The sequence below is a fragment of the Mycobacterium aquaticum genome, from assembly GCF_002086485.1.
Classification (GTDB): Bacteria; Actinomycetota; Actinomycetes; order Mycobacteriales; family Mycobacteriaceae; genus Mycobacterium; species Mycobacterium aquaticum.
On sequence record NZ_MVHF01000040.1, the window covers coordinates 1 to 56893 of the forward strand.

The 56893-nt window shown below is 66.4% G+C and carries 51 protein-coding genes and 3 pseudogenes (1 of these 54 cut by a window edge); 18 read left to right on the top strand and 36 right to left on the bottom strand.

What is annotated here, in order from left to right:
* Positions 1-101 (top strand): hypothetical protein (locus tag BST13_RS39870; protein ID WP_245839846.1); only part of this gene is annotated, 101 nt, incomplete at its 5' end.
* Between the two features lie 164 nt (positions 102-265).
* Here the strand turns inward: BST13_RS39870 and BST13_RS28635 are convergent.
* The 11 genes from BST13_RS28635 to BST13_RS28685 form a co-directional block, all read right to left on the bottom strand.
* Positions 266-556 (bottom strand): Rossmann-fold NAD(P)-binding domain-containing protein, encoded by a 291-nt coding sequence (locus BST13_RS28635; protein ID WP_142282857.1) that lies wholly within the window; start codon positions 554-556, stop codon positions 266-268.
* A gap of 449 nt (positions 557-1005) precedes the next feature.
* Positions 1006-1614: a hypothetical protein gene (locus BST13_RS28640; protein ID WP_142282858.1), complete on the bottom strand. Its 609-nt coding sequence runs from the start codon at positions 1612-1614 to the stop codon at positions 1006-1008.
* Between the two features lie 113 nt (positions 1615-1727).
* On the bottom strand, positions 1728-2588 hold the full coding sequence (locus BST13_RS28645; protein WP_083168316.1) for a 3-hydroxyacyl-CoA dehydrogenase family protein: 861 nt from the start codon (positions 2586-2588) through the stop codon (positions 1728-1730).
* Positions 2589-2608: 20 nt separating this feature from the next.
* A complete protein-coding gene (locus BST13_RS28650; RefSeq protein WP_083168319.1) occupies positions 2609-3970 on the bottom strand; it encodes an NAD(P)/FAD-dependent oxidoreductase in 1362 nt (453 codons plus the stop codon).
* Complete coding sequence (locus BST13_RS28655) at positions 3967-4869, bottom strand: 3-hydroxyacyl-CoA dehydrogenase (RefSeq protein ID WP_083168401.1); 903 nt, start codon at positions 4867-4869, stop codon at positions 3967-3969. The genes BST13_RS28650 and BST13_RS28655 overlap by 4 nt, the downstream gene beginning before the upstream one ends.
* Before the next feature lie 164 nt (positions 4870-5033).
* On the bottom strand, positions 5034-5960 hold the full coding sequence (locus BST13_RS28660) for a 3-hydroxyacyl-CoA dehydrogenase NAD-binding domain-containing protein (RefSeq protein ID WP_245839841.1): 927 nt from the start codon (positions 5958-5960) through the stop codon (positions 5034-5036).
* A 53-nt stretch (positions 5961-6013) separates the two neighbouring features.
* Positions 6014-6796 carry a crotonase/enoyl-CoA hydratase family protein gene (locus BST13_RS28665; RefSeq protein ID WP_083168324.1) on the bottom strand — a complete coding sequence of 261 codons (783 nt, stop codon included), beginning with the start codon at positions 6794-6796 and terminating at the stop codon, positions 6014-6016.
* Positions 6793-8040, bottom strand: a complete 1248-nt coding sequence (locus BST13_RS28670; protein WP_083168327.1) for a CaiB/BaiF CoA transferase family protein — start codon at positions 8038-8040, stop codon at positions 6793-6795. The genes BST13_RS28665 and BST13_RS28670 overlap by 4 nt, the downstream gene beginning before the upstream one ends.
* 9 nt (positions 8041-8049) lie before the next feature.
* A complete protein-coding gene (locus BST13_RS28675; protein ID WP_095533746.1) occupies positions 8050-9270 on the bottom strand; it encodes an acyl-CoA dehydrogenase family protein in 1221 nt (406 codons plus the stop codon).
* A gap of 441 nt (positions 9271-9711) precedes the next feature.
* A complete protein-coding gene (locus tag BST13_RS28680) occupies positions 9712-12483 on the bottom strand; it encodes a helix-turn-helix transcriptional regulator (protein ID WP_083168328.1) in 2772 nt (923 codons plus the stop codon).
* 55 nt (positions 12484-12538) lie between these two features.
* The gene (locus BST13_RS28685; RefSeq protein WP_425437066.1) at positions 12539-14566 is read right to left on the bottom strand and encodes a LuxR C-terminal-related transcriptional regulator; all 2028 of its coding nucleotides are present in this window, start codon (positions 14564-14566) and stop codon (positions 12539-12541) included.
* Here BST13_RS28685 and BST13_RS40465 point away from each other — a divergent pair.
* A pseudogene (locus BST13_RS40465) lies at positions 14516-14632 on the top strand (hypothetical protein); the annotation flags it as partial. The gene BST13_RS28685 and the pseudogene BST13_RS40465 overlap by 51 nt on opposite strands.
* Positions 14633-14887: 255 nt before the next feature.
* Here the strand turns inward: BST13_RS40465 and BST13_RS40470 are convergent.
* Positions 14888-15331, bottom strand: a pseudogene (locus BST13_RS40470) (AAA family ATPase); the annotation flags it as partial.
* 76 nt (positions 15332-15407) lie between these two features.
* On the opposite strand from BST13_RS40470, the gene BST13_RS28690 reads away from it, so the two are divergent.
* On the top strand, positions 15408-16427 hold the full coding sequence (locus tag BST13_RS28690) for a zinc-dependent alcohol dehydrogenase family protein (RefSeq protein ID WP_083168332.1): 1020 nt from the start codon (positions 15408-15410) through the stop codon (positions 16425-16427).
* Between the two features lie 10 nt (positions 16428-16437).
* Here BST13_RS28690 and BST13_RS28695 read toward each other — a convergent pair whose 3' ends face one another.
* Complete coding sequence (locus BST13_RS28695; RefSeq protein ID WP_083168333.1) at positions 16438-16887, bottom strand: MarR family winged helix-turn-helix transcriptional regulator; 450 nt, start codon at positions 16885-16887, stop codon at positions 16438-16440.
* A 111-nt stretch (positions 16888-16998) separates the two neighbouring features.
* Here BST13_RS28695 and BST13_RS28700 point away from each other — a divergent pair, with 111 nt between their 5' ends.
* On the top strand, positions 16999-17511 hold the full coding sequence (locus BST13_RS28700) for a hypothetical protein (protein ID WP_083168335.1): 513 nt from the start codon (positions 16999-17001) through the stop codon (positions 17509-17511).
* A gap of 27 nt (positions 17512-17538) precedes the next feature.
* A pseudogene (locus BST13_RS28705) lies at positions 17539-17909 on the top strand (helix-turn-helix transcriptional regulator); the annotation flags it as partial.
* A 7-nt stretch (positions 17910-17916) separates the two neighbouring features.
* Here BST13_RS28705 and BST13_RS28710 read toward each other — a convergent pair.
* Positions 17917-18381, bottom strand: coding sequence for a hypothetical protein (locus BST13_RS28710; RefSeq protein WP_083168336.1), 465 nt, complete (start codon positions 18379-18381; stop codon positions 17917-17919).
* Between the two features lie 121 nt (positions 18382-18502).
* On the opposite strand from BST13_RS28710, the gene BST13_RS28715 reads away from it, so the two are divergent.
* Positions 18503-19327 carry a helix-turn-helix domain-containing protein gene (locus tag BST13_RS28715; protein WP_083168338.1) on the top strand — a complete coding sequence of 275 codons (825 nt, stop codon included), beginning with the start codon at positions 18503-18505 and terminating at the stop codon, positions 19325-19327.
* A gap of 70 nt (positions 19328-19397) precedes the next feature.
* Here the strand turns inward: BST13_RS28715 and BST13_RS28720 are convergent, their stop codons facing one another.
* The 4 genes from BST13_RS28720 to BST13_RS28735 all read right to left on the bottom strand — a co-directional run bounded on the left by BST13_RS28720 (position 19398) and on the right by BST13_RS28735 (position 25985).
* Positions 19398-21221 carry a S9 family peptidase gene (locus BST13_RS28720; RefSeq protein ID WP_083168340.1) on the bottom strand — a complete coding sequence of 608 codons (1824 nt, stop codon included), beginning with the start codon at positions 21219-21221 and terminating at the stop codon, positions 19398-19400.
* Positions 21222-21341: 120 nt separating this feature from the next.
* Entirely contained in the window at positions 21342-23489 is a 2148-nt protein-coding gene (locus BST13_RS28725; RefSeq protein ID WP_083168341.1) for a 3-hydroxyacyl-CoA dehydrogenase NAD-binding domain-containing protein, read from the bottom strand.
* Positions 23490-23504: 15 nt separating this feature from the next.
* Positions 23505-24716 (bottom strand): acetyl-CoA C-acetyltransferase, encoded by a 1212-nt coding sequence (locus BST13_RS28730; protein ID WP_083168343.1) that lies wholly within the window; start codon positions 24714-24716, stop codon positions 23505-23507.
* A 165-nt stretch (positions 24717-24881) separates the two neighbouring features.
* Positions 24882-25985, bottom strand: coding sequence for an alkene reductase (locus tag BST13_RS28735; RefSeq protein WP_083168344.1), 1104 nt, complete (start codon positions 25983-25985; stop codon positions 24882-24884).
* A 55-nt stretch (positions 25986-26040) separates the two neighbouring features.
* On the opposite strand from BST13_RS28735, the gene BST13_RS28740 reads away from it, so the two are divergent.
* The gene (locus BST13_RS28740; protein ID WP_083168346.1) at positions 26041-27210 is read left to right on the top strand and encodes a pyridoxal phosphate-dependent aminotransferase; all 1170 of its coding nucleotides are present in this window, start codon (positions 26041-26043) and stop codon (positions 27208-27210) included.
* Between the two features lie 7 nt (positions 27211-27217).
* Here the strand turns inward: BST13_RS28740 and BST13_RS28745 are convergent, their stop codons facing one another.
* The 5 genes from BST13_RS28745 to BST13_RS28765 are packed head-to-tail and all read right to left on the bottom strand — an operon-like array spanning position 27218 to position 31595.
* Entirely contained in the window at positions 27218-28132 is a 915-nt protein-coding gene (locus BST13_RS28745) for an LLM class F420-dependent oxidoreductase (protein WP_083168347.1), read from the bottom strand.
* Positions 28133-28171: 39 nt separating this feature from the next.
* Complete coding sequence (locus BST13_RS28750) at positions 28172-28615, bottom strand: SRPBCC family protein (protein ID WP_083168349.1); 444 nt, start codon at positions 28613-28615, stop codon at positions 28172-28174.
* Positions 28616-28633: 18 nt separating this feature from the next.
* On the bottom strand, positions 28634-29539 hold the full coding sequence (locus BST13_RS28755; protein ID WP_083168350.1) for a universal stress protein: 906 nt from the start codon (positions 29537-29539) through the stop codon (positions 28634-28636).
* Positions 29540-29564: 25 nt separating this feature from the next.
* A complete protein-coding gene (locus tag BST13_RS28760) occupies positions 29565-30455 on the bottom strand; it encodes a universal stress protein (RefSeq protein ID WP_083168352.1) in 891 nt (296 codons plus the stop codon).
* 57 nt (positions 30456-30512) lie between these two features.
* The gene (locus tag BST13_RS28765; RefSeq protein ID WP_083168353.1) at positions 30513-31595 is read right to left on the bottom strand and encodes a CaiB/BaiF CoA transferase family protein; all 1083 of its coding nucleotides are present in this window, start codon (positions 31593-31595) and stop codon (positions 30513-30515) included.
* Positions 31596-31613: 18 nt separating this feature from the next.
* Between BST13_RS28765 and BST13_RS28770 the strand changes: the two genes are divergently transcribed.
* On the top strand, positions 31614-33290 hold the full coding sequence (locus tag BST13_RS28770) for an alpha-keto acid decarboxylase family protein (RefSeq protein WP_083168355.1): 1677 nt from the start codon (positions 31614-31616) through the stop codon (positions 33288-33290).
* A gap of 51 nt (positions 33291-33341) precedes the next feature.
* On the opposite strand, the gene BST13_RS28775 is transcribed toward BST13_RS28770, so the two are convergent.
* The 5 genes from BST13_RS28775 to BST13_RS28795 form a co-directional block, all read right to left on the bottom strand.
* On the bottom strand, positions 33342-34280 hold the full coding sequence (locus BST13_RS28775; protein ID WP_083168356.1) for an NAD-dependent epimerase/dehydratase family protein: 939 nt from the start codon (positions 34278-34280) through the stop codon (positions 33342-33344).
* A gap of 175 nt (positions 34281-34455) precedes the next feature.
* The gene (locus BST13_RS28780; protein WP_083168358.1) at positions 34456-35427 is read right to left on the bottom strand and encodes an alpha/beta hydrolase; all 972 of its coding nucleotides are present in this window, start codon (positions 35425-35427) and stop codon (positions 34456-34458) included.
* Between the two features lie 599 nt (positions 35428-36026).
* Complete coding sequence (locus tag BST13_RS28785; protein ID WP_083168359.1) at positions 36027-36170, bottom strand: zinc-binding dehydrogenase; 144 nt, start codon at positions 36168-36170, stop codon at positions 36027-36029.
* A gap of 164 nt (positions 36171-36334) precedes the next feature.
* Positions 36335-36580, bottom strand: coding sequence for a hypothetical protein (locus tag BST13_RS38795; protein WP_142282859.1), 246 nt, complete (start codon positions 36578-36580; stop codon positions 36335-36337).
* A 60-nt stretch (positions 36581-36640) separates the two neighbouring features.
* A complete protein-coding gene (locus BST13_RS28795; RefSeq protein ID WP_083168362.1) occupies positions 36641-38026 on the bottom strand; it encodes an FAD-dependent oxidoreductase in 1386 nt (461 codons plus the stop codon).
* A 157-nt stretch (positions 38027-38183) separates the two neighbouring features.
* On the opposite strand from BST13_RS28795, the gene BST13_RS28800 reads away from it, so the two are divergent.
* Positions 38184-38669: a carboxymuconolactone decarboxylase family protein gene (locus BST13_RS28800; protein WP_083168364.1), complete on the top strand. Its 486-nt coding sequence runs from the start codon at positions 38184-38186 to the stop codon at positions 38667-38669.
* Here BST13_RS28800 and BST13_RS28805 read toward each other — a convergent pair whose 3' ends face one another.
* The gene (locus BST13_RS28805; protein WP_064942269.1) at positions 38670-39113 is read right to left on the bottom strand and encodes an SRPBCC family protein; all 444 of its coding nucleotides are present in this window, start codon (positions 39111-39113) and stop codon (positions 38670-38672) included.
* Positions 39114-39145: 32 nt separating this feature from the next.
* On the opposite strand from BST13_RS28805, the gene BST13_RS28810 reads away from it, so the two are divergent.
* Together BST13_RS28810 and BST13_RS28815 are read left to right on the top strand one after the other, a co-directional pair.
* Positions 39146-39493, top strand: coding sequence for a UBP-type zinc finger domain-containing protein (locus tag BST13_RS28810; RefSeq protein WP_083168365.1), 348 nt, complete (start codon positions 39146-39148; stop codon positions 39491-39493).
* Between the two features lie 233 nt (positions 39494-39726).
* The gene (locus BST13_RS28815; RefSeq protein ID WP_083168367.1) at positions 39727-42996 is read left to right on the top strand and encodes a protein kinase domain-containing protein; all 3270 of its coding nucleotides are present in this window, start codon (positions 39727-39729) and stop codon (positions 42994-42996) included.
* Between the two features lie 3 nt (positions 42997-42999).
* Here the strand turns inward: BST13_RS28815 and BST13_RS28820 are convergent, their stop codons facing one another.
* Genes BST13_RS28820 through BST13_RS28830 form a run of 3 tightly spaced genes read right to left on the bottom strand, consistent with a single transcriptional unit; the run spans position 43000 to position 46254 of the window.
* Entirely contained in the window at positions 43000-43977 is a 978-nt protein-coding gene (locus BST13_RS28820) for a cytochrome c oxidase assembly protein (protein WP_083168368.1), read from the bottom strand.
* A gap of 30 nt (positions 43978-44007) precedes the next feature.
* The gene (locus tag BST13_RS28825) at positions 44008-45588 is read right to left on the bottom strand and encodes a phytoene desaturase family protein (RefSeq protein WP_083168370.1); all 1581 of its coding nucleotides are present in this window, start codon (positions 45586-45588) and stop codon (positions 44008-44010) included.
* Between the two features lie 48 nt (positions 45589-45636).
* Positions 45637-46254 (bottom strand): TetR/AcrR family transcriptional regulator, encoded by a 618-nt coding sequence (locus BST13_RS28830; RefSeq protein WP_083168371.1) that lies wholly within the window; start codon positions 46252-46254, stop codon positions 45637-45639.
* Between the two features lie 69 nt (positions 46255-46323).
* Between BST13_RS28830 and BST13_RS28835 the strand changes: the two genes are divergently transcribed.
* The 5 genes from BST13_RS28835 to BST13_RS28855 all read left to right on the top strand — a co-directional run bounded on the left by BST13_RS28835 (position 46324) and on the right by BST13_RS28855 (position 51277).
* Positions 46324-46794 carry a DUF2834 domain-containing protein gene (locus BST13_RS28835; RefSeq protein ID WP_083168373.1) on the top strand — a complete coding sequence of 157 codons (471 nt, stop codon included), beginning with the start codon at positions 46324-46326 and terminating at the stop codon, positions 46792-46794.
* Between the two features lie 127 nt (positions 46795-46921).
* Positions 46922-48292: an MFS transporter gene (locus BST13_RS28840; RefSeq protein ID WP_083168374.1), complete on the top strand. Its 1371-nt coding sequence runs from the start codon at positions 46922-46924 to the stop codon at positions 48290-48292.
* A gap of 10 nt (positions 48293-48302) precedes the next feature.
* Positions 48303-48965 (top strand): response regulator transcription factor, encoded by a 663-nt coding sequence (locus tag BST13_RS28845; RefSeq protein ID WP_083168376.1) that lies wholly within the window; start codon positions 48303-48305, stop codon positions 48963-48965.
* On the top strand, positions 48966-50345 hold the full coding sequence (locus BST13_RS28850) for a sensor histidine kinase (RefSeq protein WP_083168377.1): 1380 nt from the start codon (positions 48966-48968) through the stop codon (positions 50343-50345). It abuts the gene before it with no gap.
* Positions 50342-51277 carry a TAXI family TRAP transporter solute-binding subunit gene (locus tag BST13_RS28855; protein ID WP_083168379.1) on the top strand — a complete coding sequence of 312 codons (936 nt, stop codon included), beginning with the start codon at positions 50342-50344 and terminating at the stop codon, positions 51275-51277. The genes BST13_RS28850 and BST13_RS28855 overlap by 4 nt, the downstream gene beginning before the upstream one ends.
* Positions 51278-51280: 3 nt before the next feature.
* On the opposite strand, the gene BST13_RS28860 is transcribed toward BST13_RS28855, so the two are convergent.
* The 4 genes from BST13_RS28860 to BST13_RS28875 all read right to left on the bottom strand — a co-directional run bounded on the left by BST13_RS28860 (position 51281) and on the right by BST13_RS28875 (position 55320).
* Entirely contained in the window at positions 51281-52135 is an 855-nt protein-coding gene (locus BST13_RS28860; RefSeq protein WP_083168380.1) for an SDR family NAD(P)-dependent oxidoreductase, read from the bottom strand.
* Positions 52132-53016, bottom strand: coding sequence for an alpha/beta fold hydrolase (locus BST13_RS28865; protein WP_083168382.1), 885 nt, complete (start codon positions 53014-53016; stop codon positions 52132-52134). Before BST13_RS28865 ends, BST13_RS28860 begins: the two co-directional genes overlap by 4 nt.
* Positions 53013-54365 (bottom strand): cytochrome P450, encoded by a 1353-nt coding sequence (locus tag BST13_RS28870; protein ID WP_083168383.1) that lies wholly within the window; start codon positions 54363-54365, stop codon positions 53013-53015. Before BST13_RS28870 ends, BST13_RS28865 begins: the two co-directional genes overlap by 4 nt.
* Before the next feature lie 169 nt (positions 54366-54534).
* Positions 54535-55320: an IclR family transcriptional regulator gene (locus BST13_RS28875; RefSeq protein WP_245839842.1), complete on the bottom strand. Its 786-nt coding sequence runs from the start codon at positions 55318-55320 to the stop codon at positions 54535-54537.
* 153 nt (positions 55321-55473) lie between these two features.
* Between BST13_RS28875 and BST13_RS28880 the strand changes: the two genes are divergently transcribed.
* Positions 55474-56781, top strand: coding sequence for an MFS transporter (locus BST13_RS28880; RefSeq protein ID WP_211296203.1), 1308 nt, complete (start codon positions 55474-55476; stop codon positions 56779-56781).
* A protein-coding gene (locus tag BST13_RS28885; RefSeq protein ID WP_083168386.1) for a fumarylacetoacetate hydrolase family protein crosses the window boundary here: on the top strand, positions 56778-56893 show its beginning. Its footprint extends 655 nt past the window's final position; 116 of the gene's 771 nt are visible here — the first part of the coding sequence; it begins with the start codon at positions 56778-56780; its stop codon lies beyond the right edge, outside the window. The genes BST13_RS28880 and BST13_RS28885 overlap by 4 nt, the downstream gene beginning before the upstream one ends.

Genomic DNA, 56893 nt, shown 5'->3' on the forward strand with positions numbered 1-56893 from the left:
CCCCACCCCAGGTGCCGCCCTATCGCGGGCCGACCGGCGAACGCGCCGACTGGTGGTGGTACACCCCCTTCCAACCCAAGCCACCACCATCGCCCAACTAGGCACAAGCCCGGCGGCACGGCGGGCCGGATAACGCCGGCCGCCAGGCGAATTCACGCTGCCCTCATCACCGGTCAACCGCAACGCGACTGCAGTTTGCACCCGTGATTTCAGCCCAATGAACGCCCCACCGAATGACACGTCAGATTCGGCGCGAGACCAACCGTCATGGGGCATTGAAGATGTCGGGATGCTGCGCGATGTACTGGCGCACGGTGGATGCGGGCTGCCCGGTGATTTTCTCGACGTCGTCGGTGGCGCGATCGTAACGTTCAGCGCGGTGCAGCAAGGCCATGGTGCTGAGGTGTTGTTGGAGGTGCGCGGGTAGGCCCAGGGGGCTCAGGACTTCCTGGATCCACGTGTCGTGCGCAATGCCGGTACCGCGTATCGGCCGCCCTAAGCCGATCGTGTACTCGGCTGCCAGGCCGTCGATGTCGAGGCTTGTCGGACCGGTCAATTCGTAGATGTTACCGACGGAGGGCGAAGGGCCAAGGAGGACCGCCACAACTGTCCGTGCGACATCGCTAGTGGCAATCGGTGACGTTCGCCCGGTGCCGAAGGGCAGTGCCAACAGATTGTGTTCTTGCAGGGACCGTGCCGCGAACCAGGTGAAGATCGGGTTGTCGAGCCTTTCCAGTGTTTCGCCAGCGGTGTGCCGGAGAATTTCTCGAGCATCAGGCGCGAGAACTGCAGTGTGGCGCTGCGTGGCCGCTGGTTCACCACGATGCGCTGCGCCTAGAGCTGCCGCGCCGCGGCCAAGATGGTGCGGACATCTTCGGCACCACGGGCCGCCCCGTCCATCGCCGCGGCCTCCAGGGTGACGTCCTCGGCCAGGTTGTCCAACCACATCGGGCAGCGGATGTGTTTGCCACGCAGCACTGCCTGCCCGGCAAAGCCGGTCCGGGCTCAGCGCTGGCCGATTTCCCAGTTGTCGGTTCGCGTCGGCTGCCCGGTGTCGGTGCGCCGCCATTGGAACCCGGCCTCGTCTTCATAATCGATCGTGACCCGCAGTTTGTGATTCGAAGATTCGGTGGCATAACACATCACGGCATGGTGGCTCGGCGGCAAAGTGCGCGGCCAATCGTCGACAAAGTGCACCGCCACCGCATCGCGTATAGCGTGCCGGATCGCTCGGGACATCGTGGTGTTCCGCCCAGTTCCGAGTGATTCCGACAGGGCAAGCCGGATGGACTGCTGGACGTCAGGGTCTACCGACGTGGCGTGGTCGACGCGCCGCGCGCTGCCCGGCATCTCTGTACCGCTGTCGTCCACTGCGGTGACGCCGACCTTGAGAATTGTGGTGGCGTTGCTAGCGGCGTTGTCGATTCTGACCGCCCACGCGTTATCACCGAGCATCGGCGTTCTCACGCACGAGGGCACCAGTTTTCGTGCTTGTGCGCCGAAACGCTCACTCTTGATGCGCTGCAATGCATCCATCCGCGCCACGTGGTATTTGTGTGCCTCGAACGCTTCCCGGGGCTCCCGGATGAGCGCGATGTACAGGGCGATGAGCACGCCTACGGTGGTGGCGATGGCGCCACCCGCTTGCGTCACCTGAAGCCAGAGCGGCGTAGCACTCACTGGGCATTGTGCGGCGACAGAACTCGTAGACGCCAGAGCGTGGACGGTCATGGGTGTGGATAGTCATAGAAGCCTGCGCCGGATTTGACCCCCAATCGGCCTTGCTCCAGATAGGTGCGCAGTACCCGGCGGGGCCCGTCCGGGTACTCGGGGTGTTCGGCACAGTAGTGCTCTTCGATATCGAGTACGACGTCCAGGCCGACCTGATCCATCATCCGGAACGGGCCCGCGGTCGAGCCGGTGTTGATCTGGAACATCCGGTCGATCTCCTGCGGCGTGGACACTCCCTCGGCGACGACCTCAAGGGACTCTCGCTTCACCGCAGCCCACACGCGGTTGAAGATGAAACCGGTGCTCTCCCTGCGAGCTTCGAACGGATAGAGTCCGAATTGTGGCAGCGTCGTCAGCACGAAGTCGAGGACGTCACGATCCGTCTTGCCACTGGACATGACGTCGACGGCGGCCTTCTTCGGCGGCATGTAGAAGTGGATGTTGAGCACCCGTTCGGGGTGACGCACCTTGTCCAGGAACAGCCGACTGGCATAGGACGACGAATTGCTGGCCAAGATGGCGTCGGGGGCGGCGAGCTCATCGAGTTGACCGAAGACCTGGATCTTCAGCTCCAACCGCTCGGGGATCGCCTCGACGACCAGCCACGCGTCACGTACTGCGTCCGCAATGTCGGCGTTCCCTGACACATTCCCCGGCACAACATCTGTGGTCCCGTCCAAGGGCAGGTTCTGCACCACGAAATCGACCGCCGCCTCGCGTTGTGGCGCGGCGAGATCATAGATCTTCACATCCGCGCCGTGCCCGGCGAACATCAGCGCGATGCGGCGGCCAAGGGTGCCTGCGCCGATGACAGCGACCGGGCGGCTCGCGAAATTGGTTGGCACGTTGAAGCTCATCTCAGTCTCTCCTGGTGACGTCAGGCGGCGTCGGCCGCGAGGTCGGGCGGTGGCGGTTGTATCTCGGCGGGTCGATTTGCGAAGACCTGTCGGTCGGTGATGGTGAGCTGGCCGCGATTCATCGTGGCGAATGTCCCGGCCCACGAAATCACCGTGGTCAGTTTGCTTTTGAAGCCGACAAGGTAGACAAGGTGCAGGAGCAGCCACGCCAGCCACGCGATGAAACCGGCCAGCTCCAGGCGGCCGACTTTGGCGACCGCAGAGAACCGCGACACCGTGGCCATCGAACCCTTGTCGAAGTAGCGAAACGGTGTGCGCTCCACACAGTGGAAGGGCTCCTGCAGAGGTGGGCAGTGTCCCTTGAGATCGGCACGAATGGCCTTCGCCGCGTACCGGGCGCCCTGGATGGCGCCCTGTGCCATACCGGGAACGCCTGGTACTGCAGCCATGTCGCCAATGACAAACACGTTCGGGTGGCCCAACACGGTCAGGTCGGGTAACACCTTGAGGCGGCCCGCCCGATCGACTTCTGCACCGGCCTGTTCGGCGAGCTGCGCAGCCAGCGGGCTCGCCGATACACCCGCCGACCACACCTTGCAGACCGATCCGATGCGGCTGGTGGTGCCGTCGGCGTGCGCGACGGTCAACCCGTCGTGGTCGACATCGACAACCGTTGCGCCCAGTTCTATCTCGACGCCCAGTTTCTCGAGCCGTGCCTGCGCCTTGCGCCCCAGGCCGATACCCATCGGCGGCAGCACCGCATCCGCCGCATCGAGCAGGATCACGCGAGCCTGCGTCGAGTCGATACGGCGGTATTCACCTTTCAGCGTCCGCGTCGCCAGCTCGGCGATCTGACCCGCGAGTTCCACGCCGGTCGGCCCGGCACCGACGACTGTGAACGTCAGCAGCCGCTCCCGAAGGATCGCGTCGTCACAGCGTTCGGCCGCTTCGAATGCACCGACGATGCGCGCGCGGATATCGAGCGCATCATCGAGAGTCTTCATACCAGGTGCGAACTGCGCGAAGTGGTCGTTGCCGAAATAAGATTGCCCGGCACCCGCGGCTACTATCAGGCTGTCATAGCCGGTCTGATGCCGCTGTCCGAGCAGCTCCGACACCACGACGCGGCGTGCCAAATCGATCTCGACAACGTCACCCAGCACCACCCGAGCATTGCGTTGGTCGCGCAGGATCCGCCGCGTGGACGGTGCGATCTCGCCCTCCGACAGGATGCCGGTGGCAACTTGGTACAGCAGCGGTTGGAAGAGGTGGTGCTGGGTCCGGGCGATCATCGTGACCTCGACCGGCGCACGCTTGAGTTCTTTGACCGCGGTAAGGCCGCCGAAACCTGAACCGATGACGACGACTCGGTGAGCGGTCATGCCGGGTCTCCAGCCGGGACCTCCGCGTAGGCGATGCCGGTGAGATTGCCCTGCAGGGCGCGGATCGGCCGCTGGCCTGAACCGTCCAGCCCGGCCACGTAGATGGTGCCCGCCAGGTCGGTGAAGAACATGCGGTCGTGAGCCGGATCCAGCGCGATCCCGATGCCCTCCATCAGGTGCGTCGCGACGATCTCCGGTGCGGTGCTGCCGATATCGTCCAGCGCGGCGCGGTTGACGGTGTTGCCGAGTGGCGGATCGCCGCGGTCGGTCCAGTACAGGGTCCGGGTGGTGTGGTCGATTTCGAGGTCGATCGGCTCGGGCAGATCCTTGAACACCACTTCGATGTCGCTGCGTCGCGCCGCGGATTCCCGTGCCGGAACATTGATCCCGGCCCGCAGGATCCTGCCGAGGCCGGCGTCGCTGGGCCCCTTCTGTGTCCAGTACACGTAACCACCGACATGATCGACGGCGACGCCGACGCACCAGTTGGTCTCGTCACGGCGGTCGTCATCCCCCTGCCCGGTCTGGACCAGAACCTCCAGGCACGACCCGTCAAGATTGCATCGCATCACGCGCATGCCTTCGCGGTCACCCCAGTACAACTGGCGATCGACCACATCGAGATGCAGCTGTTTGGGGGTGTAGGTACCTCCGGACGGCACGATCGTTCTGCGGTTGCCGCCGTCAAGGTCAACCCGTTCGATCGAGCCGTCGTTGACGGGCGGTCTGCCCATGTTGGTCCAGTAGATGTGTCCGCCCTCGACATCGACCGCGACGCCGTCAGGAATCGGACATCCCGCGGTGATGAGGGTCTTCCCCGATCCGTCGGGGTTGAAGGAGAACAGGCGCCCGTCGCCGCTGGCTTCGAGCACGAACAGTTTTTCGGTCAGCTTTTTCATCGTCAGTTGTCCTTTCATATTGTCTGGCAATCGGTTCCGCTGAGGCGTGATGTCGGCGTCCAGCAACTGTCAGTGACGCGATACGACTACATATCCGGCGACGGCGAACGACATCGGGATCGCCATCAGCACGCTGTACATCACGCTCAGCATCGTTCACACCTTTACGTTCCCTCGACCTTGTCGCGCGTCGCGATCAGGCCGAACAGCATCTCGTCGCGTTCGGCGGCGAGCTCGTCAATCGACTTTCCGTTCGCCTCGGCGTACACGCCGTCGACGATCTGTTTTGCAAGCTCCGGGGTGAATTCCGGGCTCTTGAAGGACTGCCACTGGGTGACCATCCGCGGCATCAGGGTGTCCATGAAGTGCTGGATACCGCCCTGCCCGCCGCCGAGATGCCACAGCAGGCTCGGGCCCATGACCCCCCAGCGCAGCCCCGGCCCCCACGACACCGCGTCGTCGGCGTCGGCGACGTCGAGGACACCTTCACTGATCAGGTAGACCACTTCGCGGTACAACGCACCCTGAATCCTGTTCGCGACGTGACCGGGCAGCTCCTTCTTCAGCAGAATTGGCTTCTTTCCGATCGAGCGGTAGAAAGCCATTGCGGTATCGATGGTTTCAGGCGAGGTCTGCTTCCCGCCGACGACCTCGACCAGCGGAATGACATGCGGCGGGTTGAAGGGGTGGCCTATCACGGTCCGCTCTGGATGGCGGCACTGGGCCTGGATCTCGCTCATCGTGATGCCCGAGGAGCTCGAGGCGATGATCGAATCAACCGGCGTCGCCGCGTCGATGTCGGCGAACAGTTTGACCTTCAATTCTGGGCGCTCCGGCCCGTTTTCCTGGACGAAGTCGGCATCGGCGAGGGCCGCCGCCAGATCGGAGGTGAACTTGAGGCGATCCGGTGAAGCGCCGGGTGCGAGGCCCAGTGTGGAGGCGCCGGCCCACGCGCCTTCAACGTAGGACCGCAACGCGGCTTCCGCGCCGGGCGCCGGGTCGGTGGCCGTGACGTCGAAACCTCGCGCGAGGAAATGTGTGGCCCAACTGGCGCCGATGGTGCCGGTGCCGACAACGGCGATGCGCTGCACCGATTTTGGTGAGTTCATGACTATTTCTCCTTGATGTGGGCAGTTTCTGGGGTTCAGCGTCCGCGCCATACGGGCGCGCGCTTCTCGGCGAATGCGACAGCACCTTCGTGCGCATCCTCTGTGCTCAGCAGGCTGTGCGCGGTCTCTGTCTGCACCTTGAATGCCTCGGCATCATTGAGACCCTGCACTTCTCGCAGAACTTGCTTGATCTTGGCCAGGGCCAGCGGTGCATTGACGGTGATGTGCCTGGCCAGTTCTTGCGCCCCGGCCAGCGCTCCTCCGTCCACGGTCAGCTGACTGATCAGCCCGTGCCGATTGGCTTCGGCGGCCGTGATCGGCTCGCCGGTCAGCAGCACCCTCATCGCGATGTGGTAGGGCAGCCTCTGGGGCAGGCGAATCACGCCGCCCTCGCCGGCGATGAGCCCTCGCTTCACCTCGGTCAATCCGAATTTAGCGGTGCCCGCTGCCACGATCACGTCGCAGGCGAGTGCCATTTCAAAGCCACCGCCAAGCGCCCACCCTTCGACCGCGGCGATGAGCGGCTTTCGCACCACCGCCTGGGTGATGCCGCCGAAGCCGCGGCCGGGAAGGATCGGAGTCTCCCCCTTGGCGAACGCCTTGAGGTCCATGCCTGCACTGAATGTCCCACCCGCTCCGGTCAATACGCCCACCGACAACGCCGGATCCTCGTCGAGCTGATCGAGTGCGGCCGCCAGCTGGAGGGCGGTCTCACGGTTGACGGCGTTCTTCTGGCCGGGGCGGTTGATGGTGATGGTCAGGACACCGTCTCGGCGCTCGGTGAGCACCAGATCAGTTGCCGTTTCGGTTGTGGTCATTTCGCTGTCTCCTGAGGTGACGCGGCGGGGATCGCGTTCTCCTCCCGCAGCTGGGTGATCTCGTCAGTTGTGAAGCCCAGCTCGGCGAGGACTTCGTCGTTGTGTTCACCGTGGTCGGGTGCGCGCCGGGACGGTGTCCGGGGCAGCCCGCGAAGGGTGATCGGATTGTTGACGGTGAGCTCCAAATCCTCGGCGCCCTCGATCGGGACGACGATGCCGGCGGCCCGCAGCTGCGGATCGGCGGCAGCCTCCTCGGCAGTCTGGATGACGCCGTATGGGATGCGGGCGGCGTCCAGCACGTCACTCCAGTGCGACAAAGGGCGAGAACGGAACTCGTCATCGAGTAGCTTGGCCAATTCCCCGGCATTTTCGGCGATGGCCTCCACGTCGGCGAAGCGCGGGTCGGCCAGCATATCTGCCCGCCCTATGGCATTGGCGAGCGTCGGCCACGCCGTCCGTTTGGCGGCAAGCATGAACCATCTGTCGTCGCCACTCTGGTACGCGTTGGTCATCGCATTGACCGGTTTGTTGCGGTCATGCAACTCGTAAGGTGTTCCACCGGCGAGTGCCGCCGACACCAGGGTGCCGGTCGCCCACACCCCGGTCGCCAGCAGCGAGGTGCCGACGTTCGCGCCTTTACCGGTGCGCTCTCGGTGGTACAGGGCCGTCGCGATGGCTGCGTAAATGGTCGTGGCAGTGGTGTAATCGCCGCTTCCCCACACCGGCGACGTCGGCGGAGCACCGGCGTCACGGGTTGCCGCGAGCAGCCCGCTGCGTGACCAGAACGCGGTCAGATCGAACCCGGGCAGTCCGGCATCCGGTCCGGCATCGCCGAACCCGGTGATGTCGGCGTAGATCACCCTCGGATTCCAGGCCGATACTTCCTCATAGCCCAGGTGCAGCTTCTCTCGCGTGCCGTGCGGAAAGTTGGTGATCACCACGTCGGCCCATTGCACAAGGCGTTTGAGGATCTCCGTGGCTCCCTCGGACTTGAGGTCGACCGACATGCCGCGCTTGTTGCGATTGGCCAAGTGCCAGCTGTAATTCCCGGGTGCGGCCGGGCTCGGCGAAACCGAGCTCAGCAGTCGCTGCGGATCGCCGATACCCGGCGGTTCGACCTTGATGACGTCGGCGCCGAAGTCGGACAGCATCGTTGCTGCCGCTGGAGCCGCGATGAAGCTCGCGATTTCGACGACTTTCAAACCGGCGAAAACCGGTGTCACCTCTGCGTTTTCGGTAGTCATCTCATCACCTCACACAAACGCGCTCAGGCCGGTGACCGACTTGCCGACAATCAGCGTCTGCATCTCGCGGGTGCCCTCATAGGAGTACAGGGCCTCGGAGTCGGCTACGAAACGGCCGATGTTGTAGTCCAGGACGATCCCGTTGCCGCCGAACAGCTCTCGCGCCCAATGCACGGTCTCGCGCATCCGCGAGCAGCAGTAGGCCTTCGCCAGCGCGGACTGCTCGTCGCGGTACACACCGTCGTGCTGGAGCTGGGCCAGGCGCACCATCATCCCCGCGCATGCTGTGGCGTTGCCCAGCATTTTCACCAGCAGATCTTGAACCATCTGGAACTTGCCGATCGGGCGCCCGAACTGCGTACGCTCCTTGGCGTACTGCAGTGCGATCTCGTAGGCGGCGAACTGGACTCCCACGGCCTGCCACGCCACACCGCTGCGCGTGCGGCGCAGGATCTCGGCCGTGTCGCGGAACGAGTTGGCATTCTGCAGCCGGTTGGCTTCGGGAACTCGGCACTCGTCGAGGAGAATGTTGGCGTTCTGCACGATCCGCAGCGCGAACTTGTTCTCGATCTTGCTGGTGGAGAAGCCCGGTGTGTCCTTCTCCACCACGAAGCCCAGGATCTTGTTGGTCTCGACGTCGCGGGCCCAGATGACCACCAGGTCGGCGAACGTGGCGTTGCCGATCCAGCGCTTGGCGCCGTTGAGAACCCACTCGTCGCCGTCACGGCGTGCGGTGGTCTCCATGCCGCCCGAGACGTCGGAACCGCCGTGCGGCTCGGTCAGCCCGAATGCACCAACCTTCTCGAACCGGCTCATTGCAGGCAGCCAGCGGCGCTTCTGTTCCTCGGAGCCGCACGTGAGGATGCTGCCCATCGCCAGTCCGGAGTGCACCCCGAAGAACACCGACAGCGACGGATCGAAATGCGCCATCTCCATCGAGGTGATCCCGGTCATGAGGTTGCTCGGCACCGGCTCGTTCGAATCCGGGTCGGCCCAGTCGAGCAGGCCCAGGTTCGCGAAGCCCTTGACCAGCTGATGCGGGAATTCCGCCCGAGCCCAGTAGTCCTCGACGAGGGGCGCGGCCTCAGTGCGGAAGAATGCCCGCATCCGACGAACCTTCTCGCGCTCGGGCTCCGAGAGCAGTTCCTCGTAGGCATAGAAATCAGCCGGCAGCAGTCCATCTTCCAGATAGGGCTGGTGTGGTGTCGGCAGTGTCACGTTGACAGTCATGGCATTCCTCTCTTGTCCTTGCTGTGCGGCCACGGAATGGCTTGACAGCGACTGTGATCTGGGTGTGCAGGTACCTTCTGACAACTTCCACAGTCGTCGTACACAGAGGTCGACACCATCGACCATGGATTGATCTTTAGTGCGCGGTGGCTGTAGTCCTAGGCACTGGCGTCCGGCGTCCCGCTCCCCCGGGCACGACGCACCCCATCCCGGGAGTGTCATGCTGCGCGGCGGTCGCCGCTGTCGGCTACATCGGGTTTGCGCTCACCACCGGCCGATTCCACCGTTTCCAGCGGATTCCGCTTAGGGCTACATCCGTGCCGCCCTGTACATCAATCCCAATGGATGGCACAGTGCCATTCGTCTCGGAGAGGGTGGGAGTAGTGACCGACCTGGTTCTGCTGGCCACACTGCATCCCGAGCCGGCCTCGGCTGGACCCGTCAGCGCTCGCGCTGGGTCAATTGAGAGCGAGAATTGATGCCGAGCTTGGCAAAAGCATTGTGCGCATGGGTTTTCACGGTATACAGCGATATGTGCAGTTGGTCCGCGACGGCGCGGTTAGTGCCCCCCTCGGCGATGAGACTGACGACCTTGATCTCCGCATCCGTGAGGCTGTCCCAACCAGATTTGGCTCTCGGCCGGCTGACAATACGACGCTCGACGCCCAAGCCGCGCAGCGCCCGGCCTATCCTGCGCGCATCGGCAGGCGCTTCGAGGCGGGTATAGGTGTCGAACGCCGCGTTGAAGTGATTGATGCCCTCCTCCGTGCGGTCGGCCGCAATCAACAGGGTCGCGGCGTCCTCCGCCGCCGCAGCGTGGAGCAGCGGTCGTGACGATGACCTGAGCAGTTCCGCGGCGGTCAGCATTCTGTGCGGATCACTTTCGAGGATGCTGCGGGCATAGGTGGCGACCGCGGCGAACAGCGGAACCGTCGGCGTTTCCCGCTCCAGCAGGTCGCATCCCCGCAGGACGTTGGCGCGCAGTCCTGCGTCACCGGCGGCCGCGGCGACCCGCGCGCACAGCAGCGCATGGTCGATGGTCTGCGGCGACCCGTAGGGCGTGATCTCCGCCCCGAGTACCTGCATAGCCCCGTGGAGGTCGTTGCGGTGCCAGGCTGCCAGCGCGAGGATGAAGCCCGCCGTCCGGCGCACCATGGCCGCTCCGGAGGTATATGCGTCATGTGCGTAAGCGACCATCTGCTGCAACAGTTTTCGGTCGTCGGTGTGCAGCGCGACCTGGGCCAGGGTGACGGTGCGCATCATGTCCAGTTCGGTTGCGCCAGCTGGCGAAGGTTCCGGGAGCGATTCCACCATCGAGCGGGCGGCAACCAATCGGCCTGCGGCAAGATGCAATCCGCCGTAGTTGGCGGCCCAGATGTCCAGCGCCATCGAATTATGCTCTTGCCGAGCGCGTTCCATGCCCGTGTCGGCCACTTTCGCTGCGTCGTCGAGCCGGCCGACCACTGCGAGCAGGTTGGCATAGTTGTTTGCGAGCAGAAGTCGGGCGGTGATCGCCTCACCCGTGCGTTCCACCTTCGACAGCTCGTCGAGGCGCCGCACCGCACGGCCCGCATACCCGTCCTGCCAGTCCAGACACGCCAGCGTCAGCTCGGAAACGATCGTCGCCTCGAGATCGCCGGTCGATGCTGCCGCAGCAGCGGCCTCTTCGGCGCCCGCGCGCTGGAGTTCACGATTTCCGCGCATCAGGTTGTAGGCGAGCCATGCCAGATGTCGCGCCCGGGTGACGTCGCTGATGTCGCGCAGCTGAAGCGCTCGGCGGTTCTCTTCGACGCGTCGTTGGGTGCTGTGTGTGGTGAACGACGGAAGGCGCAGGCGGATCTGCGCCTCATCTTCGGCCGAAGCACCCGACATTGCGGCGAGGGCCAACTCCTCCGCCTCGCGATAGCGGTTCGCGCGGTTGAGCAGCGCGACGGTCTCGGCGACCAGCCGCCCGTGGTCGCCGTCCGCGGAGGGCGTAAGTTCCAACGCGCGCCTGCTCAGATCGGCGGCAGCATTCGCATCGCTGCGGCCGATCGTGCGGGCGGCCTGACGCAATGCGCCGATCGCTTCGGTGTCCCCCGGGTCGGCGCTGCGGGCGAGTTGAGTGGCGACCTCAGCGGGGGTCGCGCCCATGCTGAGCATGATCGACGCCGACTGGCGCTCCATGGCCCGGCGCAACGAGCGTGGGAGCGACTGTCGGGTGGCCTCGCGCAACAGGTCGTGCCCGAACCTCAGCTGCTCGCCGTCATCGACGAGCAGGTCTGCCTGCACCGCCTCGGCGAGCGCCGTCATCAACGAAGCCGGCTGCCGGTCAAGCATCGCGGCCAACAGCGTGGCCGAGAACCGGTCGGGGAGCACGGATGCCACCCGCACGAGTTCCGATGCACCACTGGACAACACATCCAACCGTTGCTGCATGCTCGCGCCCAGGCGGCGCGGGAGGTCGACGCCAGTCGCGGCCGCGTGGCCGCCGGCGATGTCGAGCCGGCCTTCCTCGGCCAGTCCCCCGACCAGTTCCATGACGAGGAACGGGTTTCCGTGCGCTTTCACCGCGAGACTCAGCAGCGTCTCGTCGGCGCCGGCGCGCACTGCGTCCTGGACCATTTCGGTGACCGCGTCCGGCGACATAGCAGGGATCTGCAAGACCGTGGCGCCAGTGCGACGCAGCACTGTCAGGGTTTCGTGCACCACGGGGCCGCCCGCCCCGGTGCGCACGGTCAGTACCCACAGCACCGGCACATCGGGGTGGGCGCTCGTCAACGAGCGCAGTGCCAGCAGCGTGCTGGTGTCGGCCCAGTGGATGTCCTCCAACGCAATGACCAGAGGAGTCTCCGCCGCAGCGGCATCGATGGCGCGCTGCAAGTCGTGCACCACCCAGTAACTCACGTCGGCCGAGCTGCCCAACGCGCGCAACGCCTCGGCGTCCCCCACAGGCGGATCGGCGCCCAGCGTTGCGGTGAACAGCGAGAAGAACGGGACCGACTGTTGGTATTCGAAGGCCTCGCCGAACAGGATCCGCGCCTTGTTCTTCTCCGCCAGTGCCGTGACTTCGGTCAGCAACCGACTCTTGCCGATCCCGGGCGGCCCTTCGATGACCAGCACGCCACCGCGGCCATGAGCGACCGCATCGGTCAAGGTGCCGATCTGTCTGAGCTCGTCGACCCGCCCACGGATCGGCCGTGCCCCGAGCCGCTGACCACCGACGTCAGGCATCGTTAAACAGTACTGCGTCAGCTCACCTCAAGGTTGTCGTTGCGGTACTACCTCGTCAGTGCGTGAACGGCGACAGTTGACTGCGCGAGCTGATGCCGAGTTTGGCAAAAGCGTTGTGCACGTGGGTCTTCACCGTGTGCAGCGACAGGTGCAATTGCTCCGCGACGGCGCGATTGGTGGCGCCTGCTGCGATGAGGGTGACGACATTGAGTTCGGCGTCGGTGAGGCTGTCCCACCCCGTTTTGGCCCGGGGGCGGCTGACGACGCGTCGTTCGACGCCCAGCCCGCGTAGCTCACGGCCCACCCGGCGTGCATCGGCGAACGCGCCGTGGCGCGTATACGTGTCGAACGCCGCGTTGAGCTGTTCGACCGCTTCGCCGCCACGGTCGGAGCGGGCGAGTTCGGCGCCGGCGTCCTCCGCCACGGCGGCGTAGAGCAGCGGCCGTGACGACGCTGCGAGCAGGTCTGCGGCCGCTGTCAAGGTCGAGGCATCGCGTTCGAGGATGCCACGAGCATGCGCGGCGACCTGAGCGAACAGTGGGATCGTCGGCTGCTCACGCATCAGCACATCCGTGGCTCGCAGAACGGCCGCGCGCAGACCGGCATCGCCGGCGGCCGTGGCAACCCGGGCGGCCAGGATCAACCGATCCAGGACATGGGGCCCGAGCGGTGGGCCGAGCAGGGTGATACTGCCGAGCCAGCGCATCGCGTCATGAACGTCGTCGCGGTACCAGGCTGCCACCGCGAGCACATGCGCCACCGAACGATCCACCACAGATGACGAAGCGCTGTACGCATGGTGTGCGTCATTGATCATCTGCTGCAACAAGGCTCGGTCGTCTGTGCGCGCCGCCACCTCACCCAGAATCACCAGGCGCAGCATGTCCGCCTCGGTGACGCCAGTCGGATGCGAAGGCGGTAGGGACTCGACCTCAGCTCGCGCCGGTGCCAGTCGGCCTGCGGCCAAATGGGCCAGCCCGCCGAAGACGGCCCACATGTTGAGGGCTATCGCGTTGCGCTCTCGGCGGGCTTGCGCTTTGCCGTCGGCGACACGCGCTAACGCGTCGTCCACCCGGCCGACCGCTGCGAGCAGATGCGCGTAGTGCGGTGCGGCCAACTCACGAGCTGCGGTCACATCACTCGTACGGGTGCGGGCGTACAACTCCTCGTGGCGGCGTATCGCGCGGCCCGCGTACCCGTCCGCACTGTCGACACACGCCATTGCGACATCGGCCACGATCGTGGCCTCGAGGTCACCACTCGACGTGGCGGCCGCGACGGCCTCGTCAGCCGCGGCGCGCTGCTGCCCACGTGCGTCATGCAACGCCAGGTTGTAGGCCAGCCACGCCAGATGCCGTGCCCGGGTCACGTCGCTGATGTCTCGCAACTGCAGTGCTCGGCGATTCTCCTCGAGGCGACGCGGGGTGCTGTGCCAGGTGACTACACGGAGGCGCAGGCGGATCTCGGCCTCGTCGTCGGCCGATCCCGCCTCTGAAAGCGCTGCAACGGCCAACTCTTCGGCCTCTTGATACCGACGGGCCCGGTTGAGCAATTCGACCGTTTCGGCCACCAGTGAGCCATGTTCAGGCTCGTCGAGCGACAATTCCAATGCGCGCCTGCTCAAGTCGGCGGCCGCACTCGCGTCGCTGTGACCGACCGAGCGCGCGGCTTGCCGGAGCACGCTGATCGCTTCCCGGTCGCCGGGCTCGGCGCTGCGAACCAGCTGGGTCGCTACCTCGGCCGGGCCCGCACCCAACGTCAGCATGATGGACGCTGATTGGCGTTCCATGGCGCGCCGCAGCGACTGTGGCAACGACTGCCGGGTGGCCTCGCGCAGCAAGTCGTGCCGAAACCTGAGCTGCTCGTCCTCTTCCACCAACAGATCGGCGCGCACGGCCTCCGCAAGCGCCAGCAGCAATGAGGCCGGCTGACGTTCCAGCATCGCGGCGAGCAGACCCGCCGAGAACCGATCCGGCAGGACCGAGGCCACCCGCACGACCTCTCCTGCGCCCTCGGACAGCAGGTCCAAACGGTGCTGCATACCTGCACGCAGCCGCCGCGGCAGCGCTTCTCCCGCGGCCATTGCGACACCGCTACTCACGTTGAGTCGGCCCTCTTCGCCCAGCCCGCCGACCAGTTCGTTGACGAGGAAAGGATTTCCGTGCGCCTTCGCGGCGAGGTTCAACAGCGATGTGTGGGCGCGTGCCCGCACCACATCCTGGACCATGTCGGCGACCGCGTCGGATGCCATCGCCGCCAGTCGTATGACGGTGGCATCTGCGCGCTGCAACACCGACAGTGTCTCCTGGACCGCGGGACCGCCGGCGCCGGTGCGCAGGGTCAGCACCCACAGCACCGGGACGTCGGTCCGCGCCGTGGCGAGCGACCGCAGGGCCAGCAATGTGCCGTTGTCGGCCCAGTGAACGTCCTCCAGCAGGATCGCCAGCGGGGTTTGCGCTGCCGCCGCATGGATCGCGTCGGCAAGATCATGCACCACCCAGTAGCTGACGTCGTCGGAGCCACCGAGTCGACGCAGCGCCTCGGCGTCCCCGACAGGAGGATCGGCGCGCAGCGTCGCCATGAACAGCGAGAAGAACGGGACCGACCGCTGATACTCGAAGGCCTCGCCGAATAGTGTTCGGACACCGTTCTTTTCGGCCACCGTCACGACCTCGGTCAGTAGCCGGCTCTTGCCGATTCCGGGCGGTCCTTCGATGACCAGCAGTCCGCCGCGGCCATGAGCCACCGCATCGACCAACGCGGCGACCTGACTCAGCTCTCCCACCCGCCCACGGATCGGCGGGCTCACCAATCGCTCGCCGCCGACACCGAGGCCGATACCGGACATCGTTAAACGGTACTGCGCGGGCGGGCGAATCGAGGTTCAAGCCCGGCAATACGACCGCGGTGGGAGCATTAGGACGATGGAAATCATGCGGTCGGTCGTCGCCGTCACGGTTGGCGAGCCCTCTGAGGTGTTGCACCTGCAGACCCACCCGGTTCCGCAGCCCGGTCCGCATCAGGTACGGATCCGGGTTACGGCAGCACCTGTCCATGCCAGCGATCTGCACACCGTTCGCGGCAGGTACGGGTTCATACCGGATTTCCCCACCGTGCCGGGAATCGAATCCGTCGGCGTGATCGACCAACTCGGCAGTGACGTAGACGATTTGACTGTCGGGCAACGCGTCATCACGGTCGGTGCAAGGGGCACGTGGCAGGACCGAGTTGTCGTCGATGCGTCGAGGGTCTTGACGGTTCCTGCCGGCATGAGCGATTCGACGGCCGCCCAGGTTCTCAGCAACCCGCTCACCGCCGTGATCTTGACCCATGACGAACTGAATGTCCGTCCGGGCGAATGGCTGCTGCAGACCGCGGCAGGGTCTACCGTCGGCCAGTCGGTCATCCAACTGGGAGCGCACGCCGGCTTCAAAACCCTGAACGTGGTCCGCCGTCGGTCCGCCGTCGATCACATCATCGCGCTGGGCGGCACCGAGGTGATCTGCACCGAGGATGAAGACCTGCGCGCACGGGTGGCCGACTTGGCCGGTGCGGACGGCGTATTCAACGCGATCGACTGTGTCAGCGGTCAGATCGGGGCGGACGTGTCACGGGCACTGGCACCGGGCGGAGAGTTGATCGTCTACGGCGCCCTGTCCACTCATCGGCAAACCGATGCGGACAAACTCACCATCCCGGTTTTCGCGCGCTCATTGATATACGAAACAAAGACCGTTCGGGGGTTCTGGCTGTTCCGCTGGTTCACTCAAACTCCGAATGATCAGATGACCGCTGCGATCAACCGAACAGTTCAGCTCGTCGACAGCGGCGTGATCCGGGTACCGGAGGGTCGGCCGATCCCCGTCGAAAAGTTCAGTGAAGCAGTCTATTTGGCGGAAGCACCGGACCACGGAGGCAAACCACTGCTGATATTCGAGCCCTGACGGGGTGTCGCTACGTCAGCCGGTCGTCGTGCCCGATCTGGAGTAAGCGGTCTCGGAGCTCGACGGCCAGCGCTTCACCGACCACGGATGCATAGCGGTCCTGCGCCTCCTGCCAGAGCCCGAAGGCATGTGCATAGCGGTCCCTGCCGCGATCTGTGAGTAAGACCAGGACGCTGCGCCGGTCGCGGTCGCTGCGTTCCAGCCGTACGAGCCCTTCGCGTTCCAGCGGGCGAAGTGAATGGCCGAGTCCCGAGCGGTCCAGCGCAAGGTCGTCGGCGAGCTGGTTGAGCGTCGGTGGCCCCTCCTCGCGGTCGACGATCTCGGCGAGGATGGCGAATTGTGTCGAGCGCAGTCCGCTTGGCGCAAGAGCCTCGTCGTAGAGCGCAGTCACGCGTCGGGACGCCTTTCGCAGCGCGGTGCCATAGCATTCACTGCTCGCCGACGGCTTCGCGTCGTTCATCGAACCCCTCGCCTTCCACTTTCGACTATTGCACTGCCTACTTTATGGGCATATGCTCACATCATAAAGGGGCATATGCCCATAAATGCAAGTTCCAAGGAGGCAGCTGCCATGACTACACCTAACGAGATCAACCGCAAGCTCGAAAACCAAGCGCCACACCTGAATTACTACCCGTACTGGCTGGACAACCTCGCTCCCGACGTGATCCTGCAGGGCGCCGTGTTCAACGGTGAATTGCGTGGCGCAGAACAGGTCGGCAAGATGCTGAGCTTCGCGCGAAGCCTCTACGCCTTCCAGGACTTTCGCTTCTACGGCAAGCACGGCAATCTCTTCTTGGAGGACTACCGCTCCCGCATCCGTGGCACCGAGGCCTACCATCCGTCCGGGGTCGAGATCTATAACTTCGTCGTCGTCTACTTCAACGACGCGGGCGAAACCAGTCAACTTGTCATGAATCACCGGCCGCAGTCGGCCGCACTGCTGTTCTCGTCGCTACTGACCGAGCACTTCGGCGATGCTTTCGACCCTAACCTGTTCTACCGCGGCGATGCGCGCGCCGACGTGCTCCATCACGACCTGTCCCGCGGTTCGTGGCCACTCGGCGACGTTTCCGCTGCTTGAACGCAGCTGCCTGCCGCGGGGCCGAGACTGACTTCGGCCTCGCGGGCTTTGCTGACTGAAGGGGGCGATGCCGAGAATCTCTACCAGGAAGCGATCGAGCAGCTCGGACGTTCGCGAGTCGTCGTCCACCATGCCCGTGCACAGCTCATCTACGGCGAGTGGCTGCGCAGGCAGAATCGCCGCGTTGACGCACGCTCCCAACTCAGGACCGCCCACGCCGCCTTCGAGGCGATGGGCGCGACGGCCTCACCAACCCTGAGATCGGCGAGCAACTGTTTCTCAGCCACCGCACCGTCGAATGGCACCTGCGCAAGGTTTTCAACAAGCTGGGCATCAGCTCACGGCGGGAATTGATGCACGCGCTACCCGGTGCGATCACCGAACCGGCGCCGCTCTGACCGCTCGCTACGACGCTTCCGCCGCATCGGCATTGCTGCGGGCCTCGATCGCCTTCACCGTGTTCCGGAAAGCCTTGGTCAGCTTGCCCTTTCCGAGAGACCCGATCAGTGCCGCGACCACTCGCCCCTTGAGGTTCTTCCCCTCGCGGACGAGTACGGCGTCGATCTCGGTGGTGCCGTCGGGACGCGTCGTCAACGTGTAGGTGTGGCCCGAATCGCCGCCGAAGAGATTGGAGTCGGTGGTCGTGAGTTTGATGTGGTGCACGTTCGACCAGTCGTAGTGCAGGCGCTCCCAGATACCGCCCGACCCCTCGGTGACATCGGCCTCGTGAGCGCCCTGGCTGTGCACCTTGAGGTATCCGTCGGCACTGTTCTGGAACAACTTCGAGCGGCCCGGCCCGAAATCGGTGAGGCCCGCGACGAACTGCTCGGGCGTCGCGGTGGTTGTCTCGTGAAAGCGGATGATGGCCATGTGGTCTGTCCTCTCAACGTGGATGTCTGTCCAGCTAGAGCGCCGCGCGCCGGCAGCAGATTTCAGCCGTGCCCGTCTCAAACAAGGGTGGTATCGGCAATGACACCCTTACGCTCGAGCCGTGGCACACGGGCCGAGCACGCTGGGCGACTATCTGCGCTCCCGCCGCGAGCAGGTTCGTCCCGAGGACGTCGGCCTCGTCTCGGGTAAGCGGCGGCGCGTGGCAGGACTGCGGCGTGAGGAGTTGGCCACGCTGGCGGGTATCAGCGCCACGTACTACCTGCGGTTGGAGCAGGGCCGCATCACCAGCCCCTCGGCCCAGGTGGTGGATGCGCTGGCACGTGCGCTGCGGCTCGATGCCAAGGCCAGGCGCTATCTGCACCAACTGGCGGCCCCGACCATCGGCAGCTCAGGCGACCCCGCGGTCGAGACCGTGGCAGAAGGACTCGATGAGCTGATCGAACTCATTGCCGCACCGGCGATCGTGGCCAACCGTTATCAGGACGTCCTTGCGGCGAATCTGCTTGCCCGGGCACTGTCGCCGGGATTTGCCCCAGGCCAGAATTTTCTGCGTTGGCGGCTGCTCGACCCCGAAGCGCGGCATCTCTATGTCGATTGGGACGAGGCTACCGAGGTCGCGGTGGCAGGTCTGCGCGAGCTCGCCGCTCTCGATCCCCAGGATCCGCAGATGGTGGCGTTCATCGATGAGTTGGCCTCGGCGAGTCCGCGATTCCGCGAACTGTGGGCGCGCGCCGACGTCGGATACCGGCTGGGCAGACTCCACCTGCGTCATCCCCGAGTCGGCGAACTCTATTTGTGTCGCAACCAGCTCAACGTCCCGCATGGCAGCGACGTTGCCGGACAGCACGTGCTCATCTATCGCGCGGAACCTGGAAGCGATTCAGCCACGGCGCTGGAGAAGTTGCGCACATCGTCTCCCAGTTGAGATTGCATCCAGGGTCGTAAACCCTCGAATTCTACGGCCCTGAGCGCAATTTCAACGCCGCGAAGCTGTCTCACTCCGCGCGGCCGCCGAGGTGCTTGGCGAGGAAGCGGTCGACGTGGTGGTAGAAGTCCAACCGGTTCTCCGGCTTCACGAAGCCGTGACCTTCGTTCTCGTACATCACGTATTCGTGGTCGATGCCACGCTCGGTCATCGCCGCGACGATCTGCTCGGACTCTGCCCGCTTGACCCTGGGGTCGTTCTCCCCCTGCCCGATCAGGATCGGAATCTTGATCGCGTCAACCCGCGACAGCGGCGACCGGGACCACAGGAAGTCGGGGTCGTCGCCAACGCGCTTGTGCCACAACTGGATCATCGGCTTCCAGTACTCCGGGAACGACGCGATCAGGGTGTTCAGGTTGGACGGACCGACCGCGGAGACAGCGCACGCGAACACGTCGGGCGTGAACGTCGCACCGACCAGTGCCGCGTAGCCGCCATAGGAGCCGCCGTAGATGCCGACCCGCTTGGCGTCGATGTAGCCCTTGCCCACCAGATGGTCGACGGCGTCGATCAGGTCGTCGTGCATCTTCGCGGCCCATTCGCGGTTGCCCGCGTTGAGGAACTCCTTGCCGTAGCCGCTGGAGCCGCGAAAGTTGACCGACACGGTGACGTAGCCGCGGTTGGCCAGCCACTGTGCCTCGGGATCGAAACCCCAGCCGACCCGGGCCCACGGCCCGCCGTGCACGTTGAGCACAGCGGGTAACCCGGAGCGCTCCACTGAAGGCGGGAACGACAGGTAGCCGTGGATGGTCAGGCCATCGCGAGAAGTGAAGCTGAACGGCTCCATCGGCACCAGCGGGTAGTCGTTGAGCTCTGGGCGATGGTCGAACAGGAACGTCGCGGTCTGCGTGGCCCGATCCCAGGTGTAGTACTTCACCGGCCCGGCGTCCTGATCGAAGGCGACCAGCCAGGTCCCGTCGTCGTGACTGCGGTCGCTGATCGCCAGGTCCCCCGGGCTCAACTGTGCGAGCGCATCGACGTCGCCGCGAATCGACTCGTCGAAGATGCGGTACTGCAACCGTTCTCCGTAGACGATCGCGGCCTGCACCTCCCGGGTGTCCGGGTGCAGGATCACGTTGCCGACGTCATACACCGGGTCCTCGGCGAGCACCTCGGTCTCCCCGGTCGCGATGTCCATCGTGACCAGACGAGCGGTGTTCGAGCCCACCGACAGCAGGAGGTACATCGCCGTGCCGTCGCCATTGAAGGCGATGGGGCCCGTCGTCTCGGCGTCCTCCGGTGGTACGTCCAGCAAGGTCCGCCACTCGGACTCGTCGTCGTCGCGCACCAGGATCGTCATCCCGCCCTCGGCGGTCGGCTGCATGGCGCCGCGGACCCGCAGTTCGTTGTCGATCAGCCAGCCCACGAAACCGGGGTTTTCCACCACCTTGCGCAACTCCCCGGTGGTCAGGTCGAGGTGGTACACATCGTGCAGCTGCGGGTTGTCCTTGTTGATCCCGACGAACACATCGTTGGGAAAGTGCTTGGGAAGCCTGATGATTCGGCACTGCACATCATCGAACGGGGTGAGGTCGCGTTCTGCGCCGGTCTCCAGGTCGACATCGTAGAGCCGGAAGTTCTCACTGCCGTCGCGGTCGCGCACGTAGAGGATGTGCCGATTGTCGTGCGTCCAGACGTATCCCTGGATTCCCCGCTCCGTGTCGCGCGTGACCGGCTGTGCGTCACCTCCCCCGATGACGCCGACGAACACGTTGAGCACGCCGTCGAGCGGCGCCAGGTAGGACAGCCGGGTCCCGTCGGGCGAGATCTGCGCGCCCACGCGCTCGGGATTGCCGAAAAGCACTTCGAGCGGGATCAACGTTGCGTCCGCCATGACAGGCCCCTTGTCGTCGGTGTTGCGACGTCAGTATGCCGAGACAGACTGGCGAACAGACGCGAAAGTCCCCGACACGCGGAGTGCCGGGGACTTTCGCGTCTGCTCGCGCTAGAAAAACTAGCTCTCCAGCGAGGCCGGCGGCAGGAAGCGGTCGCCGTACTTGGCGGCCAGCTCCTTGGCACGGGCGACGAACGCCTCCTTGCCGACGCCACCGGGGCCTTCGTAGCCGACGATGAACTGATGTGAACCACCGGTGTAGGGCGGGTAGCCGATACCGAAGATCGAGCCGATGTTCGCGTCAGCCGTGGACGTCAAAACGCCTTCGTCGATGCACTTCTGGGTCTCGAGTGCCTCGGCGAAGAGCATCCGGTCGATCATGTCCTGCAGCGGCGGCTGCGAGGATCCGGAGTTGAACGTCTCTCGCAGGCCCGGCCACAGCTGGGTGCGCTTGCCGTCGACGTACTCGTAGAAGCCGGCACCCTTCAGCCGCGAGGGACGACCGAGCTCGATCATCTTCTCCACGACGGCCTCGGCCGGGTGCGGCACGTAGGCGCCGCCCTCGTCCTCGACGCCCTTGCGGGACGCGACGGCGATCTTGTGCATGAGCTCGAGGTTGAGCTCATCGGAAAGCTGCAGCGGCGCAGCCGGGTAACCGGCCTGCGAACCCGCCTGCTCGATCGACGCGGGCTCCACGCCCTCCCCGAGCATGGCCAGCGCCTCGTTGACGAAGGTGCCGATCACGCGGCTGGTGAAGAAGCCGCGGCTGTCATTGACGACGATCGGGGTCTTCTTGATGGCCAGGGTGTAATCGAACACCCGGGCCAGCGCCTCGTCAGAAGTCTTCTCGCCCTTGATGATCTCCACCAGCGGCATCTTGTCGACGGGGCTGAAGAAGTGGATGCCGATGAAGTCCTCCTGGCGCTTCACACCGGTCGCCAGACCCGTGATGGGCAGCGTGGAGGTGTTCGAACCGAGCAGCGCGTTGGGCTCGACGATGTCCTCGATCTCCTGGAACACCTTGTGCTTGAGTTCCTGGTTCTCGAACACGGCCTCGATCACGAAGTCGACGCCCTTGAAATCGTTGGGGTCGGCCGTCGGGGTGATCTTCGCGAGCAGCGCGGCGCTCTTCTCTTCGGTGGTCTTGCCACGCTTGAGCGCCTTGGCCTCCAAGCCCTCCGAGTACGCTTTGCCCTTCTCGGCGGCCTCGATGGTGACGTCCTTGAGCACGACGTCGTAGCCGGCCTTGGCCGACACATAGGCGATACCGGCGCCCATCATGCCTGCGCCCAGCACACCGATCTTCTTGATCTCCTGCTTGGCGATGCCCTCCGGCCGCGACGCGCCGCCGTTGATGGCCTGCAGGTCCAGGAAGAACGCCTGGATCATGTTCTTGGCGGTCTGCCCGGTGACCAGCTGGGTGAAGTAGCGGCTCTCGATGCGGCTCGCGGTGTCGAAGTCGACCTGCGCACCTTCGACAGCGGCGTCGAGGATGGCCCGCGGTGCCGGCATCGGGGCACCCTTGAGCTGCTTGCGCAGCAGCGCCGGGAACGACGGCAGGATCGCGGCTAGCGCAGGCGACGACGGCGTGCCGCCAGGCATCTTGTAGCCCTTGACATCCCACGGCTGGGTGTGGGACTCGGGATTGGCCTTGATCCACGCCTTGGCCGCCGGGACCAGCTCATCGACGGTGCCGACCAGCTCGTCGACCAGGCCGGTCTCCTTGGCCTTGGTCGGGTTGAACCGGGTGCCCTGGCTCAGCACCTCCATGAACGCCTTCTGGATGCCGAACATCCGCACGGTGCGGGTGACGCCGCCACCACCGGGCAGCAGGCCCAGGGTGACCTCGGGCAGACCGATCTGGCTGCCCTTGACATCGGCGGCGATGCGGTGGTTACACGCCAGCGCGATCTCCAGGCCGCCGCCGAGCGCGGCGCCGTTGATGGCGGCGACGACGGGCTTGGGCAGGGTCTCCAGCTTGCGCAGGTCGGCCTTGATGTCCTCGACCATGGCGAACGCCTCTGCGGCGTCGTCGGGGCCGATGCTCATCATGCCCTTGAGGTCGCCACCGGCGAAGAAGGTCTTCTTCGCACTGGTGATCACCACACCGGTGATCGAATCCTGCTCTGCAACAAGCTTTTCTACGGCGTTGTGCATGGATTCTTTGTAGTGCTCGTTCATCACGTTGGCCGAACCGGTCGGGTCGTCCAACGTCAGGGTGACGATGCCGTCGGCATCCTTGTCCCACGAAATGGTGTTCTCAGCCATTGTTGTTCAGCCCTCTCAGACGCGCTCGATGATGGTGGCCACACCCATGCCGCCGCCGATGCACAGCGTGATCAGGGCACGTCGAGCGCCACGACGCTCGAGCTCGTCGACCATGGTTCCGGTGATCATGGCGCCGGTGGCGCCCAGCGGGTGACCCATCGCGATGGCGCCACCGTTGACGTTGAGCTTCTCGTCCGGGATCTTGAGGTCCTTCTGGAACTTCAGCACCACCGAGGCGAACGCTTCGTTGAGCTCGAACAGGTCGATGTCATCGACGGTCAGGCCGGCGCGGTCCAGCACCTTCTTGGTGGCGGGGGTCGGGCCCGTCAGCATGATGACCGGGTCGGCGCCGCTGGTGGCGGTGGCCACGATGCGCGCCCGCGGGGTCAGGCCCTGGCTCTTGCCTGCAGCCTCGCTACCGATCAGCAGCAGGCCGGCACCGTCGACGATGCCCGAGCTGTTGCCACCGGTGTGGACATGGTTGATCTTCTCCACGTAGTGGTACTTCTGCAGCGCCACATCGTCGAAGCCGCCCATCGCGCCCAGACCCTCGAAGGCCGACTTGAGCTTGCCCAGGCTCTCCACGGTGGTGCCGGGACGCATGTGCTCGTCGTGGTCGAGCACGACCAGGCCGTTCTGGTCCTTGACCGGGACGACGGACTTGGCGAAGTAGCCGCCGGACCAGGCCGCGGCGGCGCGCTCCTGCGAACGCGCGGCGTAGGCGTCGACGTCCTCGCGGGAAAAGCCTTCGATGGTGGCGATCAGGTCAGCGCCGATGCCCTGCGGCACGAAGCCGATGCGGTAGTTGGTCTCGGGGTCACCGGCCCAGGCGCCGCCGTCCGAACCCATCGGGACGCGGCTCATGGACTCGACGCCACCGGCCAGCACCAGGTCGTCCCAGCCGGACCGGACCTTCTGGGCGGCCAGGTTCACGGCCTCCAGGCCCGACGCGCAGAAACGGTTGAGCTGAAAACCGCCGGTGGTCTCCGGCAGCTTGGCGACCAGGCCTGCGGTGCGCGCGATGTCGCCACCCTGATCACCGACCGGGGACACCACGCCGAGGATGACGTCGCTGATCAGCGTCTCGTCGAGGTCGGGGTAGCGGCTGCGGATCTCCTCGATCAGCCCGACCACAAGATTGACCGGCTTGATCTCGTTGAGAGCGCCATTGCGCTGTTTGCCACGCGGCGTACGGATCGCCTCGTAGATGAAGGCTTCTTCGGACATGTGTCTGCTCCCTGCCTCTTTGCAGTCCAGGTTCAGGTATTGGGTTGCGGAACCGCCGACAGCAGTTCTCTACCGGAGGGTAACAGGATTGCAAACCAACCTGTTGGTTGGGAGACTTACGCCACACCAAATCGACATCCGCTGCGGGTGCAGACGGGCGGCGAACTATGCCGATCGGGGCTCGGCGACGTCGGCGAGCGTCGGGTAGTCGATGTAGCCGACCGGGCCGGGCGCGTAGAAGGTCGCGACGTCGGGCTCGTTGAGCTCGGCACCCAGCACGAGCCGGTCGATCAGATCGGGATTGGCCAGGTAGGCACGCCCGACCGCGGCCGCGCTGATCGCGCCCCACTCGGCATACCCCTCGAGCTGGGTGAAGTCGGTACCGGTGTCCCGGCCGGTGTTGAGCACGAAGGTGCCCGACCACAGCGCACGCAGCACTCCGAAAATGTGCGCGCTGGGATCGATGAGCACGTGCAGGTAGGCGATGCCCAGCGGCGCGATGCGGTTGAGCAGGGCCTCGTAGACGCTCATGTCGTTCTCACGCATGTCGCCGGCATGGTTTCCGGGCGAAATCCGCAACCCGACGCGCCCCGGACCGATCTCGGCGACGACGGCCTCGACGACCTCGGCGGTGAGCCGGGCCCGGTTCTCGGGGGATCCGCCGTAGGAGTCGGTGCGCTGGTTGACGACGTCGGAGGCGAACTCGTGCAGCAGGTAGCCGTTGGCGCCGTGGATCTCCACGCCGTCCATCCCGGCGTCGATCGCGCGGCGCGCGGCAGCCCGGAAGTCGGCGACGATGCCGGGGATCTCCTCGATGTCGAGCGCCCGCGGGATCTCCAGCGGCTTCTTTCCGGTGGGGGTGTGCGTGAGCATGTCGGCGGCGATGGCCGACGGCGCGACGGGCTGGGCACCGCTGATCTCTGAATGCGCCATACGTCCGACGTGCCACAGCTGCACGAACATCTTGCCGCCTGCCTCGTGCACGGCCTGCGCGATCTCGGCCCACTTCGCCTGGTGGGCATCGGTGTAGATGCCGGGGGTGTTCATGTAGGCGCCGTTGGCTCCCCGAGAGACGGCCGTGGCCTCGGAGACGATGAGCCCCGCGGCAGCCCGCTGTGAGTAGTACTCGGCCGCCAGGTCCGACGGTGTGCCGTCCGCGGCAGCCCTCGACCGCGTGAGCGGCGCCATGAACAGACGGTTGGTGGCGAGCGTGTCACCGACCTGGATGGGCTGGAGCAGTGCGGAATCGGCGGCGAGTGAGTAAGTCACGCCTGCAGTAAGCGCCCCGCGTGGCCGTTGAATTCCCGCACTAGCCTCTTGAAACATGACTGTCACACGGCTGCGGCCCTACGCCGTCACCATCTTCGCCGAGATGTCGGCGCTGGCCACCGAGCTCGGCGCGGTGAACCTGGGCCAGGGCTTTCCCGACGAGGACGGCCCGGCCGCGATGCTCAATATCGCGCAGGACGCGATCGCCGAAGGCATCAACCAGTACCCGCCCGGCCTCGGCATCCCCGCGCTGCGGCAGGCGATCGCCGCCCAGCGGCACCGCCATTACGGCACGGTCTACGACCCCGACACCGAGGTTTTGGTGACAGTCGGCGCCACCGAGGCCATCGCGGCCTCGCTCATCGGCCTGGTCGAACCCCGCTCCGAGGTGCTGGTCATCGAACCGTTCTACGACTCGTACTCCCCTGTGATCGCCATGGCCGGTTGTGTGCGCCGCAATGTCCCGCTCGTCGCCGACGGGAACGGGTTCGCGATCGACCTCGAGGGCCTGCGCGCTGCCATCACGCCGAACACCCGCGCGCTGATCCTCAACTCCCCGCACAACCCGACGGGCGCCGTGGCCTCCGACGCCGAGCTGCACGCCATCGCCGCCCTGGCCGTCGAACACGACCTGTTGGTGATCAGTGACGAGGTGTACGAGCAGCTGGTCTTCGACGGGCACCCGCATCGGCCGATCGCCAACTACCCCGGAATGGCCGGGCGGACCATCACCATCTCCAGCGCGGCGAAGATGTTCAACGTCACGGGCTGGAAGATCGGCTGGGCCTGCGGCGCACCGGATCTCATCGCCGGGGTACGCGCCGCCAAGCAGTATCTGACCTATGTGGGCGGCGCGCCGTTCCAGCCCGCGGTCGCCCACGGTTTGAACCACGAGGACGCCTGGGTGGCTGATCTGCGCGAGTCGTTTCAGGGCAAGCGGAACCGCTTGAGTTCGGCACTGACCGAGATCGGCTTCGAGGTGCACGACAGCGCGGGCACGTACTTCCTGTGTGCCGACCCGCGGCCGCTGGGCTATGACGACAGCACCGCGTTCTGCGCCGAGTTGCCGCACCGGTCCGGCGTGGCGGCCATTCCGATGGCGGCGTTCTGCGATGCCGAGGCAGCGCACGCCGACTTGTGGAATCACCTGGTGCGCTTCGCGTTCTGCAAGCGCGACGACACTCTCGACGAGGCGATCCGGCGGCTGCAGGTGCTCAAACTCTGAGCGCCGCTCACAGCTCGGCGGTGACCGCCCACAGCGCTTCGAGGTCGGCCTGCTCATCTTGCAGCGGGCTGATCACGACGTCGGTCGCGCCGGCATCAAGGTAGGTCTGCAACTGCGCCCGCACCTGGGCGGCCGATCCGACCGCGGCCAGGTCGGCGACGCTGGCCAGCCCTTCGCGGGCGATGACCTTCTGATACGACGGGATGCTCTGGTAGAACTCCAAGCGCTCGGCGGCCAGCTCGCGCGCGCTCGTCACGTCGTCGGACACCAGCGCGGGCACCATCGCGATGATCTGTGGATGCGCCCGCCCGGCCGCCTCGGCCGCGGCCCCGATGGTCGGGACGATGAACTCCCCCACGGTCCGGGGCCCCGCGAGATACGGCAAGGTGCCATCGGCGAGTTCACCGGTCACTTGCAGGGCCGCGGGTCCCATCGCCGCGACGTACACCGGAATCGGCGTGCCGCCACCAACGTGGACCGGCCACTGCGGGGAGGCGCTGAACTGCTCGCCCTCGAAATCGACGGCACCGTCGTCGAAGATGGCCCGCAGCACGGTGAGGTGTTCGCGCAGCCGCTGCACAGGCTTGGGCCAGTCGATGCCGAATGCCTGGCGCTCGGGGTGGTGGGCACCCAGTCCGAGCCCGAGGCTGAAGCGCCCGTGCGACGCGGCCTGCGCGGTCTGCGCCGCGGACGCCACCAGCAGTGGATGGCGGGGGTTGATCGGCACCACCGATGTCCCCACCCCGAGACCGCGCACCGCGGCCCCGATCAGCGCGGACAGCGTTATGGCGTCGATGTCGAACTGCTGGGCCAGCCATACCTGGCGGACGCCCGCCTCATGGGCGCGGCGGGCTTGGGCGACCGCGTCGTCGACGACGTTGTCAGCATCGGGATTTACCCTGAGAACGATTCCTGTCGGCATGTCCCCAGCAACCGGCCGCGCCGCACCGACTATTCCGTTCTACGCAGGCTGAGCCAATCCCATGACGCGCTGACGCAACCGGTCTAATGCCACGTACAGCACCAGCTTCTTGGCCCGGCGCACGATGAAGTCGGGAAGCGGTACGGATACGTCGACGGTGATGTCGAACCGCACCCGCGTCTGGTCCATCTCCGGGGTCAGGTTGTATTCGACGTGCTGCCCGCGCTGCTGCAGGTTTTCCTCGGCGTCCCACACCATCCAGTTGTCGCCCCAGTGGTATTCGAGCATTTCCTTGTCGGTGATGCCCAGCAATCGCATGGTCGCGCGGACGTGATGAGGCTTGCCGTCGGGATAGCGGTCGACGATCTCGACGTGCCGGTGGACCGATGACCAGGTCGGCAGCGCATCGACGTCGGCGAGGACGTCCATGATCGCCTCCGGCGAGGCGTCGAAGACGACCTCTCGCGATGCGCGAACGGCCATACCTTCCGAATGTAGTTACTACTGTCCCGGCAAACTGTCGGTTTCCGCCGATCCGCGCGCGACGATCACCGGCACCCGCACTGATTCGACCACCGTGGCACTGACCGAGCCGAGCATCATGCCGACGAATCCGCCCCTGCCCCGGGAGCCCACGATCACCAGCTGGGCGCCGTCGGACTGGTCCACCAACTGGCGTGCGGGCCGGTCGCGCATCAATTCCCGGCGCACCACCACATCGGGATAGCGCTCACACCAGCCGGCCAACTGCTCGGAGACCACCCGGTCCTCGCGAGGCGTCAGATCGGTCCACTTGACGTCGGGGAACTCGTAATCCACGTCGTTCCAGGTGTGCACCACGACGAGTTCGACGCCGCGGCGCGACGCTTCGTCGAAGGCGATCTCGGTGGCCAGTTCCGATGCGGGTGACCCGTCGACGCCGACGACGACCGGTGCGTCATCCGCCGGATGGGATTCGTCGTGGATGACCGCGACCGGGCAGTGCGCATGGCGCACGAGACTGGAGCTGACCGAGCCGAGCACGCGGCGGGTCCACTTGCCGAGACCCCGGCTGCCGACGACCAGCAGATCGGCGTGGCGCGAGCGGTCGACGAGCGTGCCGACCGTGTTCCCGGATACGACGTCGGCGTCGAGCTGCAGGCGTTCCTGCCCCGCTGTGGACTTGTTGGCGATGTCGCGCGCCAACGCCACGACCTCCTGTCCGCGCTTCTGTTGCCAACCCCAGTAATCGTCCGGCAATCCCATGTCGAGGTATGCGGGCCCGGCGGCCATGGGCATCACATGCAGAAAGGTCAGCGGCACCCCACGCAACGCGGCATCACGGGCGGCCCACGCCACGGCGGCATCGGACGACGGCGACCCGTCGACGCCGACCACGATGCCATGCCGAACCGGCTCATCGGACATGCGAATCTCCTTTCCTCGCAGCGGTTTACGCCTCAGGACTGCGGCAGATGAGCACCGGGACCGAGCTGTGGTGCAGCATGTTCAGGCTGGTCGATCCGAGCAGCGTGCCGACCACGGCGCCCCGGCCCCTGGTTCCCACCACGATCAGTTGAGCATCGGAAGCGTGCTGCAGGAGCGCTTTTCCCGGGGATTCCACTTCCACGAAGCACTTCGCCTCGACCGACGGGTGCTTGGTGTTCTCGGCATCGACGGCTGCAGCCAGTGACACCAGCTCGGCGGCTTCGAGCCCTTCCCAGTCGATCAGGAACGGGATCGTCACACCGGCTGCGGGTGGCGGCGTCAGCGACAGCGCCCGCACCGCGGTGAGGTTCGCACCGAAGCTGTCCGCGAACGCGAAGGCCACGGCCAATGCCGCAGCGGCCGCCGGGCTGTCGTCGACTCCCACGACGACACGGCCATCCCCCGGCGTGACCGTGTCCCCGCGAAACGCGACCACCGGGCACGCAGCCCGCGTTGCCACGGCCAGCGATACCGAACCCAGCAACAACGCAGCCGCCGGCGTGACCGATTTGCCGCCCAGCACCACCAACTGCGCCGTCTGGCTCGCCGCGACGAGCGCGGCGTCGGCCGGTTCGTCCACCGAAGCCGTCGTGACCGTGAGCCCCGGCCGGTCCGACCGGACCGCGTCGGCAGCGGCCTTGAGGTACAGATCGGCCGAATCCCGCTGGTAGGACATCATCGCTGCGGTCATGGCCGCCGCCGTCTGGGTCAGATGTGCGCCGACGGTCGGCAGCGCATACACGATGTGCAGGGGTGCGCCGAATTTGTCAGCGACACCACCGGCCCAGCGGGCGGCGTCGACCGCCGAGTCACTGCCATCGATTCCGACCACTACCGGCTTGCTCGAGGAAGTCATACCTCGATACTGGCCGGTGATCGGCAGAATCTGCAGGGCCGAAAGTCCTCTGGCCGGTCAGGTCCAGCCGATGTCCGCTATCGCGGTGGTGCCCTTCGGCGGTGTGCCGGGGGTTGCGGCGGGCGTACGGGAGAACCGGGGCGCCGGTGCGGCCTGGTCGACGCCGTCGACCGACAGCAGCGTCGACCGAGCCCGCAGGTGCTCGTTGTCCGCGGCCTCACCCCAGGTCAGGACCGGTGTCACGCAGGCGTCGGTGCCTGCGAAGATCTTCGTCCATTCGTCGCGGGTCTTGGTGGCGAAGCGTTCGGCGAGGATCGCCCGCATCTCGTCGTACCGGGCCAGTTCGAACTGTCCGGGAATCTCCTCGGCCGACAGCCCGAGCCCGGCAAGCAGCTGCGCGAAGAACTGCGGTTCGATCGAGCCCACCGCCATGTAGCCGCCGTCGGAGGTCTCGTAGGTCCGGTAGTACGGCGCACCGCCGTCGAGCAGGAACGACTCCCGCTCGTCCCGCAGTGAACCGGTGGCCCGCATGGTCCACATCATCTGCGCCAGCATGCTGACACCGTCGACCATCGCCGCGTCGATCACCTGGCCCTTGCCGGACTTCTCCCGCTCGTACAACGCGGTGACGATGCCGATCACCACGAGCATCGATCCACCGCCGAAGTCGGCGACCAGGTTCAGCGGCGCGACCGGCGGGCGGTCGCGGTAGCCGATGGCGCTCAGTGCCCCGGTCTGCGACAGGTAGTTGATATCGTGTCCCGCCGTCTGCGCCAGCGGACCGTCCTGGCCCCAGCCGGTGATGCGGGCGAAGATCAGCCGCGGGTTGACGGCCTCGCATTCGGCAGGCCCGATCCCGAGCCGCTCACAGGTGCCAGGACGGAAACAGTCCAGCAGCACATCGGCTTTCGCGGCCAATTCGAGCAGCTGGTCCGGTTGCGCCTTGACGTCCAGATCCACGATGCGCTTGCCCCGGTGCAGCAGGTCGACATCCTCGGCGGGCATGGTCAGCCCGCCCGGGCGGCGTACCCGCACCACGTCGGCCCCCAGATCGGAGAGCATCATCGCCGCGTGTGGGCCGGGGCCGATACCACCGAGTTCGACAACTCTCACGCCATCCAAGGGGCCGCTTTTGGTCATGCGAGGCACACTAGCGGCATGTCCGAAAACGCCTACACGGTCGGTGACTATCTGCTGGACCGCCTCGCCGAACTCGGGGTGACCGAGATCTTCGGAGTCCCCGGCGATTACCAGCTGGAATTCCTCGACCACATCCTGGCCCACCCCCGCGTGCGGTGGGTGGGTGGCGCGAACGAACTCAACGCCGGATATGCCGCCGACGGGTACGGCCGGTTGCGCGGCATGGCGGCCCTGGTGACGACATTCGGCGTGGGCGAACTGTCGGCCGCCAATGCCGTGGCGGGCAGCTACGCCGAGCACGTGCCGGTCGTGCACATCGTCGGCGCCCCGTCGAAGGATGCGCAGGGCGCGCGCCGCATCGTGCACCACACGCTCGGCGACGGCGATTTCGACCATTTCCTGCGGATCAGCCGCGAAATCACCTGCGCGCAAGCCAATCTGGTGCCAGCCACGGCGACGCGGGAGATCGACCGCGTGCTCTCGGAGGTGCGTGAGCAGAAGCGCCCGGGCTATCTGCTGATCGCCACCGACGTCGCCCGCTTCCCCACCGAACCTCCCGCCGCTCCGCTCCCGCGCTACACCGCAGGCACCAGCCCGCGTGCACTGACACTGTTCACGGCGGCCGCGGCCGAGCTCATCGACAACCACCGGATCGCGGTCCTCGCCGACTTCCTGGTGCACCGGCTGGGTTGCGTCAAAGAACTCAATGCGCTGCTGGCCGCCGACACCGTGCCACACGCCACCCTGATGTGGGGCAAGAGCTTGGTCGACGAGAGTTCACCGAACTACGTCGGCATCTACGCCGGTGCGGCGAGCGAGGATTCGGTGCGCGAGGTGATCGAGGACGCGCCTGTGCTGGTGACCGCGGGCGTGCTGTTCACCGACATGGTCAGCGGGTTTTTCAGCCAGCGCCTGGACCCGGCCCGCACCATCGACATCGGCGTCAACCAGAGCGTCATCGCCGGGCAGGTGTACGCGCCACTGGACATGTCCGCCGCGCTGGAGGCCGTCACCGCGATCCTGTCCGAACGCGGGATCACCTCGCCGGAGCTCCCGCCTGCACCGACCCGCATGCAGACCCAGGCACCGGGCAGGGACGCGACATTGACCCAGGAAGCGTTGTGGGACAGCCTTTCTCAGGCCCTCACGCCGGGCAACGTGGTGCTGGCGGATCAGGGCACGTCGTTCTACGGCATGGCGGGGCATCGGCTGCCGTCGGGCGTGACGTTCATCGGCCAACCGCTGTGGGGGTCCATCGGCTACACCCTGCCCGCCGCACTGGGTGCCGGGCTGGCCGACCGCAGCCGCCGCACGGTGTTGCTGATCGGTGACGGCGCAGCACAATTGACGGTCCAAGAGCTCGGCACCTTCGGCCGCGAAGGGTTGGCGCCGGTGGTCGTGGTGGTCAACAACGACGGCTACACGGTGGAGCGTGCCATCCACGGTGTGACTGCGGAGTACAACGACATCGCCGCGTGGCGCTGGTCGGACCTGCCCGCCGCGCTGGGGGTCACCGATGCCCTGACCTTCCGGGTGACCACCTGCGGCGAACTCGCCGACGCCCTCGCCGCGGCGGCCGCCACGGCTGACCGCATGGTGTTCATCGAGGCGGTACTGGCCCGGATGGACATCCCGCCGCTGCTGACCGAACTGGCGCAGTCGGCGTCGGAGGCCAATTCCCGTGGGGCGTCGTAGCGACTGCCGGTGCCGACTGGAGCGCTGCGTGGATGTCCGCGCCGCGGTCGTCTACTCGAGTTGATCGTCGGAACGACCACGAATGACTGCCACACCTTCGTGGTAGGTCGTCACCCGAAAATCGGGGAACGCCTGTTTGAACTTGTCCGAGACGAAAATGTTGTCGACGGCGTAGCGGGGTAGCAGCTCCCAGAGCTCGCGGGCCCCTTGGTTGAAGAGGCGGGCCACCAGGAAGACACCCTTCGGGGTGACCGAGTAGTCGATCTTCCGCCCCCATACATCAGAGGCGATGCCGAGCAGCCCCTCGTAAGTGACGCGATCGTCGTCGCAGGGCAGATGCCAAGTCTGGCCGTAGGCCGCCGGACTGTTCCCGATCAGTGCCATGGCGTGGCTGGCGTCGGGGGTCCAGATCAGCGTACGGAGAGTATCCGCACGCAACGGCACTCGCGCCTTCTTCCCTGCCTCGATGGCGTCGAACACCAATGCGTTGGTGAAGCTCTGCGTCTTGCCAGGCCCATAGAACTCCGGCGCACGACAGATGACCGCCTCTACGCGGCCACCCGCTATGGCCTTGAGGAGCATGGTCGTGATCTGCGCCCGCGTCCGGGCCTTGCTGCCCGCCGGTGTGAACGGGGTGTCCTCCGTCTGCGGGGCGCTGGTCATCGGGTACATGTAGGTGTTGTCGAAGAAAACCAGCTTGGTGCCGTGCTTTTCGCACGCGTTGATGGTGTTCTCCATCATCACGGGGAGCTGCTCGGCCCACATCTTCGCATCCGGCGGCAAGCCGACGGTCAGGTAGGCGATGTCGCTGCCGGCGACGGCGGTATCGGTCTCTTTCGCGTGTAGCAAGTTCGCTGTCACCAGCTCGTCGGTGTCGTGGAGCCGCTTCGGATTGCGGCTGACCAGCCGGATATCGGTGGTGTATCGATCGTGGAGCTCGCGAGCAAGCTCAGTTCCGATCTGTCCGTTCGCTCCCAGAATCGTCTGCACGCTACGAACCCTTTCGTTCAATCGTTGTCCGACGCCGCAATGTCCGCAGCAACATCAGAACCATGTGAGCCCGATCGACACTGAAGGGTGCCGTCCAGGCTCTCTACTCATGGATTTGGTCTTTGTTTCGACCGCGCAAGGTCGCCGGGGCAGCGTTCGCGCTGTTGGCCGCGCGCTAGTCGTGCAACGCCGTGCGGAGGGCTTCGACAGCGAGTCGGCGTGCCACGTTCGCGGCGCGTGTGTCACGGAGGCTGTCCAACAGGAGGAAGTCATGGACCATGCCGGCCACTCGGACGGAGGTCACGTCGACGCCTGCCTCGCGCAGCTTGTTCGCATACAGCTCGCCTTCGTCGCGCAGCACGTCAGCCTCGTCGGTGATGACCAGTGTTGTCGGTAACCCCTTCAACTGGTCGAGGGTCGACTGCAGCGGTGAGGCGTGGTGTTCGAGCCGCTGGGCGAGGTCGGTGGTGTACGCGTCCCAGAACCACTTCATGCCATCGCGCGTGAGGTAGTACCCCTCGGCGAACTGCAAATACGACGGGGTGTCAAAGTCCGCGTTCGTCACCGGGTACAGCAGGACCTGGGCCTTGAGGTCGATCCCGCCGCGCTCTTTGTTCATCAGGGCGAAGACCGCAGACATGCAGCCGCCGACCGACTCACCCGTGACCGCGACGCGGGAGACGTCGAGACCGTGTTCAGCGCCGTGCTGCAGGATCCACTGACCCACTGCGTAGTTCTGCTCGACTTGCGTCGGGTACTTGTGCTCCGGTGCGCGGTCGTAGACGGGGAAGACTCCGGCCGCGCCGGCGCCGACGACCAGCTCGCGGAACAGGCGATCGTGCGTCTTGTCGTCGCCGAAGACCCAACCCGCACCGTGGATGTACACCACAACGGGAAGCGCCCCCGTCGTGCCCTTCGGACGAATGATGCGGGTCCGGACGGTGCCCCACTGTCCGGCGTCTACCTCCACCCACTCTTCGTCAACCTCGGGGCGTGGCACGCCCTCGCCACTCTGCAACTCAAGGAGAATTTCGCGGCCACGTTCCGGGGGGAGCTCGTAGATCCGCGGGTGCGGATCCGTGGCCTTGGCGAGCGCCGCGGCAGCCGGTTCGAGATACGGCTCGATGGGGGGAGGCATGTCAGGCATCGGTCTGTCTCCTTTGGTGGGTAAGACGGCAACATTCCACGCTAGTCACGCCGATGGCGGCACCGAAAGTGAAAAGTGGCCAACAAGTTGTGAGTACCGGCCATGCGCTGCCGTCGCACAAATTGGTGCGAGATGGTTGGGCTTCGGAAGACCAAAGGGAGCGAACCATGTTGACGAATTCCTCGACCCACACATTACGGGGCACTCCGTCGTTCCTTGGCGACCTCACGCGTCGGGTGGTCGCCGCGGACCCGGCGAATCGTCTTGAGGTCATCAACTCGATGACGGGCGGCGTTCTGGGCGACGTCCCGCGCTCGCCTACGCCGAGGAAACCTTCGGCCCGCCGACATGGCTCGATGCCGGCCGCTACGCCCGGATCGCAACAGCCGCAATGCGACTGCTGCGCCGTATCCCCGGCGTCAAATGACCAAGGCTCTGTTCGTCGTCGCCGCGACCGGACGGCACAGCCGGGGCCGAACCGTCAAAGCACCGCAGGCACCGGTTCGCTGAAAGATAGCTGGGCCTAGTCGGCAACCGCACTTGGCCGAAGTCATGAAACCGGCGGAACTGCTACTCGGTGAAATCGCCTTCGATGTACGTCAACTGACCCGGCCTGACGGGTAGAGGATCAACTTTCCCGTCATCCGGTGGCTTTCACTGAGGCTGACTGCTTCTTCCAGCCTCGTCAGCGGAAGACGCTGTGCGATATTCACTTCGAGCTGGCCTGCGGCACCCGCCGACATCAATCGTTCTAGACGTCGGCATGTGGGATTGCCGAGCCTACAATCGCAATTGTGGAGCGAGGACTATCTGGCAATCGGCTGGATTGAGACCGATGCTCTGAACGTTCCCCCGCACTTCGCTTGCTTTCGGCTGCGGCGTAGGCAGTTCGATCAGTTCTAGCTGTTCACCTGTAGCCCAACTGCGCTGCGCCATCGCCTTCATTCCCGAGCGCCTCGCTGCGTTCCTCGTCTCCAGTCGTGCGATCGACAGCGACCTTGGCGCACGAACCCTGGCTGACCGGCTGGCGGTGTTGGCGCAACCCGTTCATTTCATCTACGGTGCCCGCGATCAGCGCGTCGACCCCGCGGCATTCGCCACGCTCGGTGAAGTCTGCGGCATCAAGGTAACCGCGCTGGCCGAGGTGGGCCATACCCCGATCTGGGATCAACCGGAGGCCGTGGCGGCCGCGATATTTCAACCTTGCGCAGGCCTACGCCGAGGCCAGTGATTCGGGCCGCCCCGCGACAGCGTGCGCCTGCCGGTGCCGACTGGCCTTCACCACGCGTCCGACAAAACCAGGCCGCAGCAGTCGCGTGGGGCCGTCGATCATGCCGACCACTCGCAAAAACTGTTGGGCGACATCAGGATCCGTTTCGGCGGCGGTCATCACCTTCTCCAGGTAACCGTTGCTGATCCGCATCGACAGTGGCCGCGACCCGGCCACCTCGGGCAGCGCCAGATCCGAGCCCACCGCCGTCTGCCAGGCCACCCGTACCTTCTTCGCGCCGGCCCGGTAGAAACGCCGGGGCAGATTCCGGGTGCCGCGACTCAGGCAGTCGCGCAGCACCAGGGCCTCGACGGCCGCGATCGTCATACCCTGCCCGTAGATCGGGTTGAAGCTGCACACCGCATCACCGCATACCAGCAATCCGTCCGGAACCCGGTGCATGGTGTCGTAGCGGCGCCACCGGTTGGAGGGCACCCGGTAATGGACCACGTCCCCGAGTGGTTCCGCGTTCCGAACCGCGTCGAGCAGCGCCGCGGGCGCGAAATCCTCGATGAATTGCAGCATCTCGGCCAGTTGCCGCGGGGGTTCCAGGCCGGCCATCCCGCCGACGGCGAACATCCAGGTGTCGTTCTCGTATCCGATCAGACCCAGCATCCTCGGACGGCCCGCCACCGGCATCACCGCCGTGAAGTACTGCGCCACCACACCTTTCGGAATACGTAGCAGCTGCGCGGCATAAGCAAGCTGAACCATCAGCTCGTTCTGGCGCGGCCGTCCAAAACCCAACTCTTCCAAGAAAACCGGGGTTCGGGATCCGCGCCCCGTCGCGTCGACCACGAGATCGGCTGTGAGCGCCGACTCACGTCCGGCGCTCCGGCAGGTGACCCGCGCGCCGGTGACGCGGTCCCGCGCAGACGTCGCGGTGAGCGCGAGCAGATCGTGACCGTCCAGGGTCGTGACGATGGCGATGTCGCGCACCCGCCGACGCACGTCGCGTTCCAGCAGCGGCCGACTGGGGTACTGCATGGTGATCGGGTCGAGGACCGATTTTCCGGACCGCACCATCTGGTGCCCGCCGATCGAGATGGACAACTTGGAGAAATCGCCGTCGCACCAACTCGGAACGCCTTCGGCAGCCAGGTCATCGAGAAAGGACGGGAACAACTCGTCGAGGATCTGCGCTCCCCGCGCGGAGAGCGCATGGATGAGCCTGCCCTGCGGAACCCCACGCCGATGCACGGGGTCATCGCCCAGCTCGTCGCGCTCGACGATGGTGACAGTCTCGTAAAAATCGGAAAGCACCCGCGCGGCCAGCAGGCCCGCCATGCTGCCTCCGAGAACCAATGCGTGATCGCCGAGATTTTCCATGGGATACCCCTGGTGAGCTGGACGAATGGGCCCCTGGAATTGTCCGGCGCACAGGCGGTGGCGCAATAGAGTAGCCCGCTACCTCACTGGTCGATGTCACATACCGCCGAGTCGCGGTGTCTAGAGGACGTAAGCCCGATCGACGAAGGAGCGCACCATGGATGCCCGACTGAACATCTTCGAAAACGCGACCGCCGCCAAGATGATCAAGCACGTCACCTCGGCAGGCAAAGTCGTCACGACCTCGACTTTGCCTGAGGCAACACAACAATTGGTGGCCTTGCGGATCAGCCAGATCAACGGCTGCGCGTTCTGCACCGACATGCACACCAAGGACGCCACGCTCGCCGGGGAGAGCCCGACCCGGCTTCACCTGGTGGCGGTCTGGCGGGAGGCCACGGTCTTCACCGAAGCCGAACGCGCCGCATTGGAATTGGCCGAGCAGGGCACTCGCATCGCCGACGCAGCAGGCGGCGTGTCCGATGAGGTCTGGGCGAATGCCGTCAAACACTACGACGAGGACCAACTCGTCGCGTTGGTGTGCCTCATCGCGTTCATGAACACCGTGAACCGGCTCAACGTCATCATCCAGCAGCCGGCAGGCGACTACCAGCCCGGACAATTCGCCGCGCAGGCGTCCTAGCTAGCCGCCTTTCTTGACCTTCAACACCTGCTTGCGCAGGCCGTCGGTGGCGGTTTCGGTGCCGCCCTTCATGGCCCGCTTGAGAATGAAGCCCGGCAGCGGCACGGCCAGATCGATGGTGATGTCGAACTTGACCCTGGTCTTGTCGCCGTCGGGCGTCAGGGTGTAGCTGGCGTCCTGCTTCTTGAGCTGCGTGGCCCGGATCAGCGTCCAGCTCACCTTGTTCTCGGCCCAGGTGTATTCGATCACCTGGGTGTCGGTGATCCCGGCGGCCTTGATCGTCATCTTGACCCGACGCGGCCTGCCGTCCTCGTAGGTGTCCATGACCTCAGCGCTCTGGTACTGCGGAGACCAGGACGGGGTTGCGTCGATGTCGGCGACGACGTCGAGGATCTCCTGCGGGGTCGCTTCGATCACTACTTCGCGGGAATCGCTGGTTGCCATGCGGGGAGGGTACTCGGACTACGCTCGCCGACATGACCAGTGCCGTAGATCCGACCGTGCCGCCCAGTGGCGCCGGATGTGTGGAATGCGATGCAGCGGGCGGTTGGTGGGTGCACCTGCGTCGGTGTGCGGCGTGCGGACACATCGGATGCTGCGACGATTCGCTCTCGCGCCACGCGTCGGCGCACTGGCAGGCGACCGGTCACCCAATCATCCGCTCATTCGAGCCGGGCGAGGACTGGTTCTGGGATTACTCGTCCAATCGGTACTACGACGGCCCTGAACTCGCCCCGCCCGAAAACCACCCCACCGACCAGCCCGTGCCAGGGCCCCAGGGCCGCGTGCCCGCCGATTGGGTGCAACAGCTGCGCGCCCGCTAGGACATGCATCACTGAAATCGCTTGCCGCACAGGCATTTCACAGCCGACGACGGATGCTCGGTGAGTCCGGCGGGCAACTCTGCCACGGTCGGATCGGTCCAGGCGAGCTCACAACCGACGCACCGCAAATCGGCTCGACGCAGTGCGTCAACGGTTATGGTGCGGAGGGTTTGCCCGCGCTCCCGGAGATATGCTTGCAGCTGGGCCGGCGTCTCGGATGAATCGAGGTAACGATGGCCGATGTCGATCCGTTCGCGACGCAGCACGATGTTTCGGGCTCCGTCACGGCAGATCTGGCAGCGGCCGGATTCGAAGACGCCGTCGAGATCGGCCGCGGTGGTTTCGGCGTCGTCTACCGGTGCACCCAGCCCTCGCTTGACCGCACCGTAGCGGTCAAGGTCCTCACGGCCGACCTCGACGAGGAGAACTGTGCGCGGTTCTACCGCGAGCAGCGTGCGGTCGGCCGGATGACGGGACATCCCAACATCGTTTACGTCCTCGAGGTGGGCACCACCGACAACGGCCATCCCTACCTCGTCATGCCGTACCACCCCCGGGACTCGCTGCACTCGCGGATCCGCGGGCATGGTCCACTTCCGCTCAAAGATGTGTTGCGGCTCGGGGTGAAACTGGCCGGCGCCCTCGAGACCGCGCACCGCCTGGGCATCGTGCACCGCGACGTCAAGCCGGGAAACGTCCTGCTCACCGATTACGGCGAGCCTGCACTGACCGACTTCGGCATCGCACACGTCTCGGGAGGGTTCGAGACCGCGAGCGGAGTCGTGACAGGCTCGCCGGCCTTCGCCGCACCGGAGACCATCCTGGGCCATCCGCCAACCCCGGCCGCAGACGTCTACGGCCTCGGCGCGACGTTGTTCGCAGCGCTCACCGGTCACGCCGCCTACGAGCGGCGCAGCGGCGAACAAGTGGTGGCCCAATTCATGAGGATCACCAACGAGCCCGTTCCGAACCTCCGGGAGCACGGGATTCCCGAGGATGTCAGCGCGATCATCGAACACGCGATGTCCGCCGACCCGGACCGCCGGCCATCGGCTGCGGAGCTGGGCCACGAGCTGCGTGAGGCCCAGCGTCAGCACAGCTTCGCGGTCGACGAGCTGCCTGTGCAGGCCGAATTGGGGACGGCTGGGTCGGATACGACGTGGGCAGCCGAGTCGCCGTCGGGTGCCCGCCCCAAGGGAAATCTCCCGGCGGAACTGACGAATTTCATCGGACGTCGACGTGCCATCGCCAAGATCAAGCGGCTGCTCTCGACATCGCGGCTAGTCACTCTCACCGGCGTCGGCGGTGCAGGCAAGACCCGGCTGGCGCAGCGGGTCGCCGCGGATCTGCAACGCACATTCCCCGACGGGGTGTGGTTCGTCGAATTGGCGGAGCTCAAGGACGAGGCCCTGCTCGCGCAGACCATCGCGAGCACGCTCGGGCTGCACAACCGCAGCGGGCGATTGCCCACACCGGCCTTGGTCGAGTACCTGTCGGACAGAAACCTGTTGCTCGTGCTGGACAACTGCGAGCACCTGCGCGACGCCTGCGCGGTGATCGCCGAGGCGGTGCTGCACGGCGCCGCCGGGGTGCGCATCCTCGCCACCAGCAGGCAGGCCCTCGGGTTGACCGGGGAACACATCTTCCAGATCCCGACGATGTCCATGCCCGACGAGGCGCGGCTGCCACCGGAGGCGCTCGGCCAATACGAGGCGGTGACCCTGTTCGTCGACCGGGCGACCGCGGTGCAGCCGGAATTCGCGCTCACCGAGGGCAACGCCGAGACGATCTCGCGCATCTGCCAACGGCTGGACGGCATCCCACTGGCCATCGAACTGACGGCGGTGCGGCTACGCGCCCTGTCCCCCACGGAGATCCTGCACCGGCTCGAGGACCGCTTCCGGCTGCTCACCGGCGGCAGCCCCAGGGTGCTGCCCCGGCATCAAACGCTGCGGGCGTCGCTCGAGTGGAGCCATACACTGTGCTCGGAACAGGAGAGGCTGCTGTGGGCGCGGCTGTCGGTGTTCTCGGGCGGATTCACCTTGTCCGCGGCGGAATCGATCTGCTCGAGCGACGAGCTCGACGAGTGGGACGTGCTCGGTCTGCTGGAGACGCTGGTGGACAAGTCGATCGTGATCGCCGAACAGGTCGGCGATCACCAGCGGTACCGATTGCTGGAGACCATCCGCCAGTACGGACTGGAACGGCTGCGTGCCGACGGCGGCGAACGGGCGCAGCGCAGACGCCACCGAGACTACTTCGCCGACCTCGTCGAACAGGCCCGCGCGAACTGGCTGGGCCCCGAGCAGGCGCGGCGGCTCAGTGCGCTGCAGCACGAACACGGCAACCTCCGTGCCGCGCTCGAGTTCTGCTTCACAGAACCGGACGAGGCCGCACCCGGCCTGCAGCTGGCCAGCGCGTTGTGGTTCTTCTGGATCGCGACCGGGTTGACCAGCGAAGGCCGCCGCTGGCTGGAACGTGGGCTCGGACTGGACAAGCAGCCCAGCGAGATTCGGGCCCGGGCGCTGTGGGTCGCCGGGTACCTGTGCACGCTCGAAGAGAACATCGCCGCAGCCGGGGCGCTGCTGCAGGAGTGCGTGCCGCTCGCCGAGCAGCTCGGCGACGCCGATGCGGCCGCGTGGGCCGTGCAGCTGCACGGTATGACGAAGATGTCCCAGGGCGACCTGCCGGCCGCGCGGCGCCTGCTCGCCGAGGCGCTTGACCTGCATCGCGCCACCGGCAGCAGGCTCGGCACCCTCGACACCAGCTTCTACCTGGTCGGTGTCACCGCGTTGCTCGGCGATACGGAGCCGGCCATGCAGGTCTGCACCGACGCCGTCGCGTTGTGCGACGCCCTAGGCGAGCGCTGGCTGAAGTCGTACATGCTGTGGGACCGCGCGCTGGTCGCGTGGCTGCACGGCGACGTCGCAGGGGCGGCCGACTCGGCGCGAGACAGCATGCGGCTGGCCCGTGAGTTCAGTGAGCAGTGGGTCATCGCGTTCTGCCTGGAGATCCTGGCCTGGGCTGCCGGTGGCGAACCGGTGCCCGAGCGCGCGGCCCGGCTGTTCGGCGCGGCCGACCGGTTGTGGCGGCGGACCGGAGCACCGCTGTTCGGCATGCGCCACCTGGTCTCGGTGCACGAACAGCAGCAGGAGCGGGTCCAGAAAGCACTGGGGCGCAAGGCATACGACGCGGAGTTCGGGCGCGGCCACCAGATGCACACCGACGCCGCGATCCGGTACGCACTCGACGAACGCGCGCCATCGACAGCCGCGAAAACCTCACCGCGGCCGGACAGTGCGCTGACCCGTCGGGAAAACGAGGTCGCCGCCCTGATCGCCGAGGGCAAGACCAACAAGGAGATCGCCGCGAAGCTGTTGATCGCGCGCCGCACCGTAGAGGCCCATATCGAGCATATTCTCGGCAAGCTGGGCTTCATCTCCCGTACCCAGATCGCGGTCTGGTTCGTCGAGCAGCGTGAGAAGAGTTCCGAGGCACCCTGAGCGTCAGCGGCGCCGGAACCGTTGGGACAGTTGCTCGTCGGCTTCCCACCACAGAGCGGGCCGGGCCTGCTCCTCGGCGGCCTTGGGTTGCCCGGATTCGTCTGCCTTCTCGACTTTCTCGGTCTTTTCGGCTTCGGCAGCTTCGGCGCGGTCCAGCTCGGCGTCGACCTCGGCGGCATGCGCCTTCTCGTCAGCCGACAGCGCCCGCATCAACACGATGAGGAACGGCACCCCCAGCACGTCGCCGAGAATCCACAGCACGCCCGCGCCGATCACCTGGTCCATCCGCGCGCTCGGGCCCCAATCCCGGTGCAACGCGGCGTAATACGCAGGAGCGATCAACGGACCGAGCCACAGCACGATGCCGAGGACGCCGTCGCCGATCGACTCCACCACGCTGATCAGCAGGGAGATCAGCTGGGAATACCGCCGCGGCACCGGATCGGCCTGCAGCCGGGCGTAGAAGTAGCCGAAACCGATGGCCACCAACAGTATTCGGGTGGCTTCCGCCACCGCGGGCTGCTGCAGCGCGGCGGTGTACCACGGCGTCAGGTACAGCAGCCACGGCGTTCCCAGCATGGCGATCGACGTGGTGGCCGGATGCAGCAGCACCCGCGCGACCCAACCCGCCAGCAACCGGTCGAGCCTGTCCCGCCCCGCCGGAGGCAGGGCGGCGCGCAATGCGGTGACCGGCGTCGCCGATGCCAGGAAGAACGGCACCACCAGCAGCAAGAGCACCACTTGCAGCGCACGCACCCAGAACAGCACGTACGCGTAGACCCCGATCATGCTGACCGTGGCCAGCAGCCAGAGCAGCGCGGCGACGCCGAAACACCACACGGGCCTGCCGCGCAGACCGCTGCGCCGGACACACCACCCGTAGCCGACCGCCAGCGCCAGAACCACGACCACCGACACCGCATCGAACTGCCACGACGTCAGGACGGCCTGCAACGTCAGGGGCCCGACCTCGGTTCGCATGGGCGACAGTATGCGACCGGTACCTGCCAGTCAGCCGTGTGTCGACTGTGAGGCGGTGTCGGCGAGAACAGCTTTGGCGGCGTTGTAACCGGGGATGAAGGTGATGCCGGGCCCACCGTGGCAACCAGCGCTGCCGAGATACAGGCCGGCCACCGGGATCGGCTGGTCGACGTGGCCGCGCGGGCCGGGCCGGTTGCGGCCCATCTGTTCGGGGTGGATCAGGCCGTGGCAGTAGTCCCCGCCTGGTGCGCCGAACATGGTGCCCATATGGCGCGGTGTGAAGGTGGTGTGGAGGATGATCCGGCTCTCGAAATCCGGCGCCAGCCGGGTGATCTTCTCGATGACCCGGCGGCCCATCTCAGCTTTCAACTCGCCGTAGCTCGACGCGGATTCCTCGACCGGGAACCACAGCGCGAACGCGGAGGCCGCGTGCTTGCCTGCGGGCGCCAGCGTCGGGTCGTGCGCCGACGGAATCTGGAAGGCGACGGCCGGGTCGTCGGGGACGATCCCCTTCCTGGCGTTCTGCCACTGCTGCTGAAGATCCTCCGGTGTGCTGAAAATGCCGATGGCCGCTTGCATTTCGGGATCATTGAGCAACTCGTACGGCGCGGCGAAGGTGGGTGCACCGTCGAGCGCGAAGTGCATCTGCAGGTAGCTGCCCCGATGGTCGACGCGGGCAAACCGGTCCCGTATCTCGCTGGGCACGGCGTCGGAGGCGAGCAGCCGGTTGACGGTGAGGTCCGGGGCGACGGCGGAGACCACCACGGGGGCGCTGACTGTCGACCCGTCCGCCAGCCGTACGCCGGTGACGCGACCGGTGTCGACGAGAATCTCCTCGACCGCGGCGTTGAGCCGCACTTCACCGCCGGCGTCGGTCAGCAGTGCGTGCAGATGTTCGGTGAGCGCACCGATACCGCCCGCGAGTTTCTTCATCAGCATGGCGTTCTCGTCGGGTACCGCCATGCCGTAGGCCAATGCCGCAGCACTGCCCGGGGTTTCGGGCCCGCGGTAGGTGGTGTTGACAGCCAGGAAGGCCAGCATGCCGCGCAGCGCGCCGTGTTTCTCGCGGTCCGGCAGGTAGCGGTCGAGCACGTCGCTGACCGAACCGAACAGCAGATCGTCGATCGCGGAACGTTCGAGTTCGTTTGTGGCGCAGGCATACATCTCGTCGACGCTGCGCGGCGGGCGCGCGGCGTCGAACCGGCCCAACGCGCGGGTGGGCGCCTGACTCCAGGCCATCAGATTGGCCATCCCCATCACGGCGTCCGAACCGTGCACCTCGCCGAGGTGGGTGAGCATCTTCATGGGGTCGGCGTAGTAGATCACCGGCGCATCTCCGGTGCCACGCAACGACACCGACATCACCTCGAGGTCGATGGTCGGCAGCGTGTCCAGGCCCAGTTCGCGGCTCACCACGGCCGAGGTGGGAAATTGCAGAGATCCGGCGATCTCGAACCGGTAGCCGTCGAACAGCTCGACCGTGGATGCCATGCCGCCGGCGTAGCGCTTGGCCTCCAGACACACGGTGTGCAGCCCGGCGCGCTGCAGCAGCGCCGCGGCCGTCAGCCCGTTGTGACCGGAGCCGATGACGATCGCGTCGAAGTCCGCCATCGGCTGAGGCTGACACGCCTCCAATGTTTTGTCAATAATGACAAAACATCAGTCGCCGGGCGGGATGACGCCTCCCCGCAGCGACTCCAGCGCGGCCCGGCACAACCGCGCCAGCTCCGGCAGCGACCGCTCCCCCGACTCGTCACCGAGCATCCAGAACTCCATCGCCCCGAACACCGCCGCGGCGATACACCGCGCGGCCACCGTGAGCCGCAGCTGATCGTCCACACCCGGCCCCGGCGGGTCGTCGCGAACCAGCCGCTCGCGGACCGCCTCGGCGAAATCCACCTCGACCTGGCGGATGTGCCGGACGATCCGGCCGGGATCGAGCTCGGCTGCCCGCATCGCGGCGATCTTGGTCACCGCGTCAACGTCATACGGGAAGGCCAGGATCGCCGACTGCACGGAGTCGATCACCGATTCGCCCGGCGGCCGGTCGGCCAGCGCAGCGCGAAACCAGTGCAGCCCCGCGTCGTAGTCGGCGAACAGCAGATCGTGCTTGGAGGTGAAGTGCCGGTAGAAGGTTCTCAGCGACACCCCGGCGTCGGCGGCGATCTGCTCGGCCGAGGTCTCCTCGACGCCCTGCGCAAGGAACCGCACCAGCGCGGCCTGCCGCAGCGCCTCGCGGGTGCGTTCGCTGCGCGCCGTCTGTGCCGGGCGAACCATGCGGGTAACGTACCGCATCGAAGTAATGTCAATATTGACAAAACTTTCGTCCCGTGGTGACACTCGGCTATGGTCTCGCTGATCGTCCACGCGGTTTTGGGCATCATCACCATCGTGCTGATCGTCCGGTTGAACCCGGCGGTCTTCACCCGCGTCCCCGCGGGCCCGAAGGTGTCGACGCTGGAGGCCGTGTTCTACGTCGTCGGTATCGCGTCACTCCCGCTGACCTGGTACTTCAACATTCGCTACGTCTACGAGTACGCCGCCAATCCCTTCCTGGGGCAGGGCTCCTGGGGTGAGTTCCTGCGGCTCGGATACGCCAACCCGGCCGCGGGTTCGGCGAGCTCCGACTACACCGTCGGCAACGTCATCCTGCTTCCGCTGTTCACCATCATCGACGGCCGTCGACGCGGAATCCGGTATCCCTGGTTGTATTTCGTGTCCAGCCTGTTCACCAACTTCGCCTTCGCCTGGGCGTTCTACCTCGCCACCGCCGAACGGCAACGCCGCCATCAGGAATCGGGGGTCGCCGTCGGCTGAGCCGGCCCTCGTCGCGCAATCTGTGGATCGTGCAAGGAAACGCCGGGATCCGTGCCCGGCCCCTTCTCCCGCAGGTGACCGCCCTCACATCATGGGCAGCACCTACAACCGGCGGGGAGGCACGACAATGACGTCAACACAGCGCAGCAGCGACCAGGAGCCGCGGGCGAGATCCGTCGCGGGCAACGTGATTCGCGGATCGCTGGGCAATCTGATCGAGTGGTACGACTGGTACGCCTACGCCGCGTTCAGCATCTACTTCGCCAGCGTGTTCTTCCCATCCGGGAATCCGACGGCGCAGCTGCTGAACACCGCTGGCATCTTCGCGGTCGGCTTCCTGGTCCGCCCGCTCGGCGGCTGGCTGTTCGGTCGCTACGCCGACCGGTTCGGCCGTCGCGCGGCACTGACCCTGTCGGTCACCCTGATGGGCGCCGGCTCGCTGGGAATCGCACTTCTACCCGGATACGCACAGATCGGGGCCCTCGCGCCGGTGCTGCTGGTGATCGCGCGGCTGCTGCAGGGGCTCTCGCTCGGCGGCGAATACGGGACGTCGGCGACCTATCTCAGTGAGGTCGCCACGCCGCACCGGCGCGGCTTCTATTCGTCGTTCCAGTACGTGACGCTGACCAGCGGGCAGCTGCTGGCACTCGGGGTGCAGATCATCCTGCAGCAGATCCTCACGCCCGAGCAGCTGCACTCGTGGGGCTGGCGCATCGCATTCGTCATCGGCGCCGCGGCGGCCGTGACCGTCATGTGGCTGCGCCGCACCATGGATGAATCACCGAACTACGAACTGGCCGTGCGCGAGAACGCCGCAGGTGGCGAGCGCGGCAGCCTGCGCGTACTGCTGCAATATCCGCGGGAATGCCTGACCGTGGTGGGCCTGACCCTGGGCGGGACCATCGCGTTCTACACGTTCACGACCTACATGCAGAAGTTCATGATCAACACCGCCGGCCTGCCGAAAGAGCAGGTCACGTGGATCAACTTCGTCGCACTGCTGCTCTTCGTCGCCCTGCAGCCACTCGTGGGCGCGCTGTCGGACCGGATCGGCCGCCGACCCCTGCTCATCGCGTTCGGAGTGGGCGCCACGCTGTGCACCGTTCCGCTGCTCACGGCGGTCGCGCATGTCCAATCCGCGTTGGCCGCATTCGGGCTGATGATGATCGGCCTGGTCATCGTGTCGGGGTACACGTCGATCAACGCCGTGGTCAAAGCCGAACTGTTCCCGGCCCGCATCCGCGCGCTGGGTGTCGGCCTGCCCTACGCGCTGACCGTCGCCGTCTTCGGCGGCACCACCGAATACGTGGCATTGGGACTCAAGAACATCGGCCACGAGACCTGGTTCTTCGGCTACGTCGCCGCCGCCGCGCTGGTATCGCTGCTGGTGTACGTCTTCATGGGTGAGTCGTCGCGACGGTCGCAGCTGGAACGCGAAACCCGCGAATTGAACACCGGCATCGGCGAATCCATCACAGTTTCGCCCACGGCTTCCTAGCATCAGCGTCATGCAAGTCCTGCTCGTCGAGGACGACGACGGTGTCGCGTCGGCGCTGGCCGAACTTCTCGGCCAGACCGGCGCCACCGTGGTGCGCGCCGGGCGCGGGGGCGATGCGCTCAACCGGGTCAAGGGTTGCGATCTGGTGTTGCTCGACCTGGGGCTTCCGGACATGGACGGCCTCGACGTACTGCGCACGCTGCGGCGAGCCTCGACGGTCCCCGTCATCATCATGACGGCCCGCGACGGCGACGGCGCGGTGGTGCTCGGGTTGCGTGCCGGCGCCGACGACTATCTGGTGAAACCCGTTCGAAAAGCTGTGCTGCTGGCCCGCATTCAGGCCGTCATGCGCCGGGTCCAGCGGGTGGCCGGCGCGCCCGCACACGCCGAACCCGTCGTCGCCGGGCCCGTGCTGATCGACCGCGACCGCAGAGAGGTCAGCGTGGCAGGCACGCCACAACCCTTGACCAAGACCGAGTTCCAAATTCTGGCGACCCTGGCCGCCCAACAGGGCGAGGCTGTCAGCCGCGAGGAACTCATGCTGGAGGTGTGGGGCACCGCGGTGGTCGGGCGATCCCGGTCGCTGGACTTCTTCATCGGGCAGATCCGAGCCAAGCTCGACGGGCTGCCGCTACAGACCGTGCGCGGCTTCGGTTTTCGGCTGGACAGCTAGATGGGCATCCGGGTCAGGATCATCCTCGTCGTCCTGTCGCTGCTGGCGATCGCAGCACTGGCGGTGCCCCTGGCCCTGAGCCTGGCCGACCGGCGTTCGGCGGCACTGGCCGCCGAACGAGGACGACAACTGGCCGCGCTGGCCGACGCCGCGGCGATACCGAATGTCCCGCTGGACCGGCTCGTCGACCGGTACCACGACCTGTACGGGGAAGGTCTGCTCGTCGTCGATGCGAACGGCCAGACCCTCGGCGCGCGTGGACTCACCACGGCCGATCCTGATGTCGCGACGGCAGTGGACCACGCCCTGGTCGACGCGCCTGCGTCGCACTGGGCCCGGATCATGCCGTGGGACCGACAGCACCGACTCGACACCGCGGGCATCCGGCGCGACGGCGAACTGGTCGGCGCCGTGGTGATCGCCGTCGACGTCTCCACTGCCGCACGCGATATCGGCGTCGGCTGGTTGTGGGTCACGGCGGGGTGCCTGGCCCTGCTCGTGCTCGCGGCCCTGGTGGGTCGCGGCCTGACCCGCTGGGTCCTGCGCCCCGTGAACGGGCTGGAACGCGCCGTCGCCGAGATGACCGAGGGGGTGGCCGGCCCACCGGCTGATGTCGCGGGTCCGCCTGAGCTGCGCCACTTCACCTCGGCGTTCAACACGATGGCCCAGGTGGTGCGAGCGTCGTTGGACCGGCAGCGCCGCCTCATCGCCGACGCATCCCACCAGCTGCGCAATCCTCTTGCCGCCGTGCGACTTCGCGCGGACAGCCTGGAAGACTATGTGGCCGAGGCCGGCCGGCCGACCTATGGTTCGATGTCCGCGGAACTCGACCGTCTCGAAAATCTGCTGCAGCAGTTGTTGCGGCTGGCCCGAGCAGAGGAGGTCAGCGGCAGCCGCCGGGTGGGCCTGTCCACCACGGCCGACGAGTCCACCGACCTAGCCGACGTGATCGACGAACGCCTGACGTTCTGGCAACCCATCGCCGACCGTCAGGATCAGCGCCTGACGCACTGCGATTCCCATACCGGGCTCGCAGCTCAGCTCGCCCGGCACGATGTGGAACAACTGCTCGACGTCGCGATCGACAACGCGTTGCGCTACGCCGGGCCCGCCACCACGGTGACGGTGTCTGCGACACCGGCCGATCAGCGGGTCGACCTCGCGATCAGCGACGACGGCGCCGGCCTGTCCGACGACGACTTGGCAAGGGCCACTACCCGATTCTGGCGCGGGAGTGACGACCGGTCCGGCACCGGACTTGGCCTGGCGATCGCCGCCGAGATCGCGGCAGGCCACGGCGGGACGCTCACAGTGGAGAAGGCCGCCGAAGGCGGTCTGCGGGTGTGTTTCGGGCTCCCGGTGGCAGGTTCGCGGGCATGACGGCGGCGGTGACCAGGCGCGCCTTCATGATCGGCGCCGCGGGCGTCCTGACCGCGGGCTGCATGGGCAACGGACCGACCGCGCGCGTGCGGCTGGCCGCAGGCGAATCCGGCGGGCTGTACTTGGCATTCGCGGAACTGCTCGCCGATCGGGTGCACGCCCGCTACCCGCAGGTGCAGGTCGACGTCATCGCCACCGAAGGCAGTGTCGACAACCTTGCCCGGCTACGTTCCGGTGAGGCCGACATGGGGCTCGCCCTGGCTGATGTCACCGAACACGACCTGGCCGGCGGACCGCGCGAGAACGCCCCCCAGGCTGTGGCCCGGGTGTACGAGAACTATCTGCAGGTCCTGGTGCGGGATGCCGCTGCGGCACAGCAACTTTCCGATCTCAAGGGCGGACGTGTCTCGATCGGCCCCGGCGGCTCGGGCGCGGCGGCGACCAGCGTGGTGATGCTCGACGCGGCCGGTCTGCGAAACCGGGTGACACTGGTGAACTATCGCCTACGCGACGGTCTGGCCGGGCTCGTGAACGGCGACCTGCAGGCCGTGGTGTGGTCGGGCGGGGTGCCGACACCCGCGATCACCGACCTCGCGTCCCGGCAGCCGCTGCGCATGCTCGACATCGGGGCCCTCGCCACACCGATGACGCAGCTCTCGGGCTACCCGTACCTGGTGCGCAGCGTGCCCACCGGCGCGTACGCGCCGGTGGGTATCAAGACGATCGGCGTCCCGAACCTTCTGCTCGTCGGCCGCACTGCTGCCGCCGACCTGGCGGCCGCAACCGTGGACGTACTCGCCTCGGACGCAGCGCAACTGGTGCCCGCGCATGTGCGTGGCCTGCAGTACCTGGCCCCGGCGACCATGATCCAAACCGGGCTGGTGCCATTGCATCCCGGCGCGGCGCAGGCCTACCGCCGGCTGCATGGTTGACCGCTACCGCGCCGCCTGAGCCCGGGCCCGGCCACGCAACCGGGACTGCGCGAACCCGATGACGTCGTAATAGTGCGTGGGAGCGATGCGGGCGAGCGCGTCGAACACATAGGCGTCGGGCCCCACCAGGATTCGCGCCTTGCCTGCCTCGACACCCCGGTGGATGATCTCGGCCGCCTTCACCGGTTGAGTCAGGGTGATCGCGGCGAACTCGTCGGCCATCTGAGATTGGCTGCGGCCCCGGCCTTCCGGGTCCTTGCGGAAGCGCGCGTTGCGCACGATGTTGGTGTTGATGCCACCTGGATGCACGTTGACGGCCGACACCCCGGTGCCGCGCAGCTCCTGGCGCAACGCGTCGGTGAACCCGCGAACCGCGAATTTGGCCGAGCAGTATGCACTTTGACTCGGCATCCCGACCAGCCCGAACACACTGGAGGTGTTGACGATGACGCCTTCATCCTGCTTGGCCAGGATCGGCAGGAACGCCCGTGTGCCGTTGACCACGCCGTGGAAGTTGATGTCCCACAGCCATTGATCGTCTTCGGGCACCGCGTCGAGCACATTGGACGCGACCGCGACGCCTGCGTTGTTGAACACCGCACCCAGGGGCTGTGGCGCCCAGTCGGCCACCTCGTCGGCGAACGCGCGCTGATCGGCGGCGTCGCGCACGTCGAGCACCCGGGTCAGCACCGGACCGGCCAGGCTCGCTTCGGTCTCCTTGAGGCCCAGCTCGTCGACATCGGCGATCGCGACGGGGCAGGAATGCGCCGAAAGACGTTGGGCCAGGGCCCGTCCGATGCCGGAGGCGGCTCCCGTGATGACGACCGTGCGGCCGCTGATGGTTCGACGCTTGCTCACAGATGCTCCTTGGTGTGTTTGGTGATGAGGTCCGCCAGCTGGTTCCAAGCCCCACGGGGCAGGTCGTGGCCCATGCCGACGATGGTCTCCAGCCGAGCGCCCGGGATCGCCCTGGCGGTAGCCGCGCCACCGGTGGGATGCACCATGCGGTCGCGGTCCCCGTGGATCACCAGTGTCGGAACGTCGATCTGCGCCAGTTCGGCGGTGCGGTCACCGGAGGCGAAGACGGCCGCGAGCTGGCGCGGCGTTCCCGCGGCCGACCGATCGCGATCCCAGTCGGCGCCGGCCTTCTCACGCACCCAGTCCTCATCGAACGGAAAGCCGTGCGATCCGATGTGCCGGAAGATCTTGACCGCGGCCTCGACGGCCTCGGCGCGGGTGCGGGCGGGACGCCGGGTCGCCATCCGATACCAGGTCGACGGCGCAGGTCTGCCGATGCGGGGTGCGCCGGTGTTCGACATGATCGAGGTCAGCGTCCGCACCCGGCCGGGATAATGCGCGGTGACGGTCTGGGCGATCATGCCGCCCATCGACACGCCGACCAGATGCACGTCCGAGAAGCCAAGGGTATCCAGCAGCCCCACGGTGTCACGCGCCATGTCGCCGAGGTGATACTGCTTGGGATCGTTACCACCCCTGATGATGGCCAAGGGCCCCGGCGGCCGGAACGACATGTGGGTGGAACGCCCGACGTCGCGATTGTCGAAGCGCGTCACGTGGTAGCCCCGCGCGACCAGCTCGGCGACCAAACCGTCCGGCCAGGAATGCAACTGCTGTCCCAGCCCGGCGATCAGCACGATGGGCGGGTCGGCCGGGTCACCGAACTGCTCGTAGCACAAGGAGATTCCGCGACCGACGTCGACGATGTGCTGATCGGTCATGCCGACACCCGCTCGGCCACGACAGGCGCATGAACGACGGGCGTTCGCGGATATACCACAGCCCGCCCGCCGTCACCGGGCGCGATCGCCACCCCCCGGGAATGCCTGCGCTCCCCCGCGGAATAGGTTGTGCCGAACTCGAATTCCCGCAGCAGCGTGGCCAGCGTCACGTTCATCTCCATGTTGGCGAAGGCAGCACCGATGCACCGCCGAATCCCGCCGCCGTACGGGATCCAGGTGTAGGTGTCCGGCGTGGCACCCAGGAACCGGTCAGGATCGAACGTTGCCGGGTCGGTGAAATTGCGCTCCGATTCGTGCGATGCCGCGATACCCACGATGACCGCCGTCCCTTCGGGAATCACCCACTGCCCCAGCTTGATTCGATCGCGCGTCACGCGCACGGTGGCCTCGATGACGGGGCGGGTACGCTGCACCTCCCAGATGGTGGCCTGCCGCAGCTCCGAACCGCCTGCGTCGGCTTCCGCGGTCAGCCGGGACAGCAACCGGGGGTGACGGCGTAGCCGCTCGATGGTCCAGGCCAGCGTGGTGGCCGTGGTCTCATGGCCCGCTGTCAGCAGGGTCAGCAGTTCGTCGGCGACGTGACTGTCGCTGATCGCCGAACCGTCCTCGTAGCGGGCGTGCAACATCAGCGCCAGGACGTCGTTGCGGTCAGCGAAATCCGGGTCCGACCGGGCCTCGGCGATCAGGTCCGCGATGATCTCGTTGTAACGGCGCCGGGATCGTTGCACCCGCCCCCACGGACTCCACGGCCCGAAGTCGCGGCGCAGCCGCGGCGGCATCACCACCATGCGCGAAGCCAGCGGCACCATCGGCGGAAGCAGTTCCCGCAGCTCGTCCAGCGCCGCGCCCCGGGCGCCGAACACGGCACGCAGGATCGCGTTGAGCGTGATCCGCATCATCGGCTCCAACGTCTCGAATTCGATACCGGTGGGCCAGCCGGCGATCTCTCGGCGCACCTCCTCCTCGACGATGGCCTCGTAGCCGCCCATCCGCTTGCCGTGAAAGGCCGGCACCAGCAGCTTGCGGCGCTGCAGATGGGCCGGGCCGTCGAGGCTGAACGTGGAGCCGGGGCCCAGCACCGCCCCGAGATTCGACGCGCGGTGTACCAGGTCCCCGCTGGTGGTGAACAGGTCCTTGACCAAGGCCCTGTCGCTGAGCACCACGGTCCTGCCGAAAATCGGCAGATCGATGGTGTAGGCGCCGTCATACCGGCGGGCCAGGATGGTGATCACCCGGTGCCGCAAGGCCAGGAACGCCATACCGAGCGCGATCTTCGGGATCCGTGGACCCGGCGGCAAGCGCACCGGATCAGTCGTTGCTTCCCCCATGCCGAACCTCCTTGGTACTGCGAAGTACCGATTACGGTACGCGTCGGTACCGCGGGAGGCAAGGGACGGGGTGCTGCGGTCCACCCGCGAGCAGACGCAGAGTCGCACATTCGACCTGCAAACCGTGCGACTCTCCGTCTGCTCGGCAGCGAATTCCTCAGGCGGGGAACTAGCGGGCGGGCAGCTTCAGGGCCAACTCGCGGGCGGCCGCGGTCAACTCGGGCACCATCGCGACTAGGTCATCGCGCGAGAGCCGAAATGACGGGCCCGCCACCGAGATCGAGGCGATGGCCACGCCATCGGCGCCGAGCACCGGGACACCCACCGCGCCGATGCCCTGCTCATGCTCTTCGTCGGCGACGGCGTAGCCGCCGGCATGCACGCGGGCAATCTCCGCGGCGAAGACCTCCCGATCGGTGATGGTGTTGGGCCCGAGCTTGGGTAGCTCGAGCGTCGCGACCAACTCCGCAGACTGCGCGCGCGGCGCGTACGCCACCAGCACCTTGCCCATGGCCGTGCAATGCAGCGGTCCGCGCGTGCCCGGCTCACCGATCACATTGATCTGCCGTGGCCCGTGGATGTGGTGCAGGTACAGCTGGTTGGTGCCGTCGAGCACCGACATCAGCGTCGACTCCTTGGTCTCGGCGGCCAGCCGCCGCAGCACCGGAAGCGCCACTCCGTCGTAACCACGCGCCTCCGAAACTCGTTGCGCCAGCGCGAAAACCGTCAGACCGACCCGGTATCGCTTGGACTGCTCGTCGCATTCGACATAGCCTTCCCGGGCCAGCGTGGCGACCAGGCGGTGCACCGTGGAGAGCGGAAAGCCCGTCTCCCGGGCCAGCTCCGTCAGCGTCCGGCCGTCGAGCGGACCGGCCCCGATCGCACGCATGACGCACAGCGCTTTGCCCACCATGTCGGTGCGGCTGACGGGTTGATCATTCGCGGCGCTCGTCACGCGGCAACTCTAGCACCAGTTATTCCGCTATATGGAAGCATCATCCGTATTTCGGAAGACATACTTGACGTGGATCACAACTTTCTGCCAGTGTGTTCTGTGTTATGGAAGCTACTTCCATATAGTGGAAGACATATGGGAAAGGGGTCCGCGGTGGCCGAAACCTCCAGCACGCCCGCCTCCAGCGGCGCAGTCATCGGCACCCAGCGCTGGTCGCGGCTGCTGCCGATCGTGTTCATCACCTACTCGCTGGCGTACCTCGATCGCTCGAACTTCTCCGTCGGCATCGCCGGCGGCATGAAGGAAGACCTGGCCATCTCCAGCGGTATCTCCGCACTCATCGGAGCCGCGTTCTTCTTGGGCTACTTCCTGTTCCAGATACCCGGCGCCATCTACGCCGAGCGCCGAAGCGTCAAGAACCTGATCTTCTGGTCCCTTATCCTGTGGGGTGTGCTCGCCACCGTGCAGGGCCTGCTGCACAGCGCGGCGCTACTGATCATCGTGCGGTTCCTGATCGGTGTCGTCGAAGCTGCCGTGCTGCCAGCGATGGTGATCTTCCTGTCGCACTGGTTCACCAAAGCCGAACGCGGGCGGGCCAATACGTACCTGATCCTCGGCAATCCGGTCACCGTCCTGTGGCTCACGGCGGTCTCGGGCTACCTTATCGAGGCGACGTCGTGGCGCGGCATGTTCATCCTCGAAGGGCTGCCCGCGATCCTGTGGGCGTTCGTCTTCCGCAAGCTCGTACAAGACCGCCCCGAACAAGCCGCATGGCTCGGCGACACCGAGAAGCGCACCCTGCTCGACACTCTCGACGCCGAACAGCGCGGGTTCCAGAAGTCGACGGGCAGCTATCTGCAGGCGCTGCGCTCACGCAACGTGGTGCTGCTGAGCATCCAGTACTTCCTGTGGAGCCTCGGCATCTACGGTTTCGTGTTCTGGCTGCCGTCGATCGTCAAGCACGGAACCGGGCAGGGCATCGGTTCGACGGGCCTGATCGCAGCGGTCCCGTACGCCTTCGCGGTGGTCGCCATGCTGCTCAATGGCCGGATCTCGGACAAGACCGGCCGCCGCGCACGCTGCGTGTGGCCGTGGTTGCTGGTCGGCGGCTTCGCGTTCTACGGCTCGTACGTCGCCGGCGACCACTTCTGGGTGGCCTTCGCACTGCTGGTGGTCGCGGGGGCATGCATGTATGCCCCGTACGGCCCATACTTCGCACACATCCCGGAACTACTCCCCCGCGATCAGGCCGCGCCGTCCATCGCGCTGGTCAACTCTCTCGGCGCGGTCGGCGGATTCGCGGGTAGCTACCTGGTCGGCTGGCTCAACGGGCTCACCAATTCCACCGACGCTTCGTTCCTGCTGATGGCGGCCTGCCTGCTGGTCGCGGCGGGCATCATGTTCCTGGTCAAGGCGCCGAAGCCGACCGCGGCCGCGACCGATCACCGGATCGCCGCATGACCGGGCGCAGGATCGCCCGCATCGCCCACCCCGGCGGTGTCCACCACGCCACGGTCGAGCCCGACGGCTACGCGCTCATCGCTGACCCGTTCGCAAAGCACCTGCGCCACAA

Bases quoted from the DNA above. Each gene is read 5' to 3' on its own strand.
- BST13_RS28805 (WP_064942269.1), bottom strand. From the start codon at position 39,113: ATGGCAACCAGCGATTCCCGCGAAGTAGTGATCGAAGCGACCCCGCAG.
- BST13_RS28855 (WP_083168379.1), top strand. From the start codon at position 50,342: ATGACGGCGGCGGTGACCAGGCGCGCCTTCATGATCGGCGCCGCGGGC.
- BST13_RS28690 (WP_083168332.1), top strand. From the start codon at position 15,408: ATGGAAATCATGCGGTCGGTCGTCGCCGTCACGGTTGGCGAGCCCTCT.
- BST13_RS28730 (WP_083168343.1), bottom strand. From the start codon at position 24,716: ATGTCCGAAGAAGCCTTCATCTACGAGGCGATCCGTACGCCGCGTGGC.
- BST13_RS28745 (WP_083168347.1), bottom strand. From the start codon at position 28,132: ATGCCGACAGGAATCGTTCTCAGGGTAAATCCCGATGCTGACAACGTC.
- BST13_RS28870 (WP_083168383.1), bottom strand. From the start codon at position 54,365: ATGGGGGAAGCAACGACTGATCCGGTGCGCTTGCCGCCGGGTCCACGG.
- BST13_RS28810 (WP_083168365.1), top strand. From the start codon at position 39,146: ATGACCAGTGCCGTAGATCCGACCGTGCCGCCCAGTGGCGCCGGATGT.
- BST13_RS28785 (WP_083168359.1), bottom strand. From the start codon at position 36,170: ATGTCGGCGGGTGCCGCAGGCCAGCTCGAAGTGAATATCGCACAGCGT.
- BST13_RS28680 (WP_083168328.1), bottom strand. From the start codon at position 12,483: ATGCCTGACGTCGGTGGTCAGCGGCTCGGGGCACGGCCGATCCGTGGG.
- BST13_RS28670 (WP_083168327.1), bottom strand. From the start codon at position 8,040: ATGACTACCGAAAACGCAGAGGTGACACCGGTTTTCGCCGGTTTGAAA.
- BST13_RS28750 (WP_083168349.1), bottom strand. From the start codon at position 28,615: ATGGCCGTTCGCGCATCGCGAGAGGTCGTCTTCGACGCCTCGCCGGAG.
- BST13_RS28820 (WP_083168368.1), bottom strand. From the start codon at position 43,977: ATGCGAACCGAGGTCGGGCCCCTGACGTTGCAGGCCGTCCTGACGTCG.
- BST13_RS28765 (WP_083168353.1), bottom strand. From the start codon at position 31,595: ATGACCAAAAGCGGCCCCTTGGATGGCGTGAGAGTTGTCGAACTCGGT.
- BST13_RS28850 (WP_083168377.1), top strand. From the start codon at position 48,966: ATGGGCATCCGGGTCAGGATCATCCTCGTCGTCCTGTCGCTGCTGGCG.
- BST13_RS28720 (WP_083168340.1), bottom strand. From the start codon at position 21,221: ATGGCGGACGCAACGTTGATCCCGCTCGAAGTGCTTTTCGGCAATCCC.
- BST13_RS28815 (WP_083168367.1), top strand. From the start codon at position 39,727: ATGGCCGATGTCGATCCGTTCGCGACGCAGCACGATGTTTCGGGCTCC.
- BST13_RS28665 (WP_083168324.1), bottom strand. From the start codon at position 6,796: ATGACCACAACCGAAACGGCAACTGATCTGGTGCTCACCGAGCGCCGA.
- BST13_RS28755 (WP_083168350.1), bottom strand. From the start codon at position 29,539: ATGTCCGATGAGCCGGTTCGGCATGGCATCGTGGTCGGCGTCGACGGG.
- BST13_RS28740 (WP_083168346.1), top strand. From the start codon at position 26,041: ATGACTGTCACACGGCTGCGGCCCTACGCCGTCACCATCTTCGCCGAG.
- BST13_RS28845 (WP_083168376.1), top strand. From the start codon at position 48,303: ATGCAAGTCCTGCTCGTCGAGGACGACGACGGTGTCGCGTCGGCGCTG.
- BST13_RS28675 (WP_095533746.1), bottom strand. From the start codon at position 9,270: ATGACTGTCAACGTGACACTGCCGACACCACACCAGCCCTATCTGGAA.
- BST13_RS38795 (WP_142282859.1), bottom strand. From the start codon at position 36,580: ATGGCCCACCTCGGCCAGCGCGGTTACCTTGATGCCGCAGACTTCACC.
- BST13_RS28685 (WP_425437066.1), bottom strand. From the start codon at position 14,566: ATGGCCGCGGGAGAAGCGCTGCCGCGGCGGCTGCGTGCAGGTATGCAG.
- BST13_RS28780 (WP_083168358.1), bottom strand. From the start codon at position 35,427: ATGCCTGACATGCCTCCCCCCATCGAGCCGTATCTCGAACCGGCTGCC.
- BST13_RS28695 (WP_083168333.1), bottom strand. From the start codon at position 16,887: ATGAACGACGCGAAGCCGTCGGCGAGCAGTGAATGCTATGGCACCGCG.
- BST13_RS28865 (WP_083168382.1), bottom strand. From the start codon at position 53,016: ATGACCGATCAGCACATCGTCGACGTCGGTCGCGGAATCTCCTTGTGC.
- BST13_RS28645 (WP_083168316.1), bottom strand. From the start codon at position 2,588: ATGAGCTTCAACGTGCCAACCAATTTCGCGAGCCGCCCGGTCGCTGTC.
- BST13_RS28825 (WP_083168370.1), bottom strand. From the start codon at position 45,588: ATGGCGGACTTCGACGCGATCGTCATCGGCTCCGGTCACAACGGGCTG.
- BST13_RS28840 (WP_083168374.1), top strand. From the start codon at position 46,922: ATGACGTCAACACAGCGCAGCAGCGACCAGGAGCCGCGGGCGAGATCC.
- BST13_RS28650 (WP_083168319.1), bottom strand. From the start codon at position 3,970: ATGACCGCTCACCGAGTCGTCGTCATCGGTTCAGGTTTCGGCGGCCTT.
- BST13_RS28655 (WP_083168401.1), bottom strand. From the start codon at position 4,869: ATGAAAAAGCTGACCGAAAAACTGTTCGTGCTCGAAGCCAGCGGCGAC.
- BST13_RS28800 (WP_083168364.1), top strand. From the start codon at position 38,184: ATGGATGCCCGACTGAACATCTTCGAAAACGCGACCGCCGCCAAGATG.
- BST13_RS28710 (WP_083168336.1), bottom strand. From the start codon at position 18,381: ATGGCCATCATCCGCTTTCACGAGACAACCACCGCGACGCCCGAGCAG.
- BST13_RS28835 (WP_083168373.1), top strand. From the start codon at position 46,324: ATGGTCTCGCTGATCGTCCACGCGGTTTTGGGCATCATCACCATCGTG.
- BST13_RS28725 (WP_083168341.1), bottom strand. From the start codon at position 23,489: ATGGCTGAGAACACCATTTCGTGGGACAAGGATGCCGACGGCATCGTC.
- BST13_RS28770 (WP_083168355.1), top strand. From the start codon at position 31,614: ATGTCCGAAAACGCCTACACGGTCGGTGACTATCTGCTGGACCGCCTC.
- BST13_RS28760 (WP_083168352.1), bottom strand. From the start codon at position 30,455: ATGACTTCCTCGAGCAAGCCGGTAGTGGTCGGAATCGATGGCAGTGAC.
- BST13_RS28795 (WP_083168362.1), bottom strand. From the start codon at position 38,026: ATGGAAAATCTCGGCGATCACGCATTGGTTCTCGGAGGCAGCATGGCG.
- BST13_RS28700 (WP_083168335.1), top strand. From the start codon at position 16,999: ATGACTACACCTAACGAGATCAACCGCAAGCTCGAAAACCAAGCGCCA.
- BST13_RS28830 (WP_083168371.1), bottom strand. From the start codon at position 46,254: ATGGTTCGCCCGGCACAGACGGCGCGCAGCGAACGCACCCGCGAGGCG.